The following is a 55366-nucleotide window of genomic DNA, read 5'->3' on the forward strand; positions in this document are numbered from 1 at the left end:
GGTCGTGGCGATCGAGCCCGAGCGGGTGCTGCGGCAGCTGGCCGTGGAGAACGCGCTGCGCGCCGAGGTCCCGGTCGACGTCGCGCCCGGCGCCGCGGAGGCGCTGCCCGTCAAGAGCGAGGCCTTCGACGCGGCGGTGGTCTCGCTGGTGCTGTGCAGCGTGCGGGACGTGCCGCGGGCGCTCGCGGAGGTACGGCGGGTGCTGCGCCCGGGCGGTGTCGTGCGGTTCTTCGAGCACGGCCGGGGAGGCGGACGGGTCATGACCCTCACCCAGCGGGCCCTGGACCGCACGGTGTGGCCGCCGCTGAACGGCGGCTGCCATGTGGGCCGGGACCCGGTCGCCGCCCTGCGCGAGGCCGGTTTCGAACTCGGCCCCTACCGGCGGCTGTTGATGCCGGAGGAGGGGCCGGTCCTGCCCACCTCGTACTGCGTGCTGGGCACGGCGTGGCGGCCGGGGACCACCGAGGGTCCGGCCGCCGAGGCGTGATCACACCGTCCAGCCGCGCAGCTCCGCCGCGATGTCGTGCACGGTCGCCTCACCGCTCTTGACCAGCCGGGCCAACTCGCGCACCTGCACCGGTGAGGTGGCGACCTTCAGGCCGCTGGCGACGAGGTAGGCGTAGGCGACGGCCGAGGCGAAGAGGGCGTTGGAGCGCTCCAACGCCGGTACGTGGATCAGGAGTTGGAGCAGCGACGCGGCACGCGCGTGCGGACTGTCGTAGACGGGGACGTCGAAGATCTCCGCCTCGTGGCGCGCGACGGCCGCGACGAGGGCGCCCCAGTCGGTGACCTGGGGATCGCCCGGGGTGTTCTGTTCGGCGAGCATGAGGAGCCAGGCAAGGTCGATTCTGAGGTTGCTCAAGGGATCAGCGGCGACCTTCGCGCGTGCCTTCGTGCTCACTGCCGAACTCGTCCGCGAAGACGGCCTCGTACTGCTTCATGAAGTCAGCCGCGGCCTCCACGAAGGTGTGGCCGACCTCGCCGGTGTCCTGTCTGACCAGTTCCTCGATGTAGCGGTTGACGCTCATGCCGCGGGCCAGGGCGCGTTCGCGGGCGGCGCGGGCCGTGCCCTCGTCCACTCGCACGTTCAGCTGAGTCTTAGCCATACCTCGAAGCTAGCGCCGAGGTGCTAGCACCCGCAAGGGGCACCGGCCCGTGGGTCGCGTCACTTCGTCGTACTCCCGCGGGTGGAGGGTGCCCCTTACACGGGTATCGGGGGCCCGACCTGGGGTGGAGACCGCCCAGCACTCAGGGGGGATTCCGGGTGTGGGCCGGATCACATTAGGCTCGCCGGGACGAAGGAGTCGTACGTCCCTGTGAGCGAGGAGGCGGCCTTGTCCACACCTGCTGCGGAGCACGCCCCGGGCCATGCGTCGGCCGACGGGATCGCGGCCCGCGCCCGCGGTCTGACCAAGGCGTACGGCTCGGGCGAGACGACCGTGCTGGCCCTCGACTCGGTGGACGTGGACATCGCGCGCGGGCGGTTCACCGCGGTCATGGGGCCCTCGGGCTCCGGCAAGTCCACGCTGATGCACTGCCTTGCCGGGCTGGACTCGGTGTCCGCGGGCCAGGTCTGGCTGGGCGACACGGAGATCACGGGACTGAAGGAGCGTGAGCTGACCCGGCTGCGGCGGGACCGCATCGGGTTCATGTTCCAGTCGTTCAACCTGATCCCCACCCTGAACGCGGCCGAGAACATCACCCTGCCCATGGACATCGCGGGCAAGAAGCCCGACGAGAAGTGGCTGGACCAGGTGATCGACACGCTGGGGCTGCGGGACCGGCTGAAACACCGGCCGTCCCAGCTGTCCGGCGGCCAGCAGCAGCGCGTGGCCTGTGCGCGGGCGCTGGCCTCCCGGCCCGAACTGATCTTCGCCGACGAGCCGACCGGCAACCTGGATTCGCGGGCCGGTCTTGAGGTGCTGGGCTTCCTGCGGGAGGCCGTGGACCAGCTGGGTCAGACGGTCGTGATGGTCACCCACGACCCGGGCGCCGCCGCCCACTCCGACCTGGTGCTCTTCCTCGGCGACGGGCGGATCGTGGACGAGATGGAGCGACCGACGGCAGAGGCGGTCCTGGAGCGCATGAAGCGGTTCGACGTGATCCGCAGCCAGTTCGAGGGCCAGGACGGACAGGAGTGAGCCGGTGCTGAAGGCCACGCTGCGGAGTTTCCTCGCCCACAAGGGGCGGCTGCTGCTCTCCGCCCTGGCGATCGTCCTGTCCGTGGCGTTCGTCGCGGGCAGCCTGATCTTCTCCGACACCGTCACCCGCACCTTCGACCGGCTGTTCGCCTCCACCTCGGCCGATGTGACGGTCGAGCCGAAGCAGGACCTCAAGTCCCAGGTGCCGACGGGCGCGGCCGAGACCCTGTCCGCCTCGCTCGCGGACCGGGTGGCGAAGGTCGACGGCGTCGCCGCCGCGCACGCCGACGTGAGCGTCGAGAACATCACGGTCGTCGACAGCAGGAACAAGAACGTCGGCCCGACCACCGGCGCCCCCACCATCGCCTCCGACTGGTTCCTGACCGCCCGCAGCCCCGTGAAGCTCACCTCGGGGCATGCCCCGCGAAGCGGCGGCGAGGCGCTCCTGGACGCCGACACCGCCGACAAGAAGCACGTGAGGATCGGCGACACCCTGACCGTGCAGGCCGAGCCGGGCAGCTTCAAGGTCCGGATCGTCGGCATCGCCACCTTCACCACCACCAACCCGGGTGCGGCCCTGGTCTTCCTCGACCCGGTGACCGCGGCGACCCAGCTGCTCGGCGCGCCGGGCAGGGCCACGAGCATCTCGGTCGACGCGGCCAAGGGCGTGACCGACCCCGTCCTCAAGCAGCGGGTCGCCGCCGTGGTCGGCACCTCCGCCTACGACGTCAAGACCGCCGACGAGCACGCCAAGTCGGCCGCCGAGGACCTCGGCGGGTTCCTCGACGTCATCAAGTACGTGATGCTCGGCTTCGCCGGGATCGCGGTCCTGGTCGGGATCTTCCTGATCGTCAACACGTTCTCCATGCTGATCGCCCAGCGCACCCGCGAGCTGGGCCTGCTCCGCGCCCTCGGCGCCGACCGGCGGCAGGTGCGCCGGTCCGTGCTCACGGAGGCGGTCCTGCTCGGCCTGGTCGGCTCGACGCTGGGCCTCGCGGCGGGCATCGGCCTGGCGGCCGGTCTGATCAAGCTGATGGGCGTGTTCGGGATGAACCTCAAGACCACGGAGATGGTGGTCGGTTGGGGAACTCCCGTGGCCGCGTACGTCGTCGGCGTCGGCGTCACCTTCGTGGCCGCCTACCTCCCGGCCCGCCGCGCGGCGACGGTCTCGCCGATGGCCGCGCTCGCGGACGCCGAAGTCGCGGGCGTGGGGCGGCCGTTGAAGGTCCGGGCGATCGTCGGCTCGGTGATCGGCGTGCTCGGCGCGGCCGCGCTCGCCGGCTGCGCCGCCTCCTCGAAGACCGCCTCGTCGGCCTCGCTGCTCGGCCTGGGCGTGGTCCTGACGCTGATCGCGACCGTCGTCGCGGGCCCGCTCCTGGTCCGCCCGGTCATCCGGGTCCTCGGCGGGGCCTTCCCCGCCCTGTTCGGCTCGGTCGGCCGGATGAGTCAGCGCAACGCCCTGCGCAACCCGCGCCGTACCGGCGCCACCGCGGCCGCCCTGATGGTCGGGCTCGCCCTGGTCGGCGGCATGTCGGTCGCCAGCGCCTCGATGTCGAAGTCCTTCGACCAGCAGATCGACAAGACGCTGGGCGCCGACTTCGTCATCCAGAACAACAACTTCGTGCCGTTCTCGAACGAGGTCACCGACAAGGTGCGCGGCACCGAGGGCGTCGGTCTCGTCGTACGGCAGCGGTTCGCACCGGTCGCCGTCACGCTCCCGGACGGCAAGCGCGTCGAGACGACGGCCGCGGGTTACGACGACGGGGTCGACGACGTCGCACACGTCACATACGCGTCCGGCGACACGGCGAACGCCCTGGCGGCCGGGAACCTCGGCATGGACGTCGACTTCGCGAAGGACCACGGCGTACGGCTCGGCAGCACGATCCCGGTCGAGTTCCCGGCCGGACGGAAGACCACGATGAAGGTCGGCGCGCTCACCGACCAGGACCAGTCCGAGGGCTTCGGCATGCAGGGCGGGCTGTTCTTCGGGATCGCGACCGTCGAGAAGTACGTGCCCGGCGGCCAGGACTCCGCCCTCTACGTCGACAAGTCCTCCGGCACGAGCGCGGACCAGCTGCGCAAGAACCTGGAGCGGACCCTCAAGCCCTATCCGCAGGTCCAGGCCCGCGACCAGGCCGACTACAAGAAGCTGGTGCACGACCAGATCGCCGTACTGCTCTACCTCGTGTACGCGCTGCTCGGGCTCGCGATCATCATCGCGGTGCTCGGCGTGGTCAACACCCTTGCCCTGTCCGTCGTCGAGCGCACCCGCGAGATCGGGCTGCTGCGGGCCATCGGACTCGCGCGGCGCCAGCTGCGCCGGATGATCCGGCTGGAGTCGGTGGTGATCGCGGTCTTCGGCGCGGTCCTGGGACTGGCGCTCGGTCTGGTCTGGGGCGTGTGCATCCAACAGGTGCTGGAGCTGCAGGGGATGAAGGCGCTCGCGGTCCCATGGAGCACGATCGTCGTTGTGGTCGTCGGGTCGGCCGTGGTGGGCATCGTGGCGGCGCTGCTGCCCGCGTTGCGTGCATCCCGCATGAATGTGCTGGCGGCCATCGCGCACGAGTGATGGGATGACGGCAGGTGCTCAAGTCACACGAGAGTGAGGCGAGTTCATGCCGCGTCCCTTCCGTTTCGGGGTCAACCTGCTCACCGCCGCACCCGCCGAGGAGTGGCGCGCCAAGTGCCGCCGGGCCGAGGAACTGGGTTACGACGTCATCCTCGCCCCCGACCATCTGGGGGCACCCGCGCCCTTTCCGGCCCTGGTCGCGGCGGCCGAGGCGACCGAACGGCCACGCCTGGGCACCTTCGTGCTCAACGCGGGCTTCTGGAACCCGACGCTGCTGGCCCGCGAGGTGGCGACGACGGACGCGCTGACCGGCGGGCGCCTCGAACTCGGCCTCGGCACCGGATACGTGGGGTCCGAACACGAGGCGGCCGGGCTGCCGTTCGGCTCGCCGCGCGAGCGCGTGGACCATCTGCGGCGCACCGTCGAGGAATTGGACCGGCTGCTCGGCTCACCCGATCACCAGCCGCGGCCGGTGCAGAAGCCCCGGGTGCCGCTGCTGATCGGCGGCAACGGCGAACGGATGATGCGGCTCACCGCGCAGCACGCCGACATCGCCGCCTTCACGGGCGCGCGTCTCGCGCCGGGCAGCACGACGGGCCAGCTGCTGCCCGTCACGGCCGCGGAGCTGGAGGAGAACGTGGCCCGCTATCTGCGGCTGGCCGAGGGCCGCGAGGAGCCGGCGGAACTCAACCTGCTCCTGCAGATGGTGGCCGTCACCGACGACCGTGAGGCGGCCGTGCGCCCCCTGGTCGAGCGGGTGCCCGGCGCGACCGTGGAGGGGGCGCTGGAGCTGCCGATCCTGCTGATCGGCACGGTGGACGAGATCGTCGCCCAGGTGCTGGCCCGGCGCGAGCAGTACGGCTTCTCGTATCTCACGGTCCTGGAGCCGTACATGGAGGCGTTCGCGCCGGTCGTCGCGGAGTTGAGCGGACGGTGAGCGGCCGTCCGGATGCTGGAATTCCGGGTCCGGGACGGGCGTGGGTGATGTGATCGCCGTATGACTGATCTGCGCATACGAGCCGCCGACCCCGCCGACCTCGACGCCGTGCTGGCCTTCTGGAAGACGGCCGCCGAGGGTACGAGCATCAGCGACGACCGTAACGGCGTGGAGCGCCTGGTCCACCGGGACCCGGAGGCGCTGATCCTGGCCGAGCAGGGCGGCGAGCTGGTCGGCACGGTGATCGCGGGCTTCGACGGCTGGCGCTGCCATCTGTACCGGCTCGCGGTGCACCCCGAGCGGCGCCGGCAGGGCATCGGCTCGGCGCTGCTGGCGGCGGCCGAGGAACGGTTCGTACGGCTGGGCGGGCGCCGCGGCGACGCGATGGTGCTGACGCGGAACGAAACCGCCCACCATGCCTGGCGCGCGGCCGGGTACACGCCCGAGGAGCAGTGGCGGCGCTGGGTGAAGCCCCTCACCGACTGACCACCTTTGCCGATCCTTTACCATTGGGGGGTCGCTTCGGTCCTCCAATGAAAGGTGTGAGCGTCCCCCCATGGACGAGCCCCCCAGTAGTGCGCGCGGCGCACGACATCGCGCGTTCCTCCCGCCCCTGCCCGATCATGGGACGGAGGTGACCCGATGACCGAAGTGCTCCTCCTGCTGGTGGCGATCCTGCTCTCGCTCGCCTGCGGCGCCTTCGTCGCGGCCGAGTTCTCGCTGACCACGGTCGAGCGGGGCGAGCTGGAGCGGGCCGTGGAGCGCGGCGAGCGGGGTGCCGCCGGCGCCCTGAAGGCCGTACGGAACCTGACCTTCCAGCTCTCCGGCGCACAGCTCGGCATCACCGTCACCAACCTGGTCGTCGGCATGCTCGCCGAACCCTCGGTCGCGAAGCTGATCGCGGGTCCGCTGGAGGCGCTCGGCATCCCGGCATCGGCGGCGAGCTCCCTGGCGCTGGTGCTCGGCACCGCGCTGTCGACGGTCTTCCTGATGGTCGTCGGCGAGCTGGTGCCCAAGAACTGGGCGATCTCCTCGCCGCTGCCGGTGGCCAAGACGGTCGGCAACGCACAGCGCTGGTTCAGCGCGGCCTTCCGCCCCTTCATCACCCACCTGAACAACACGGCGAACCGCGTGGTGCGCCGCTTCGGCCTGGAGCCCGCCGAGGAACTCGCCTCCGCGCGCGGCCCGAAGGAACTGGCGGCGCTGGCCCGGCACTCCGCGAAGGAGGGTGCCCTGGAGGCGGACACCGCCGAACTGTTCGTACGGACGCTGAACCTCGCCGACCTCACCGCGGAGAACGTGATGACCCCGCGCGTCCAGGTCATCGCCCTGGACGCCCAGGCGACCTGCGAGGACGTGGCGAACGCGACCCGGGCGACGGGCCTGTCCCGCTTCCCGGTGCACCGCGGCGGCCTCGACTCGGTCGTGGGCACCGCGCACATCAAGGACGCGCTCGCGATACCCGCCGAGCGGCGCACGCGCGTGCCCGTCTCCGAGATCATGCGCGAGCCGCTCCTCGTCCCGGAGTCGCTCACCGTCGACCGCCTCCTGGACCGGCTCTCCGGCAAGCGCACGATGGCCGTCGTCATCGACGAGTACGGCGGTACGGCGGGCGTGGCCACCCTTGAGGACATCGTCGAGGAGGTCGTCGGCGAGGTCCGCGACGAGCACGACCCGCACGAGACACCCGACCTGGCGCCCGCGGGCAGCGACGACGAGGGACGCGCCCTGTACTCGGCCGACGGCTCGGCACGGGTCGACCAGCTCGCCCGCGTGGGGCTGCGGGTCCCCGAGGGGCCGTACGAGACGCTGGCCGGTCTCGTGGCGTCGGAGCTGGGCCGGATCCCCGCGGTCGGCGACACCGTCGAGGTCGCCGGATGGCGGCTGGACGTGGTGGACGCGTCGGGGCGGCGGGCGGCGCGGGTGCTGATGCACGCGCCCTTCGACGACGAGGATGGCGCGGCTCACGTGAAGGACGAGCAGGGGGAGGCCCGATGACCGCCGTACAGCTGCTGATCGGTTTCGCGACGCTGGTCGTCAACGCCTTCTTCGTGGGCGCCGAGTTCGCGCTGATCTCCGTACGCCGTTCGCAGATCGAACCGTACGCCGAGGAGGGCGACCGGCGGGCGAAAAGCGTGCTGTGGGGCCTGGAGCACGTGTCGGCCCTGCTGGCGGCGGCGCAGCTCGGCATCACGCTGTGCACGCTGGTGCTGGGTGTGGTCGCGGAACCGGCGATCGCGCACCTCCTGGAGCCGGTGTTCCACGCCGTGGGCGTGTCGAAGAGCGCCGGGCACGCGGTGTCCTTCGTGATCGCGCTGACGCTGGCGACGTATCTGCACATGCTTCTCGGCGAGATGGTGCCGAAGAACATCGCGCTCGCGGAGCCGGTCCGCAGCGCCCTGCTGCTCGGCCCGCCGCTGGTCGCCCTGGCCCGGGCGCTGCGCCCGGTGATCTTCACGATCAACGCCTTCGCGAACACCCTGCTGAAGCTGCTGAGGGTGGAGACCAAGGACGAGGTCGCGGCCACCTTCTCGGACGCGGAACTGGCCCGGATCGTGCGGGACTCCGGCGAGGCGGGCCTGATCGACGACCGTGCGCGCGAGCGCCTGAACGACGCGCTGGAACTGGGCCGCCGCCCGGTCCGCGACGTCGTGCTCCCGCTGGAACGCGTGGTGTACGCGCGCGTGGGCGTCACGCCGGAGGAGCTGGAGCGGCTGTCGGCCGAGTCGGGCTTCTCCCGCTTCCCCGTGGTCGACGAGGGCCGCCGGATCGTCGGCTACCTCCATGTGAAGGACGCGCTGGACGCCTCGCCGCGCAAGGAGCCTTTCCAGGTGCGGGACATGCGGCCCATCGCGCGCGTGCGGGCCGCGACGCCCCTGGACGACGTGCTCACCGCGATGCGCGGCAGCCGTACGCATCTGGCGGCCGTACTCGGCGAGGACGGGCGGCTGGAGGGGATGGTGACCATGGAGGACGTGCTGCGGGAGCTGTTCGGGCAGCGGGCCTGACATCGTCCGGCCGGGGCGGGTCTCGGCGGCGCGGAGGCCGACCGACCGACGGGTATGGGGTCGGGATACCATCTCTGACGCCATGCAGACGAATCCCACTCCCCCGTACAACAGCCTGGTCGCGGTCGGCGACTCCTTCACCGAGGGCATGTCGGACCTGTTGCCCGACGGCTCGTACCGGGGCTGGGCCGACCTGCTCGCCGGGCGGATGGCCGCCGCCGCGCCCGGGTTCCGGTACGCCAACCTCGCCGTGCGCGGCAAGCTGATCGGCCAGATCGTCGACGAGCAGGTGGAGGTGGCGGCCGCGATGGGCGCCGACGTCATCACCCTCGTCGGCGGCCTCAACGACACGCTGCGCCCCAAGTGCGACATGGGGCGGGTACGGGGGCTGCTGACCGAGGCCGTGGAGCGGCTGGCCCCGGCCTGCAAGCAGCTGGTCCTGATGCGCAGCCCCGGCCGCCGTGGCCCGGTCCTGGAGCGGTTCCGGCCGCGCATGGAGGAGCTGTTCGCCGTGGTGGACGAGCTCGCCGAACGGCACGGCGCGCTGGTCGTGGACCTGTACGGTGCCCCGTCGCTCGCCGACCCGCGCCTGTGGGACGTGGACCGGCTGCACCTGACGCCCGAGGGCCACCGCAGGGTCGCCGAGGCGGTCTGGCAGACGCTCGGGTACGACCCCGAGGACACGGAGTGGCGTACGCCGCTGCCGGCCACGCTTCCGCCCGGGTGGGGCGCTCGGCGGGTCGCGGACGTCCGGTTCGCCCGGCAGCATCTGCTGCCGTGGATCGGCCGCCGCCTCACCGGCCGCTCCTCGGGCGACGGCCTGCCCCCGAAGCGCCCGGACCTGCTGCCCTACCAGGACCCGACGGCGTAGGACGACGTCATCCGCGTCGGCCGCTGCCTCTCGTAGCATCCGACGAACAGGGCCGTGGCGCTGGCCTGCACGAATCGCCAGTAGAATCCGTCTACGTGACTTCCGCTCCCGCCAAGCCCCGCATCCCGAACGTCCTCGCCGGACGCTACGCCTCCGCCGAGCTCGCCACGCTCTGGTCGCCCGAGCAGAAGGTGAAGCTGGAGCGGCAGCTCTGGCTCGCCGTGCTGCGGGCGCAGAAGGACCTCGGGATCGAGGTGCCGGACGCGGCGATCGCAGACTACGAGCGCGTCCTCGACACCGTCGACCTGGCCTCGATCGCCGAGCGCGAGAAGGTCACGCGGCACGATGTGAAGGCGCGGATCGAGGAGTTCAACGACCTCGCCGGGCACGAGCACGTGCACAAGGGCATGACCTCCCGCGACCTCACCGAGAACGTCGAGCAGCTGCAGATCCGGCTCTCGCTGGAGCTGATGCGCGACCGTACGGTGGCCGTGCTGGCGCGTCTGGGCAAGCTGGCCGGTGAGTACGGCGAGCTGGTCATGGCCGGCCGTTCCCACAACGTGGCCGCGCAGGCCACCACGCTCGGCAAGCGCTTCGCGACCGCCGCCGACGAGCTTCTCGTGGCGTACGGCCGGGTCGAGGAGCTCCTCGACCGCTACCCGCTGCGCGGCATCAAGGGCCCGGTCGGCACCGCGCAGGACATGCTGGACCTGCTGGGCGGCGACGCGGCGAAGCTGGCCGACCTGGAGCGGCGGATCGCGGCCCACCTGGGCTTCTCGCAGGCGTTCACCTCGGTCGGCCAGGTCTACCCGCGCTCGCTGGACTACGAGGTCGTGACGGCGCTCGTGCAGCTGGCCGCCGCTCCCTCCTCCCTGGCCAAGACGATCCGTCTGATGGCCGGGCACGAGCTGGTGACCGAGGGCTTCAAGCCGGGCCAGGTCGGATCCTCCGCGATGCCGCACAAGATGAACACGCGGTCCTGCGAGCGCGTCAACGGCCTCATGGTCGTCCTGCGCGGCTATGCCTCGATGACGGGCGAGCTGGCGGGCGACCAGTGGAACGAGGGCGACGTGTCCTGCTCGGTGGTGCGCCGGGTGGCTCTTCCCGACGCGTTCTTCGCGCTGGACGGCCTGCTGGAGACGTTCCTGACGGTGCTGGACGAGTTCGGCGCGTTCCCGGCGGTCGTGGCCCGCGAGCTGGACCGCTACCTGCCCTTCCTCGCCACCACCAAGGTGCTGATGGGCGCGGTGCGTGCGGGGGTCGGGCGTGAGGTCGCGCACGAGGCGATCAAGGAGAACGCCGTCGCCGCCGCGCTGGCGATGCGGGAGCAGGGTGCCGAGCGCAACGAGCTGCTCGACAAGCTCGCCGCCGACGAACGCATCCCGCTCGACCGTGCCGCGCTGGACGCGCTGATGGCCGACAAGCTCTCCTTCACGGGCGCCGCGGCCGACCAGGTCGCCGCGGTCGTCGGCCGTGTCGAGGAGATCCTCAAGCAGCACCCGGAGGCCGCGGGCTACACGCCGGGGGCGATCCTCTGACCCGCTTGACCCGCTTCACCCAGGCGGAACTGGAGGCCGCCCGCGACCGCCTCGTCCCCGACGTGGTCGCGGACGGCCTCTCCGTCCTCTTCTGCGGCATCAACCCCGGCCTCATGACCGCGGCAACGGGCCATCACTTCGCCCGCCCCGGCAACCGCTTCTGGCCGGTGCTGCACCTGTCCGGGTTCACGCCGAGGCTGCTCAGGCCGGCGGAACAGGAGGAGTTGCTGTCGTACGGGCTCGGCATCACGAACGTCGTGGCGAGGGCGACGGCGCGGGCCGACGAGCTGAGCGCGGAGGAGTACCGCGAGGGTGGCCGCCTGCTGGCCGAGAAGGTGACACGGCTTCGGCCGAGGTGGCTGGCGGTGGTGGGGGTGACGGCGTACCGGGCGGCGTTCGGCGACCGGAGGGCGCAGGTGGGGCCGCAGGAGAGGGTGTTCGGTGAGACGCGGGTGTGGGTACTGCCGAACCCGAGCGGCCTGAACGCGCATTGGACGGCGGCGACGATGGCGGAGGAGTTCGCGCGGTTGCGGGTGGCGGCGGAGGGTTCCTAGGGGTTACACGGGAGCTATGTCCGCGGCGACTGCGAGCAGGTGCGGTCCTTCGGCCGGCGGCCGGTCCGCGACGCCGAGAGCTATCCAGCGGTCCGTGCCAGGTGGCTGCCACAGGTACAGCTGGTCCATGAGGCGGCTGGTCACGAGCCAGGGTTCCGGTATGTCCTCCCCGCGTTCGTCGCGCACGCGCAGGGTGAGCATCCCCCAGGGGTCGTGCTGCTCGCCCCAACGGGCGTTCAGCGCCTGGGAGATGTACAGCCCGTACGCGTGCAGGTCGTCCACGGTCTCCGCCTGGGCCACCACTAACCGCACTATGCGGTAACCGGGTCCCGCCAGGTACAGGTCCGACTCCGTGTACTCGGCCGTGAGGTCCGCCGAGCACAGCGCGTCGAGCTTGGCGAGGTGCTTGTCGCTGTCCATGTGATCCAGTATTGCCGTCGGCACTGACATTTGGCGGGCCGTCAGCCACCTCGCGGGGTCAGGCATCCCGGCGTCGCACGCTCCACGCCCCCGCCCCCAACGCAACCCCCGCCCACAGCGCCGTCACCGCGAGCCCGCTCCATGGCCCGAGCAGCCCTTCCCCTGTGTCGTGGAGGATCATCTGCCCCGCGCGGTCCGGCAGTACGTCCGCCACCGAACCGGACATGTCCCCGATCACGAACGAGACGATGAGCAGGAACGGGATGAGGATGCTCAGCGTCGCGACGCCGCTGCGCAACACCGCCGTGAGGCCCGCCGCGAGCAGGGCCATCAGCGTCAGATACAGCGCGCACCCCACGGCCCCGCGCAACTCCTCACCGACCGTCAGCCCGTCCGCCTCCGTGCCGAGCGCGGCCGTGCCCACGGCGAGTGCGACCCCTCCCGTCACCAACCCCACCACCAGGACAGGAACGGCGATCGCGACCGCCTTGGCCGCGAACCACCGCCCCCGCCGCGGCACCGCCGCCAGCGTCGCCCGCAGCGCGCCGCCCCTGAACTCGGCGGCCACCGCGCTCGTGGCGAAGGCGATCGCCGCGATCTGTCCGAAGCTGACGCCGAAGAACACCGAGAAGAGCGGGTCGAAGTCGGGACCGTCGCTGTCCAGGCCGGCGAGCGCGGAGAACAGCACGACGGCGGCCGGCACCGCGCACAGGCCGGCGACGAGCGACCGCAGCGTGCGGATCTTGAGCCACTCCGAGTGGAGCACGGGCGTGAATTCCATGGTCAGGCCTCCTGTCGCTGCGCGGTGTACTCGGCTTCGGAGCCGGTGAGTTCGAGATAGGCCTGCTCCAACGTGCCCTCCTCCGCGGCGAGTTCGAGGATCGGGACACCCGCGCCGGAGGCGAGGCGGCCGATGTCGTCCACGCGCGCGTGGTCCACGCTCCAGTGCCCTTCCTCGTGCTCCACGGCGTCGTACCCGTGCCGGCCGAGCACGGTCCTCAGGCCGGTCGCGTCGGTCGTGCGGATCCGCACCCGTGGTCGCACGCGCGCGTCGATGAACTCCCGCATCGGGGTGTCGGCCAGCAGCCGTCCCCGGCCGAGGACGACGAGGTGGTCGGCGAAGGACGCGGTCTCGTTCATGAGGTGGCTGGAGACCAGGATCGTACGGCCCTCCCCCGCGAGGCGGCGGAGCAACCCGCGGATCCAGACGATGCCTTCGGGGTCGAGGCCGTTGGAGGGCTCGTCGAGCATGACGACCTCGGGGTCGCCGAGCAGCGCGGCGGCCATGCCCAGTCGCCGGCGCATGCCGAGGGAGTACGTCTTCACCCGGCGCCGCGCGACCAGGGCGAGCCCCGTCTCCTCCAGGACCTCGTCCGCCCGGCGCTGCGGGATCCGGTTGCTGACGGCAAGGGCGCGGAGGTGGTCGCGTCCGGTGCGGGAGCCGTGCGCGGCCTCGGCGTCGAGCAGGGCGCCGACGTGGCGGAGGGGTTCGCGCAGCGTCGCGTAGGGGCGGCCGCCGATCGTGGCGGAGCCCGAGGTGGGGCGGTCGAGGCCGAGCACGAGCCGCATGGTGGTGGACTTTCCGGCGCCGTTGGGGCCGAGGAAGCCGGTGACGCGGCCGGGCCGGACGGTGAAGGTGAGCTGGTCCACGGCGCGTCTGCCGCCGTACTCCTTGGTGAGGGCGTGGACGTCGATGCTGGTCATGGTGGCAGCCTGGCCGGTGGGGCGGGGCGCGCTCCTCCCCCGCCGGTGTGGATCGTCTCCCCCGGCCGGGGGAGGCCCGTTGTCAGTGGCGGCTGGCACGATGACGAAATGGCCCGCTTTCTGCGCCCGTTGGTCCGGGGGACGACGTACACACGGCTGATGCACCTGTGGGTGCCGATGCTGATCGTCAGCGTGTGGCTCTACATCGACATGTCGACGTGGTGGATACCGGCGGCGGCGCTCGTGCCGGCCGGTCTCGTCCCGGCGGTGCGGCACGGCGAGGGCGTGCAGGCGCGGTTGCTGCTGACGCCGGGCGAGGAGCACTCCGGTATCTCCCTGAGCCCGGCGGCGACCTGGCGGGACCGGCTGCGCACCGTGCTGTGGCTCGAAGTGCGCATGGCACTGGGCGGTGTTGCCGCGGCGAGCTGCGTCTGGCTGCCCGTGATCGCCTTCCAGCTGGCCGAGACAGCCCGCGGGCGCGTCCCCGACGAGATACCGGTCCTCGGCGAAGCCCAACCCCATTGGGCGTACGCCCTGTTGGTACCGCTGCCGCTGATCGTCCTGTACGGGGTGGTCGTGGGCCTGGGCGAGTTGGTCACCGCCGTCGCCCGGCGGCTCCTGGGCCCGTCCGCCGCCGAGCGCCTGGAAGCCATGGAGGCGCGTACGGAACAGCTCCTGGAGCGCAACCGGATCGCGCGCGAGCTGCACGACTCCATCGGCCATGCGCTCACCGTGGCGGTGGTGCAGGCGGGTGCGGCGCGTGCGGCGGGCGACCCGGAGTTCACCGGCCGGGCCCTGGCCGCCATCGAGGAGACGGGCCGGGCCGCGCTGGAGGACCTGGAACGGGTGCTCGGCGTGCTGCGGGAGTCGGAGCGCCCGGTCGGCAGCCGTCCCACGCTGGCGGACGCCGACCGGCTCCTGGAGTCGGCGCGCGCGTCCGGCGCGAAGCTGGACGCGGAGGTGTCCGGCCCGCTGGAGTCGATACCCGGGCCGGTGTCCCGCGAGGGCTACCGCATCCTCCAGGAGGCGCTGACCAATGTGCTGCGGCACGCGGGAGCGGTTCCCGTGCGCGTCCGCATCGAGGTCGCGGGCCGGCTCCTCGTGCTGGAGGTGCGCAATCCGCTGACCGCCGACATAGCCGGGCCCGGCCGGGGCAGCGGGCTGCGCGGGATACGCGAGCGCGCGGCCCTGCTGGGCGGTCGCGCGCACACCGGGCCCGACGAGGGTGACTGGCAGGTGCATGTGGAGCTGCCGTTGAGTTGATCTACGCTGGCCGGATGCCGGTCACCGTTCTCCTCGTCGACGACGAGCCCCTCGTACGCGCCGGTCTGCGTGCCGTGCTGGAGGCACAGCCCGACATCGAGGTGGTCGGCGAGGCGGCTGACGGGGCGGCGGTGATTCCGCTGGTGCGACAACTGCGGCCCGACGTGGTCGCCATGGACGTACGGATGCCGCTGCTGGACGGCATCGAGGCCACACGCGCGGTGCTGCGCACGGTCGACGCGCCGCCGAAGATCCTCGTGGTGACGACCTTCGAGAACGACGAGTACGTGTACGAGGCGCTGCGGGCCGGCGCGGACGGGTTCCTGCTCAAGCGGGCCCGGCCGGCCGAGATCGTGCACGCCGTGCGGCTGGTGGCGGAGGGCGAGTCACTGCTGTTCCCCGCCTCCGTGCGGCAACTGGCCGCCGAGTACGGGCGGAGCGGCGGGAACAGGGCGGCCCGGGCGGCGATGGACCGGGCCCGACTGACCGAACGGGAGGCCGAGGTGCTGCGGTTGATGGCGCGGGGGCTGTCCAACACGGAGATCGCCGCCCGCCTGGTCGTCGGCACGGAGACCGTGAAGTCCCATGTGAGCGCCGTCCTGGCAAAGCTGGGAGCGCGGGATCGCACCCAGGCGGTGATCGCGGCGTACGAGTCGGGATTCGTGGCGCCGGGGTGACAGGTGAAGGGCGCGGCAGGGCGGCGCCGCAGACCAAAAGCGGCCCACAGCCGGCCCGACGCGGCGGAACGCCCTGTACGATCCGGCCAACACGCGCACAACCTGGGAGGACGGACCTTGGGGCGGCTGACCGGCGGGGATCCCTCGCTGCTGCGCAGGATCAACTCCGCGGTGGTGCTGCACGCGCTGCGCGCCACGGACTGCGCGACGCTGACCGAGATCACCCGGGTGACGGGACTGTCCCGGCCGACGGTCGAGGGGGTCGTCGAGGGCCTCATAGAGGCCGGTTACGTCGTCGAGAAGGCCGCCGACGAGAGCGTGGTCCGGCGTCAGGGACGGCCGGCGCGCAGGTTCCGCTTCCGGGCCGAGGCGGGGCATCTGCTGGGCCTGGAGATCGGTCCGCACCGGGTGGCCGCGCTCCTCGCCGACCTGGACGGGCGGGTGCTGGGCGCGCAGGCCAAGGACGTCGACGAGACGGCGTCGGCCGACGAGCGCCTGGAGCGGCTGCGCACGGCGGTCGCCGAGCTGCTTCGCCGGGCCGGCGTTCCGCGCAACTCCCTGCGGGCGGTGGGGGTCGCGACGCCGGGCATCGTCGAGGCCGACGGAACGGTACGGCTGGGGACGGCGCTGCCCGAGTGGACGGGGCTGCACCTGGGCGAGCGGCTGAGCCGGTCCTTCAAGTGCCCGGTGCTGGTCGAGAACGACGCCAACGCCGCGGCCGTCGCCGAGCACTGGAAGGGTGCCGCGACGGAGTCGGACGACGTCGTGATGGTCCTCGCGGGGCTGAGCCCCGGGGCGGGTTCGCTGATCGGCGGGCAGTTGCACCGCGGCTACGGCGGGGCGGCCGGTGAGATCGGCGCACTGCATCTGCTGGGCCGCGAGGCGACCCCCGAAACCCTCCTGTCGACGACGGACGAACCGCTCCATCCGCTCGACGAGCAGGCCGTCGCCGAGGTCTTCGCACAGGCCCGCGAGGGCGACCAGCGGGCCCGCGCGGCCGTGGACCGCTTCATCCAGCGCCTCGTCCACGACGTCGCCGCCCTGGTCCTCGCCCTGGACCCGGAACTCGTCGTCGTCGGCGGCTGGGCGGCCGGCCTCGACGGTGTCCTGGAGCCGCTGCGGCGCGAACTCGCCCGCTACTGCCTGCGCCCGCCGAAGGTGGCGCTGTCCCTCCTCGGCGAGGCCGCGGTGGCGACGGGCGCGCTGCGGCTGGCGCTCGACCACGTCGAGGAACAGCTCTTCGCGGTCGAGGGCACGGCGACGGCTCGGCGCTGACGGACGCCGAGTGGTCGAGGCCGCTCCCCGTGGGCCTCTGTTCTTCGAACGCCGTGCGCCCCGGAGGAGTTCCGGGGCGCACGGCGTTGGAGGATTCGCGTCAGTTCGAGGATCCGCGTCAGGAGGCCCGGCGCTCCGGTCCCTCGTCGATCACCACGCCACCCGCGTCACCGAAGGTCAGACGGCAGGTGTCAGCCCGGTAGGTGGCCACCGAGAGGGCGGCGACGCGCCCCTCGACGAGGAAGCGGGTGGTGACGACGAGGACGGGCGCGCCCGGGAGCCGGTCCAGCTCCTTGGCGTCCTCGGCCCGCGCGGAGCCCAGCTCCACGGCGCTCTCCCGGCCGTCGAGCTCCAGCCGCTGCAGCTCGCGCAGCACCCCACGCGCGCGTGCCGGTCCGGACGGGGCGTCTATGGCGGACAGGGCCGGCACCGACGAGGCCGGGACGTAGAGCAGTTCCGCGGCGACGGGCTGGCCGTGCGAGACACGTGAGCGGCGGACCGTGTGCACGGCCTCGTCCGGGCCGGTCTCCAGCGCGGCGGCGACGGCCGCGGGCGGGGCCGTCACCGTGCAGTCGACGGCCTGCCAGTCGTCCCCGGCGTCCGGCCAGGCGTGCTGCCGGCTGCCGACGGCCACGCCCATGCGCGGGGGCGCGACGGTCGTACCGACACCGCGGCGGCGCTGCAGCCTGCCCTCCAGTTCGAGCTGCTCCAGCGCCTGGCGCAGCGTCGCGCGGGCGACGCCGAAGCGAGCGGCGAGGTCGCGCTCGTTGGGCAGGATCTCGCCCACGGAGAATTCGGAGTCCAGTGCCTCACTGAGCACGGTCTTGAGATGCCAGTACTTCGGTTCCGGCACCGATTCCAGCTGCGTGGTCCCCACCCTGTCCTCCGCAATCGCCGTGGTCCGGCGGCGTTTTAGCGCCCTTGTTTATTAAAGGTTGTTGCACTTATCTGCGACCATAGGGCGGCCCAAACCCTTGGTCAAGACCAATCAGTGATCCCACAGGGATCACTGAGAAAGCGCTTGCGAGGTGGAGGTTCCGGTTCCGCCGCCGTCGGTCCGCGGACCGGCGTCAGGAACCGTGCAGGGTGTGGTGCGGCGACCGCCCGTACGCGCTGCGGTACAGGGCGGCGAAGCGGCCGGGGTGGTAGAAGCCCCAGCGCGCCGCGATCTCCGTGACCGTGACACCGGTCCCTGGGTCGGCGTCGGCCAGCTGCAGATGGGCGTGGGCGAGCCGGACCCGGCGCAGATGGGCCAGCGGCGTGGTGTCGAGGTGACGGCGGAAGGCGTACTGCAGCGCGCGGACGGTGACATGGGCCGCGGCGGCGATGTCCGCCACCGTGACGGGCTCGTCGGCGTGGTCGTCGACGTAGGCCAGCGCACGGCGCAGCACGGCCGGGTGGGAGTCCCGGCGGTCGGTGCTCGTCGGATCGGTGAGCGCGGTGTTGGGGAACGCGGCCAGGACGCTCGCGGCGAGGTGCTGGGCGGCGGTGGAGGCGACCAGCGGCTGCTCCGCAGTCGCAGGCGAGGCCAGGACGTGGTCACGCACGTAGACGATGGTCTGGCGCAGTCGGTCCGCCGCCGCGGCGGAGTACGGCCGGTGCCCGGTCAGCCGGACGGGCCGGCCGCCGGACGCGTCCGCCGCGACCTGCGTCAGCAGGGCCGGGTCCAGCATGGTGATGTTGTAGCGGGCGCTGCGGATCCGTCCCTGGTACGGCAGTTCCGGCGGGGCGAAGGAGACCACGTCACCGGGCCCGAAGGAGTCCTCCACGCCCTGGTATCCGTGGTCCTCGATGGTGCCCTCGTGCACGAGGCACAGGCAGATGCGGCCGAGCGGCGTCACCGAGTAGTCCATGGCGAAGTCCAGGTCGAGCTCGTCGATGCTGACCGAGTCGATGGCGGCGCGGTCGATGCGCGCCCTGTTCCCCTCGGGACCGCCGTTGCCGATGCGCATGCTGGCGTAGGCGCGGCTGAGGAAGTCCTCGATGTGGCCGAGGTCGTCGCTGTCGAAGGTGAGTTTCTGCACGGCTTTCCTGCTACCCCCGACCTCGCGGTGTCCTACCCGCAAAGGGCATGCCGGGACGAGGGCCCGGTGCCGGGTGTCGGCCGAGGTCTTTCGTTTTCCGGACGGCCGACGGCGATCCCGTTCGTCTCCGGGCTCGTGGCCGCAGGGCGCGCACGCCCAGAGTGGATCGGAACGGCATCGTGCCGTGCGCCGTGGCCTCGTACGTCGTCAGGGCAGTGAGGGACGGCGGGTCACACACGCATGACGGAGCAGAACGAACCGACCGAGCAGCTCGCCGCCCTGCGGCAGGAGGTCGAACAGCTGCGCCGTGCCCTGGTCTCGCACGCCGTCGTCGACCAGGCGATCGGGGTGCTGAGAGCGCACGGCCTGCGCCCCGGGGAGGGCTGGGAACTGCTCCAACAGGTCTCCCAGCGCAGCAACGTCAAGCTGCGGCACATCGCGGAGCACATTCTGCGCTGGGCCGACGGCGAAGGGCTGCCGGACGGGATCGCCGACGCCCTGCGCGCGACGCTGGTCGACGGGAGACGCCTGCGCTTCGCTCCGGGCCAGGAGCGGCCGGAGCGGCGACGCACGCCCCCGGAACCGGCCGCCTGTCACGGCACCCGCGTGAAGAACTCGGACGGTCCGCCCGGCGGCCCGTCGGCCGGGTAGGCGTGAGTCAGCGGCCCGTGGCGGAGCGGCCGTACGCGCTCCACGCCCGGTCCCGCAGCTCCGTGTCGCCCAGGACGTCGACCGCTGTGCACGCCAGCGCCTCCGTGACCGCCGTGAGGACCTGGCGGGCCCGGTCCGAGGCCGCGGCCACGGCGAACTCGGGCGTGTGGTCGGAGCCGTCCTCGTCCATGATCGCGACGAAGGGGTGGATCGCCGGGACCCGGGCGCTGACGTTCCCGATGTCGGAGGAACCGAGGTACACGCCGCGCTCGGGCGGGGTCAGCCGGATGCCCGGGCGGGCCAGGTGGGCGGCGAAGCGCTCGGAGAGCGGCTCGCTGTCGCGGAAGTGCTCGTAGCGGAGCGTGGCGCGTTCGACCACCGGGGTCGTCCCGGTGGCCCGGGCCACGCCGGCAGCGCATTCGTCGAGCTGCGCGGCCAGTTCGTCCAGTGCCCCGGTGGTCGCGGCGCGCAGGCCGAACAATCCCTCCGCGTACTCGGGGACGATGTTCGTGGCCTCGCCGCCGTGGGTGACGATGCCCTGGACGTGGGAGGCCTCGGGCAGCCGGCGGCCGAGCACGGCCAGCACGTTGAACAGCTCGACGAGGGCGGCCAGCGCGTCGATGCCCTCGGTGGGGTTGCCGGTGGGGTGGGCGGCCCGTCCGCGGAAGCCGACCCGGTACTGCTCCTGCGCCGTCAGCGGGGCCCGGACCCAGTCGTGCACCCCGGGATGGAACATCAGCGCGGCGTCGACGTAGTCGAAGAGCCCCGCCTCCGTTTCCAGGACCTTGCCGCCCCCGCCCTCCTCCGCCGGGCCGCCCACGGCCAGCACCGTGCCCTCGCCGCCGTCGAGCACGGCGCGGGCGGTGAGGGCGGCGCCGAGACCGGCGGCGGCGATGAGATTGTGGCCGCAGGCGTGGCCCAGACCGGGCAGGGCGTCGTACTCCAGTAGCAGCGCCACCGCGGGGCGGCTCGCGCCCGAGCGCGCCACGAACGCCGTCGGCATCCCTGCCACGCCCTCGCTCACCTCGAAGCCGGCCCGCCGCAGCTCGCCCGTCAGCAGCTCGGCGGCCCGCCGCTCCTCGAAGGCGTACTCCGGATCGGCGTGCAGCGATGAGGCCACCTGCCACAGCGCCTCGGCCCGGGCGGCCACCTCGTCGTGGATCCTGCGGTATGCGGCGTCGGAGGTACGGGACACCTGGCCTCCCGGGCGTGCGGGGTACGGACGTTTCCCCTCCGGGTTTCACTCCACGCCCCGTCCACACCGCACGTCCCGCCCCCGCGTGTGGGCGGCACGGCCCGGGGAACTCGGCGTCCTCGACAGAAAGATCCCGACGCACCCCAGGGAGACTCGATGACGGCGCAGACCGCGCAGTACGACGACGGCGAGACGCCCCTCGCGGGTTATGCCGCCCTGGCCGCGGCCTTCACGGCGGGCGCCGCCGGGTTCGTCGCGGGTGTGCGGCGGCGCGGGGTGCCGTTGCCCGCGCGGGTGCCGCCGTGGGACGTCGCCCTGCTGGGCGCGGCGACGTACAAGACCTCCCGGCTGCTGTCCAACGACAAGATCACCAGCTTTGTACGGGCACCGTTCACCCGCCGCAGCGCCGAGGGCCAGGGCCCCGAGGTGCTGGACGAGCCGCGCGGCACGGGCCTGCGCCGGGCCGTCGGCGACCTGGTGTCCTGCCCCTTCTGCACCTCGGTGTGGGCGGCCGGTGCCCTGGTGTGCGGGTACACCGCCGTTCCCCGGGCGACCCGGCTGGTCTGCGCGGGCCTCGGTGCCGTCACCCTGGCGGACTGGCTGCAGTACGCCTGGACGTGGACCCAGCAGACGGCCGAGGACTGAGACGCACAGGGCCGGTGGCTAGTCGGTCACCAGCGTGCGCAACTTGTCGGGGTTGCGGACGATGTAGACCGCCTGGATGCGGCCCTCGTGGACGTCCAGCTGGAAGACGCTGTCGGGCTTGTCCGCCGACAGGACGACCAGGGCGGGGCCGCCGTTGAGTTCCATGAAGCGGTACGACGGGTCCGGTACGCCCTTCTGCGCGGCGCCGATGAGAAACCGGCCCACCTTGTCGGCGCTCTCGAGGATCCGCAGCGGCGCCCGCGACTTGCCGCCGCTGTCGCCCACAAGGCGGACGTCGGGCGCCAGGAGCGCCATCAGGCCCTCCAGGTCGCCCTCCCCGGCGGCGGCCAGGAACCGCTCGGTGAGCTCGCGGCGCCGGCCCGGATCCACGTCGTAGCGCGGCCGCCGCTCCTCCACGTGCTTGCGGGCCCGCCCGGCGAGCTGCCGCACCGCGGGCTCGCCGCGGTCGAGCATCGCGGCGATGTCGGCGTACGGATATCCGAAGGCCTCCCGCAGGACGAACACCGCGCGCTCCAGCGGCGACAGGGACTCCAGGACGACCAGGACGGCGAGGGACACCGAGTCGGCGAGCACGGCCCGCTCGGCGGTGTCCGGGACGGTGTCCCCGAAGTCGGTGACGTACGGCTCGGGCAGCCAGGGGCCGACGTACGCCTCGTTGCGCGCCTTGACCTGGCGCAGCCGGTCGATGGCCAGGCGGGTGGTGATGCGCACCAGGTAGCCGCGCGGTTCGCGTACGTCGCCGCGGTCGGCGCCGGACCAGCGCAGCCAGGCCTCCTGGACGACGTCCTCCGCGTCGGCCACGCGCCCGAGCATGCGGTAGGCGACCCCCAGCAGGACGGGACGGTGCTCTTCGAAGACGTCGGTCTCGGTGTCGGTCGTCACGGCTCCATCCCATGCGACGCGTCCGGCCATGTCTAGGAGAATTCCGCGTGTCCGGTACGCGTGTCCGGTAGCAGAATGACCGCGAGCCGCCGAGGCGGTCGGCGGCCCGACGTGCGGAGGTGGCCATGCGGTACGCGGTTCTGGGCACGGGCGAGGTGGGCCGGACCCTCGGCGGCAAACTGGCGCAGCTGGGCCACGAGGTGACGCTGGGCTCCCGTACGAAGGACAACCCGGCGGCGCTGGAGTGGGCGCGCGACACCGGTGCGGGCGCGCGGGCCGGCACCTTCGCGGAGGCGGCCTCGTCGGCGGAGGTGATCCTGGTCGCCGTGGGCGGGCGGGTGGCGCTCGCGGCCCTGGAGGCGGCCGGGGCGGCGAACCTGGACGGGAAGGTCGTCCTCGACGTCTCCAACCCGATGGCGTTCGAGGACGGCGAGCTGCGGCTGGATCCCGTGGAGTCCGACAGCATGGGCGAGCGGATCCAGCGTGCGTTCCCGCACGCGCGCGTGGTGAAGTCGTTGAACACCGTCAACTCCAGGGTGATGGTGGAGCCCTCGCTGGTGCCGGGCGAGCACCAGGTGTTCGTCTGCGGGGACGACGCGGACGCCAAGGAGCAGGTCACGCGCATGCTCGGGGAGTTCGGCTGGCCGCCGCACCGGGTGCTCGACCTGGGTGGCATCCGCTCGGCACGCAGCGTGGAGATGCTGCTGCCGCTGTGGCTCGACCTGTTCCGCACCCTGGGGCACGCCGAGTTCAACCTGGAGGTGCGCAGGGCGCGTTGAGGGCGGTACGGCGGTGAGGTCGACGCATCTGGGGGCTACCCGTCGGTAGCAATTGCTGACAAGCTGTCTACACGGCGTCCGTCAGCGAGCCCCAGCCGAGGAGCACCCCCATGTCCGCCACCGTCTCCTTCAAGGTCCCCTCCCCACGCGGCCCGCAGCCCGTGACCGTCTCCTACGCGCGCGTGGGCCGCGGCGAGCCGCTGCTCCTGCTGCACGGCATCGGTCACCACCGGCAGGCCTGGGACCCGGTGGTGGACATCCTGGCGACCGAGCGCGACGTGATCTCGGTGGACCTGCCCGGCTTCGGCGCGTCCCCGGGGCTGCCGGAAGGGCTCGCCTACGACCTGCCCACGACGACCGCCGTGTTCGGCGCCTTCTGCGAGGAGCTGGAGCTCGACCGTCCGCATGTGGCGGGCAACTCGCTCGGCGGGCTGCTCGCCCTGGAGCTGGGCCGCGAGAAGCTGGTCCGGTCCGTGACGGCTCTCTCGCCGGCCGGTTTCTGGTCGGAGGCGGAGCGGCGCTACGCGTTCGGCGTCCTGCTCACGATGCGCCGCATCGCGCGCCGGCTGCCGCTGCCGCTGGTCGAGCGGCTGTCGCGCTCGGCGGCCGGCCGCACCATGCTGACGAGCACGATCTACGCCCGGCCCGGCCGCCGTTCACCCGAGGCCGTGGTCGCCGAGACGCTGGCGCTCGCACAGGCCACCGGGTTCGACGACACGCTCCGGGCGGGCGGCACCGTACGGTTCACCGACGACATCCCGGGACTGCCCGTCACGGTGGCCTGGGGCACCCGGGACATGCTGCTCGTGCGCAGGCAGGGGGTGCGTGCCAAGCAGATCATCCCCCGGGCCCGCCTGGTACGCCTGCCCGGCTGCGGGCACTGCCCGATGAACGACGACCCGGCACTGGTCGCCCGAGTCATCCTCGACGGCAGCCGCTGACCCGGGCGGGGCCTGCGGGCCAACGCCCCCGATCGGAGGGCGACTCCGACGCCGACGGGGGAGCTGCGGACGGGCTGGGCGGGGGGGGTGGGGCCGGTGCCGGCGAGCGGTCCTGACGGCAACCGGGATGCGGCCGGAGAACAGTGGCTGCGGCTCGGCTGGCGGCTCGTGCTGGACTCACCGGCCGACGAGGTGATCGAGCGCAAGCGCACCAGGGACCTCGGCCATCCCAGCCTCTACCAGGCGCTGTTCGCCCGCTTCGCGGAACGCGGGGGGGGGCGTACGACCGCCGCCTGCGCCGCTGTCAGCTCACCTACCACGAGCGAGTACTTCCCAGGTGCCGAAGTGGCCAGGATCGCCGCCGAGCTGCACGTCATCGCCGCCCTTCCGGGCCGCTGCGGCCCCAAGAGCTCTTCCATGCGCGCGTGGCCGCGGCCGGAACGGCGGTGCGACCACTGACCGACTGCACGCACGCGCGTGCCGGGCGGAAGGACGGCAAGGGCGTGCGGCTGGTCCTGGGCTATGCGCGCCGGGCGCCCGCCCGAATCCGGGCGGGTGTACGGCTGATGGCCGAGGCGACGGCCCGATGGCCGGAGGGTGACACGCGCGCGAAATGGCGGTCGGCTCGTCCCTTTCGTCACGGGCATCCGCCTGGCCGCGTGTCTGTCCCCTTGCCCCCGCGGTCAGTTGTTCACTTGTGGTTTCCGTGTGCGCTGCGGCGCACCAGTAGTTGTGGCATCGCACACTTGGCCGGATCCCGTCCTGGAGGCGTATCCATGTCACACCGTCCGTTCCCCGGCCGCCGCAGCGTCCTGCGCGGCTCCCTCGCCGCGTCGGCGGCCCTCACCCTGCCCACGGCCCTCGGCGCGGCCCCGGCGTTCGCCCTGTCCGGGCGGCCCAAGGCGGGCTGGGGCGTGCAGGCGGGAGACGTGACCACCGACTCCGGTCTGGTGTGGGTGCGTTCCGACCGGCCGGCCCGGATGGTCGTCGAGACGTCCGCGACCGAGTCCTTCCGCAACCCGCGCAGATGGCACGGCCCGCTGCTCGGCGAGGGCTCGGACTTCACCGGTACGACCCGGCTGCACGGGCTGCCCTCGGGCGAGCAGATCCACTACCGCGTGCTGCTCGCCGACCCCGACGACCCGCGCCGCACCGGCGAGCCCGTGATCGGCACCTTCCGCACGGCGCCCGCCAGGCGACGCAAGGGCGTCAAGTTCGTGTGGTCCGGCGACCTGGCGGGCCAGGGCTGGGGCATCAACGAGTCGATCGGCGGCTACCGGATCTTCGACGCCATGGCGAAGACGGACCCGGACTTCTTCCTGTGCAGCGGTGACAACATCTACGCCGACGGCGTGATCTCGGCGACGCAGGCGCTGCCCGACGGCAGCCTGTACCGCAACGTCACCACCGAGGAGAAGTCGCACGTCGCCGTCAGCCTGGCCGACTTCCGGGGCAACTTCCGCTACAACCTGCTGGACTCGGCGCTGCGCCGGTTCAACGCCCAGGTGCCGAGCATCATCCAGTGGGACGACCACGAGGTCCGCAACAACTGGTACCCGGGCGAGGTCATCGGCACCGGCACGCCCTACCCGGCCGGCACGAAGCTCGACGACATGGCCCTGCGCTCCCGGCAGGCCTTCTCCGAGTACTTCCCCATCGGCACCATCAGCGGCCGCCCGGACGGCCGGATCTACCGCGTCGTCAACCACGGCCCGCTGCTGGACGTGTTCGTGCTCGACATGCGCACCTACCGCAACGCCAACTCCCCCGACAACCAGACCGTCGACCCGCAGGGCATCCTGGGCGCCGAGCAGTTGGAGTGGCTCAAGCGCGAGCTGTCCCGGTCGCGCGCGGTGTGGAAGGTCATCGCCGCGGACATGCCGATCGGCCTGGTCGTACCCGACCCGGTCGAGGGCAAGGCGAACTTCGAGGCCGTCGCCCAGGGCGACCCGGGCGCGCCGCTGGGCCGCGAGCTGCAGATCGCGGAGCTGCTGCGGTACATCAAGCACCGGCGCATCACCGGCACGGTGTGGCTGACGGCCGACGTGCACCACACCTCGGCCCAGCACTACGACCCGTCGCGGGCCGCGTTCAAGGACTTCGAGCCGTTCTGGGAGTTCGTCTCCGGCCCGCTCAACGCGGGCGCCTTCCAGGCCAACGCGCTCGACGGCACGTTCGGCCCGGACCGGGTGTTCGTGAAGGCGCCGACCGTCGCGAACGTCTCGCCGGCCGAGGGCTACCAGTTCTTCGGCGAGGTCGACATCGACGGCGACAGCGGTGAGCTGACGGTCCGTCTGCGCGAGTACGACGGCACGGTGCTGTTCACCCAGACGCTGCAGCCGGGCCGGGTCGGCCAGTAACTCCCGTACCCTCTCAGCAGGGCCGCGCACCGGCGTCATCCCCCGGCGCGCGGCCCTGTCCCGTGCCCGAACTCGACCGTCCGCACGGCGTTTTCGCAGGTCAGGCCCGATTGTCAGTGGTCGCCTCTACGGTTTTTCCATGACGCGATCTTTGCAGGCCGTGGCCTATCGCCGACCCTCCGTGCTGGAGTCGTCGGCGGGTGGGCGACGCCTGGGACTCGAGACCTCGCGGGGTGCGACGCCGACCGGCGCCGAGGACCATCCCCGCTTCTTCGCAGGCTTCCTGACGTCTCCTCAGGTGGCCTCCGCCGGACTGCTCGCGGTGGCCGACGTGGCGGCCGCGCGCTACTACCAGCGGCAGCTGCGCGCCTCGCTGGACCCGGTGGTGACGGGCAACGGGGACCGGCTGCGCTTCGAGTCCTTCTCCGGCTGCGGCGGGGTGTACGCCCGGCTGGACGTGCTGGAAGCGGGCCTGGGCGGCGGCGAGGTCGGGCACGGCACGACGAACGTCGACGTCAACAACCCGCTGCGGGAGGCCCTTTCCCGGATCGGCTCGGACGATCCGCTGCATCTGCGGGTCGGCCCCGAGGAACTCGCGGTGACCACGCTCGACGGTCCGGTCGTGGAGAAGAAGGTGCCGCTGCCCGACCGGTGGCTGCGGGGCTTCGCCGAGGCCCAGGTGATCGCCGCCGGCTTCGACCTGCGGGCCGAGCTGCCGGCGGCCGACGCGGTTCGGTTCCTGCGCGCCCTGCCCCGCGGGGGAGGGCGGGGCGCGTCGACCGGCCCGCGGTGGGTGGTGCCGGCCGGCCGGACCCTGCGGCCGACCACGCGCGCGGTGCCGGGCGCCGTGTGCCTGCCCGGCCCGGAGCGGCTGATCGCCCTCCAGCGCGTCCTGCGACACGCGACGGCCCTGCGAGTGTACGGCCCGACGGTCACCGGCGCCACCTCCACGGCCAGCGCCTGGGAAGCGGTCCTGCCGGGAATGCGGCTCACGCTCACCCTCTCGCCGGACGCCTCGCGCGGGTTCTCCGGCGAGGGCGGCGTCCTGGACGCGCTCGCCACCGACGAGGCGGCCGAGGACGCGGAGCTGATCTCGGTCCTCCTCGCCTGGGAGCCTCGCGTCGACATCGCCGACCTCGCCACGGCCTCGGGCCTGACGGCCGAGCGGGTCAGGGCGGCACTGGTCCGCCTGGGCACCTCGGGCCGCGTCGGCTACGACACGGCGGAGGCGGCCTACTTCCACCGTGAACTCCCCTACGACGCCGAGCGCGTGGAGCACCACAATCCCAGGCTGCGCTCGGCCCGGGCACTGGTGGCCGCGGGCGCGGTCGCGCTGGACGGCGCCCTGGGGACGGTGACGGCCGAGGACGGCCATGTGCACCGGGTCCGGGACGAGTCCGGGGTGCTGACCTGCAGCTGCCTGTGGTGGGCGAAGTACCGGGGCGGGCGCGGGCCCTGCAAGCACGCGCTGGCCGTGCGGATGGTGCGGCGGGGGGCCGCGGCGGGGCAGCGGGGCGGCCGGGTGGTGCGGGCGGGTGCCGGGGCGGAGCAGCGCCGCACCCACGCGGAGCCGGGGACGGTTCGGATCGACGGGGGTGTGCGATGAGTTCGCTGATGGAAGCGGTGCGGGCGGGGCGGACGCCCGAGGTGGTGAGCCTGCTCGACGAGATGACCGACACCGAACGCCGGTCCCTCCTCCCCGAGTTGAAGGCACTGCGCAAGGAACTGCGGGCCGCTCCCTGGGAGGCGGACGCCCGCCGCGCCTACCCGCCGCTGTACGCGGCCGGGGTGGCATGCCAGACCGGCGCCGCGGCGGTCGCCGCCTGGATCGCCGCGGCCGACATGCGCTGGTCGCAGACCGCGCCGGCGCTGCTGCTGCGCATCCTCGGCGACCGCTCCCCCGAGTGGCTCGCCGACCTCGCCCATCGGCTCGCCGAGCGGCCCGCCTCGTCCGCGGTGCCGTACGAGCTGATGTCCGGTCTGGTGCGGCTGTCGGGCTGCGCGGTGCCGACCACGGACGCGTATGTGCGGGGCTGGATGGGCCACCTGGGCTGGGCCTGGCGGCAGGGCGGCACGCTGCTGGACCGGCTGCGTCCGGATCCGCATCTGACGGAGCTGGTGGCCGCGCTCTTCGAGACGGGCGACATCGGCGGGCAGCTCGAGTGGCCGCACGGCGACGGCCCCGACACCTGGACCGGCGCGCTGGCCCGGCTCACCGCGGAGGGCGCCCTCGATCGCAAGGTGATGGTCGACGCCTGTGTGTCGCGGCTGCTGCGGGGCGGCACGAACACCGAACTCCGCGTGTTCCTGCGGCTGTTGAAGCTGCTCGACCTCGGGCGGGACGAGGAGCGGGAGCGGACCGGCGACTGGCTGGCCCTGGCCTCCGCCGCGGTCTCGCCGGTGGCGTCGCACGCCCAGTCGGTGCTGGCCGCGCTCGCCCTCGACGGCGAGCTGACGACCCGTCGGCTCGCGGAGATGTCGGACGCGGTGCTGTTCCGCCCCGAGAAGAAGCTCGTGCGGGCCCAGTTGGTGCTGCTCGGCAAGGTGCTGACCCGGGACGCCGCCACGGCCGACGAGCTGCTGCCCGTCGTCGCGCAGGCGTTCGGCCACGAGGACTCGGACGTGCAGGAGCGGGCGCTGAAGCTGGTGGAACGGCACCTGAACAAGCTCGGGAACACCCAGGTCCGGGGCGAATTGGCCGTCGCCGCCGAGCAGTTGATCCCGGCGCTGCGCAGCCGGGCGGGCCTGCTCCTGGGCAGCACTCCGGCGGCACCGGCACCCGCCTTGGAGTACGAGGAGATCCTGCCGCCCGCGCCGCATCCGGCCCACCTCGGCCCCGCGCCGATGTCGGCGGTGGAGGTCGCGGAAGAGGTCGGGGCGGCGCTCGCGGCCGAGCCCGGCGTGGCCGGGTTCGAGCGGGCGTTGGCCGGCCTGGTGCGCCATGCCTACCGCGATCGGGAAATGCTCCTGGAAGCGCTCGGGCCCGTGCTCACCCGCCGCTGGTGGTACGACGCCGACTCTCCGGACGGGCCGAACCACACAGGTCGGTTCGACAGAAGCGACTTCACGGTGTCGGACGCGGAGGACGGCCTGGACCTCCTCCTCGCCGCCCTGTTCGGGAAGGTGAACCCCGGCACGCTCCACGCGTTCGTACGGCAGGTGCCCACGGTCCGTGATTGCGGGCACGGCGCCCTCTCCCGGGCCTTCGCAGCCCGCCTATGGGAGGTGGCGTATCGGCTGCGCACCGACCCGCTCCCGTTCCTGCTGTCGACCCCGACCTGGAGCACCGGCCTGCTGGAGCCGGACGAGTTGGTGGACCGTCTGGACGAGTATCGGCGCCTGGGTGCCCGAGTGTCGGCGGCGGACTTCGCGCAGGCGCTGCTGCGGGTGCGGCGCACGGACCGAGCGGCGGCTGTGCGCGCCGCCGAGCGGGCCACCGCCCTCGGCACGGCGGAGGGCGCACGGCTCGCCGACTGGCTGGGCGAGGCCGAACCCGGGCTGCCGACGACGCGACGACGGACCTCGGGCAACCGGATCCTGCTCGAGTGCGGTGAGATCCTGGAACTGCAGGGCGACTTCCCGGCCGAGTTCCGTCCCCTCGGCCGCCCGACGAGCGTCGTCGAGGAGCGGTGGTACTGCCACCACTGGAGCAATGACATACGTCCGCACTGGCTGGCCCTGCTCCCCGAGCGTCGCGAGCTCGTCGCCGGGCGGCTGCTGCCGGATCTGTCCGCCGGCGCCGTGCACGACGAGCGGGGCGCCGCCGCCGTACTGCCGCTGCTCGCGGAGTCCGGCGGTGAGGCCGGTGAGGCCGTGCATCTGGGGCTGGCGTACGGGCTCGGCGCGCGGCATGCGGAGGATCGGCTCGCCGCGGTGGACGCGCTGCTGATCCTGGCGGCCCGAGGGCAGCTCGACGCGGCCCGGCTGGGTGCGGACCTGGGCCAGTTGGTGCGGCGCGGGGCCCTGAAGCCGCTGCGGCTCGCCGAGTCGGCGCGGACCGCCGCGGCGACGGGCGCGAACGCCACCATCTGGGAGATGTTGCGGCACGCCCTGCCGGTGCTGCTCGCCGAACTCGCCGTCGGCGGCAGCGGCTCGGCGGTGTCCGCCCGCGGGCTCGGGGAGCTGCTGGCGGTGGCCGCGGAGTCGGCCGAGCGCTGCCGGGCGCGGGGTGAGATACCCCACCTGGCGCAGACGGCGGACCGGCGGGGTTCCTCCCGGCTGGTGTCCCAGGCCCGGCGGTTGCGGACCGCGCTGGCCCTGGGCATGGCCGCCTGACCAGCGCCCTCACCTGCGCGCTCACCGGCCACAGCACAATCGTAAAACGATCAACAAAAGGTACATAAGCACGCTTTACCCGTCAGTCACAGTACGTTCGTGATCACGCAACACCCTTCCTTCACAGTGGCTGCATGAGTCGAGAAATGTCTGATGTGACGCGTGCGAAGAACGGCCGTCCCGTGCACCACTGGCGGCGGGACGTCGTCGAACTCGCCGCGCTGTTCACGGCCGTGGCCGTGGCGGACGGCGTGGCGAACCTGGTCGGGCACGGCCCGGACGGACCGGCGCTGCTGGTGCTCTCGGCGGTCGTGCTGGCCGCCACGGCGGGGTTCCACATCTGGTGGTCACGCCGCCACGGTCATGCGCCTCCGGTCATCGATACCGGTGCCCGGCCGCTGCCGCAGGGGCAGCAGGCCGGGCCGTCCGAGCCCACGTCGGCGACGCCGGAGGCCGTGCCCACGGAGAGCACGCTGTGGCGGATGCGGACGACGGTGAAGGACGAACCGGGGTCGCTGGCGGCGCTGTGCACGGCGCTCGCCGGGCAGCGGGTCGACATCCTCAGCCTGCAGACGCATCCGCTGGCCGAGGGCACGGTCGACGAGTTCCTGCTGCGGGCCCCCGGTGGGCTCGCGGCGTCCGAGCTCACGCGGCTGGTCTCGTCGGCCGGGGGCGCGGACACCTGGATCGAGCGGGCCGACGCCCACGATCTGGTGGACGCGCCGACGCGAGTGCTGGGCCTGGCGACCCGGACCGCGCTGGACGCGGCGGAACTGCCGCTGGCGTTGCGGCAGTTGCTGGGCCGGTGCACGATCCGCCAGCTGCCCGCCGTGCCGGTCGGCGGCGGTCGGGCGCCGGAGGGCGTGCCGGTGGAGGGGGTTCTCGAGGACACTGTGATGCGGCTGCGGGCGCCGGAGGGTGGAGTGATCAGCGTGGAGCGGCCGTATCTGCCGTTCACCCCGACCGAGTTCGCGCGGGCGCGGGCGCTGGTGGAGCTGGACGCGCGGCTCGGGCCGCGGGTGCCGCGCAGCCAGGACGTGCTGACGCTGCCCGAGGGCAACGAGATCACCGTGCGGCGGGCCGATCCGCGGGATCTGGAGGCGGCGCGGGAGATGCACGAGCGGTGCTCGCCGCGGACGTTGAGCATGCGGTACCACGGCCCTGTCGGGGACGCCGACCGCTATCTGAACCACCTGCTGAACCCGCGTTTCGGCCGCACGCTCGCCGTGCAGACCGCCTCCGGACGCCTCGTCGGGCTCGGCCATCTCCTGTGGGACGGGGACGAGACCGAGGTCGCCCTGCTCGTCGAGGACAAGTGGCAGGGGCGTGGCATCGGGGGTGAACTGCTGCGGCGGCTGGTGGCGATGGCGGCCGAGACGGGGTGCGCGAGTGTGTATGCCGTGACGCAGGCGTCCAACACGGGGATGGTGGCTGCGATGCGGGGGTTGGGGTTGCCGCTCGACTATCAGGTCGAGGAGGGGACGCTGGTCATCACGGCGGGGTTGGATGTGGAGGCGCGCGCTATGAGCGCCGAAGCGCCGTAGGGGGCAGGTAATCGTCGGCGGGTGCGGGTGAGTTGTGGCTGGTCGCGCCCCGCGGCGGAGCCGCAAATCGATGCAGCCCCGCGCCCCTGACGGGGCGCTGTCCCAGCGCCCGATTTAGATCTGTCCACAGATCCTCTACATCCTCCAAGCCCACCGACAGGCGCAGCAAGCGGTCGCTCACGCCCGCTCCCCGGCGGTCCGCCGGGTCCACTATGCGGTGGCTGATCGATGCCGGGTGCTGGATCAGGGTGTCCACGCTGCCCAGGCTCACCGCCGGGGTGATGAGGTCGACGTTCGCTATGACCTCGTGGGGGTCGCCGGCGACCTCGAAGGCGATCATCGCGCCGCCTATGCGTGGGTAGTGGACCCGGGTGATGCGCGGGTCCGCCGCCAGGCGGCGGGCCAGTTCCGCGGCGGTCGCCGAGGCCGCTCGGACGCGGACGGGGAGGGTGGACAGGCCGCGCAGGAGGAGGTAGCCGGCCAAGGGGTGGAGGACGGCGCCCGTCGCGAAGCGGATCTGGCGGAGGCGGGCGGCGAACTCCTCGTCGCAGGCCACCACTCCCGCCATCACGTCACCGTGGCCGCCGAGGTACTTGGTGGCGCTGTGCAGGATCAGCCGCGCGCCCTGTTCCGCGGGGCGCTGCAGCACCGGCGTCGCGAAGGTGTTGTCGGCCAGCAGCGGGACCGAGCCACAGGCGTGGGCCATGGCGCGCAGGTCGACCTCGGCGAGGGTCGGGTTGGCCGGGGACTCGACCATGACCAGGCCGGTGTCCGGGCGCAGGGCGTCCGTGACGCCGGCCGGGTCGGTCCAGGTGACCTCGGAGCCGAGCAGGCCGGCGGTCAGCAGATGGTCGCTGCAGCCGTACAGGGGGCGGACGGCGACCACGTGCCGCAGGCCCATCGAGGCCCGTACCAGAAGCACCGCGGTGAGCGCGGCCATGCCGCTCGCGAAGGCGACCGCGGAGTCGGTGCCCTCCAGGCGGGCGAGGGCGGTCTCGAAGCGGGCGACCGTCGGGTTGCCCAGGCGGCCGTAGACGGGCGGGCCCTCCGGCTCGGCCCCGGTCGCGGCGAAGGCGTCGATGCGGGCGGCTTCGCCGCGGCTGTCGTACGAGGGGTAGGTGGTCGACAGGTCGATGGGCGGCGCGTGCAGTCCCTGGCGGGCGAGGTCGTCGCGGCCGGCGTGCACGGCCTCCGTGGCCAGCGCTCTCGTGGAGTCCATGGAGGGAAGGGTGAACAAGGACCGGAATGATTGGGTTCAGGGCCGTGTTACGTTCGGCGCATGGGTGAATCCGTCGTACTGGATCCGGTGGATCTGCATCTGCTGCGGCTGCTGCAGAACGACGCCCGGACCACCTACCGGGACCTCGCCGCGCAGGTCGGGGTCGCGGCGTCGACCTGTCTGGACCGGGTGACCCGGCTGCGCCGGGCGGGTGTGATCCTCGGGCATCAGCTGCGGCTGGATCCGGCCAAGCTCGGCCGGGGTCTGGAGGCCCTGCTGTCCGTGCAGGTCAGGCCGCACCGGCGGGAGCTGGTGGGGCCGTTCGTGGATCGGATCCGGGCGCTGCCGGAGTCCCGTACCGTCTTCCATCTCACCGGGCCGGACGACTACCTGGTCCATGTGGCGGTCGCGGACATGGCCGATCTTCAGCGGCTCGTGCTGGACGAGTTCACGGCGCGGCGCGAAGTGGCCCGCGTGGAGACCCGGTTGATCTTCCAGCAGTGGGACTGCGGGCCGCTGCTGCCGCCTACGCCCTCGGCTCAACCGGGGTGACGTGCGGTGGATCCTCGTATGAGGATGGACCGCATGTCAGAGACCAAGAACCCGTTGCCCCGTGAGGTCGCCGACGCGTACGTCGACGAGCTCATCGCCCTCGACCCGGTGACCGGTACCTACCTCGGTGTGAAGGAGAGTTCCAGCAGGCTGCCCGACCTGTCCCCGGCGGGCCAGGAGGCGCTGGCGGAGCTGGCGAGGGCGACCCTCGCGAGGCTCGACGAGGCCGAACGGCGGCCCGGGGCCGACAGTGACATCGAGCGCCGCTGCGGCCGGCTGCTGCGCGAGCGGCTCACCGCGGAACTCGCCGTGCACGAGGCGGACGAGGGCCTGCGCCGGGTCGGCAACATCGCCACGCCCGCGCACTCGGTGCGTGATGTGTTCACGGTGACGCCGAGCGAGACGGACGAGGACTGGGCGGCGATCGCCGAGCGGCTGCGCGCCGTGCCGGCCGCGTACGCGGGCTACCGCGAGTCCCTCGCGCTCGGCCTGGAGCGGGGGCTGTACGCGGCGCCGCGGCCCACCGCCACCTTCGTCGAGCAGTTGACCGAGTGGTCGGACACGGACGGCAAGGGCCGTGGCTGGTTCGAGGACTTCGCGTCGGCGGGGCCCGAGGCGCTGCGCGGCGAGCTCGACGAGGCGGCCCGCGCCGCGACCGCGTCCGTGGTCGAGCTGCGGGACTGGATGCGGGACGTGTACGCGCCGGCCGTCGAGGGCGCCCCGAACACGGTGGGCCGTGAGCGGTACGCGCGCTGGGCGCGCTACTTCAACGGCACCGACCTCGACCTCGACGAGGCGTACGCGTACGGCTGGTCCGAGTACCACCGCCTCCTCGGCGAGATGCGGCAGGAGGCGGAGAAGATCCTGCCCGGCGCCGAGACGCCGTGGGTGGCGCTCGCCCACCTCGACGAGCACGGCACACGCGTCGAGGGTGTCGACGAGGTCCGGGAGTGGCTGCAGGGCCTGATGGACCAGGCGATCGAGAAGTTGGACGGCACGCACTTCGAACTCGCCGAGCGGGTGCGGAGGGTGGAGTCCCGCATCGCGCCGCCCGGCGGTGCGGCGGCCCCGTACTACACCGGCCCGTCGGAGGACTTCTCGCGTCCCGGCCGCACCTGGCTGCCGACGATGGGCCAGACCAGTTTCGTGGTCTACGACCTCGTCTCGACCTGGTACCACGAGGGCGTGCCAGGGCATCACCTGCAACTCGCGCAGTGGGCGCACGTCGCCGACAGCCTCTCCCGCTACCAGGCCTCCATCGGTATGGTCAGCGCCAACGTCGAGGGCTGGGCGCTGTACGCGGAGCGGCTGATGGACGAGCTCGGCTTCCTCACGGACGCGGAGCAGCGGCTCGGCTATCTCGACGCGCAGATGATGCGGGCCGCGCGGGTCATCGTCGACATCGGCATGCACCTGGAGCTGGAGATCCCGGCCGACTCGCCCTTCCACCCGGGCGAGCGCTGGACGCCGGAGCTGGCGCAGGAGTTCTTCGGGTCGCACAGCAGCCGGCCGGCGGACTTCGTGGAGAGCGAGCTGACCCGGTATCTGACCATCCCCGGGCAGGCGATCGGCTACAAGCTGGGCGAGCGGGCCTGGCTGCTGGGCCGGGCGAAGGCGCGCGAGGCGCACGGCGACGCCTTCGACCTCAAGGCCTGGCACATGGCCGCGCTCTCGCAGGGCTCGCTGGGCCTGGACGACCTGGTGGACGAGCTCTCGCAGCTCTGACGGCCGCTCCGGCTCCGATCACCGAGCCGCTCCGACGGCCGCTCCGGCTCCGATCACCGAGCCGCTCCGACGGCCGCGCCGGCGCTGATCACCCAGCCCGCTCCAACGGCCGCCCCGGCGCTGATCACCCAGCCCGCTCCGACGGCCGCCCCGGCGCTGATCACCCAGCCCGCTCTGATCGGCGCCCCGGCCGTGGTCAACGCCGGAATCCGCCCTCGGAGTTGACGACCTCGCCGGTGATCCAGTCCGCCTCGTCCGTGGCCAGCCACGCGATGAGGCGGGCCGGGTCGTCGGGCATGCCCCAGCGGCCGGCGGGGAAGCGGGCGGCGACGGCCTCGTAGGTCTCGCCGGTCGCGTAATCCGTGTCCACGGGGCCGGGGTTGACGGTGTTCACGGTGATCGCGTGCTCGGCGAGCGTGGTGGCCAGGGAGCGGGTGATCGAGGCGAGGGCGCCCTTCTGGAGGGCGTAGGCGATCTCGCCCGGCATGCCGCCCGCGATGTCCTGGCCGGAGGTCATCATCACGACGCGTCCGCCGGGGGTGCGCGGCGGAAGTCCGGCGCGATGGCGGGCGTACGCCTGCACGAGCAGCAGTACCGACCGTGTGTCGACCGCCCAGTGCGCGTCGAGCATCGCCGCGTCGATCGTGTCCAGGTCGCCGTCGCTGCCGCTGAGGGCGTGGTTGGCGACGAGGATGTCGAGCCGGCCGCCGAGCGCGGTCGCGGCGGTGGTGATCAGTTCGGCGGGCGCCGACGGTTCGGAGAGGTCGCCGGGTCCGGCGAGGACACGCGCCTCGGGATCACCAACTGCCGCTAGCACGGAGGCGGTTACGTCCTCGGGCCGGTCGGCCCCCCAGGGCATGGCGGAATCGTGCGGCACATGGTGGTGCAGGTAGACGCTCGCGCCGTACGCGGCCAGCCGACGGGCGACGGCGTGTCCGATGCCGGCGCGTCTGCTCGCTCCGGTGACGAGGGCGGTACGGCCGCGCAGCGGCAGGAGGTCACGGCGCAGGTCTTCGGGGGCGGGGTGCGGAAGTCGGGGCACGGACGACCATGATGGTCACGGCACCGACGGGACGCACGTGAATATCGGGGCGGGGCGGAGTGGTCAGGGAAGGCGCCGCAGCTGTACGAGGCCGAGCCAAGTCTCCGGTCCCGGCTGGACGTTGGCCGCGCGGACCGTGTAACTCCCCGGCTCCAGGACGACCCGCAGGCTGTCGGTCCGCTCCGTGTCCGTGCCGGGCCAGGCGCAGTCGAACAGGACGACGTCGCCGGGCACCTGCCAGCGCACCTCCTCGCCCCAGTCGGCCGTGGCGAGGGCCTGTGGGACCTCGGCGAGGAGTTCGGCCTCGGAGTTCGCGGCACACCAGCGTACGAAGGTGCCGTGCTCCGGCAGATAGGCCGTCGAGGCGGGTTCGTCGCCGAGGACCAGCGCGGCCGAGTCGCCGACCGGGAGCAGGCCGACGCAGCCGTCGACCTCGCAGGCGCGGTCGTAGTCGGAGGCGTTCTCCTCGCCGTCGGCCCCCGTCCAGAACGGCAGCACGGCTTCCGGCACCGCTATGAGCGGCCCGCCTCCCGACTCGACCCAGTCCAGAGCGCCGGGTTCCGCGTATCGCACCATGGCGCAGAACCGTACACGCACACACGGCTCACAGATTCGCCGTCCCCCAACCCTCCCCATGCGCTCACCGCTCTCTCCTTCAGCAGCCGCAGTCCTCGGCGTCCACGGGTGCCGTCAGCGGGTCGGCGTCGCGGCGGGTGCGGCCCTCCCAGGTCTCGTACTCGAAGCCCTCACGGGCCCAGTACTCGAAGCCGCCGAGCATCTCCTTGACCTGGTAGCCGAGTTCGGCGAGGGCGAGGGCGGCGCGGGTCGCCCCGTTGCAGCCGGGACCCCAGCAGTACGTGATGACCGGCACGGACCTGTCGAGGAGTTTCGCGGCCTGCTCGGGGATGAGCGCGGTCGGCAGGTGGATGGCGCCGGGGATGTGGCCCTGGTCCCAGGACTCGGTGGAGCGGGAGTCCAGGACGACGAAACCGGGGTCGCCGCCGGCCGCGAGCGCGGCGGCCACGTCGGACACGTCGGCGTGGAAGACCAGGCTCGCCCGGAAGTAGGCGGCCGCCTCGGCCGGGGCCGCCGGGGCGACGCGCAGGACGGGGTTCACGGCGGTGACGGTGCTGGTCATGTTCGGCCCTTTCGCGGCGTTCGCTGTCTGCTGTGCCGAGAAATCTACGGCCGTCGATCACCTCCTTGAAGGGGCGTTCCCCGGCCCTCACCTTGCTCTGCCGGGGATTCCCCTGCTATCCATCCGCCATGACCGTGTTTTCCCCGGACGCCACCGACTGGCGCATTCTCGACGTCCTCCAGCGCGAGGGACGGGCCAGCTTCGCCGAGCTGGCGCGCGCCGTGGCCATGTCGCCGAGCGCGGTCACCGAGCGGGTGCGGCGGCTGGAGGAGGCGGGCGTGATCCAGGGTTACGCCGCCGTCGTGGACCCCGAGCGGCTGGGGCTGCCGATCCTCGCGTTCGTGCGGCTGCGCTATCCGAACGGCAACTACAAGCCGTTCCACGACCTGGTCGCGGTGACGCCGGAGATCCTGGAGGCGCACCACGTCACGGGCGACGACTGCTTCGTCATCAAGGTCGCCGCCCGCTCGATGCGCCACCTGGAGGAGGTCTCCGGAAAGATCGGCGCGCTCGGCTCGGTCACCACGAGCGTCGTGTACTCGTCACCACTGCCCCGGCGGCCCCTCGGTCACTGACCCCGCTGCCGGACCACCGACCCCGAACGGCCCTTCACGACCTCCAGCTGGGCGTGGATGCGTCGGCGCAGATCGGCGACATGGCTGACGATGCCGACGCTGCGGTCGCGTTCGCGCAGCGAGTCGAGCACGTCCAGGACCTCGTCGAGGGTCTGGTCGTCGAGGCTGCCGAAGCCCTCGTCGATGAAGAGCGTGTCGAGCCGGACGCCGCCCGCCTCGTCGGTGACGACGTCCGCGAGGCCGAGGGCGAGCGCGAGGGAGGCGAAGAAGGTCTCCCCGCCGGACAGCGTGGCCGTGTCCCGCTCTCGTCCGGTCCACGCGTCGACGACGTGCAGCCCGAGACCGCTGCGGCCGCGGCCGGCCCGGTCGTCGGAGTGGACGAGGGTGTACCGGCCGGAGGACATGCGCTGCAGGCGTACGGTCGCGGCGGCGGCGACCTGTTCCAGGCGGGCGGCCAGGACGTACGACTCCAGCCGCATCTTGCGTTCGTTCTCGGCCGAGGTGCCCGCGGTGAGGGAGGCCAGCCGGGCCACGCCGTCGTACTCCTCGCGCAGCGGGGCGAGTCGGCGTACGCCTGCCGCCGAGCGCGCGGAGAGGCGGTCGAGTTCGGTGCAGCGGCGGGCCGCCGCGTCGCGCGCGGAGGCCGCGTCGCGCACCCGCTGGGCCGCGCGGGTGGCGCGCTGCTCGGCGCCGGCGAGGTCGGCGGACGGCCGCTGGGCGGCGGCCGCGGTGTCCGGCTCGGCAAGCACCGCTCGTACGGCGGCTTCCTCGGACTGCCAGGCGTCCAGGCGCCGTTGGAGGTCACGGTGGGCGGCGTCGTCGAGGCGGGCGGCGGCCGCGGCCCCCGGGGTGTCGAAGCCGGCCCGGAACGCGGCGTCGGCGAGCCGGGAGTCCGCGTCCTTGAGTCGCTGGGCGGTGTCCTCGGCGGCGCGCGCGGCGTCGACGGCGTCGGTGAGCAGCGCGACCCTCCGCTCCAGCTGGGCGGCCCGCGCGGCGACGCTCTCGGCACTCCCCCGCGCCTCGGCCAACTCCCCTTCCAGAGTGGCCCGTTCACGCTCCAGCGCGTCCCGGCGGGCGATCCGCGAGGCGCCGCGCACGGCGGCCTCCTGCTGGGCGGCGACGCGCCGCTCGCGCTCCTCCTCGGCCTGCCGCAGGCGTTCGCTCGCGGTGTGCAGCACGGCGGCGCCGTTCCGCGCCTCCTCGTACCGCCGCTCCAACTCCTCGGCCTCGACGGCGAGTTGCTCGGTGGACGTGTCACCTGCCTCGCCTTCGGCGGCGGCCAGCGCTCGTTGTACGAGGCTGAGGTGCCGCTCGGCCTCGGCGCGGCGTTCGTCGGCCTGCTGGGAGGCGGCGAGGGCGCGCTCCTCGGTCTCGCGGTCGACGTGCCCGGCGTCCTTGCGGGCGGGTGCCGGGTGTTCGACGGCGCCGCAGACCGCGCACGGGTCGCCGTCCTTGAGCTGGGCGGCCAGTTCGGCGGCGATGCCGTTGAGGCGCTGCTCCTTGACGTCCAGCCACTCGGCGCGGGCCTTCAGGGCGTGCTCGGTGGCGGCGGTCACCTGGCGCTGGGCGGCGTCGGTGTCGCGGGCGAGCTGGTCGCGCTGGCGGGCGGCGGCGAGGCGTTTGCGGGCGGGGTCGCGCTGTACGGCCAGCTGTTCGGCGCGGGTGGCTGCGGCCTGGGCCGACTCCACGGCGCCTTGTAGGGCGGTGCGGGTCTCGTCCCAACCCTCCAGCCAGGTCTCGGCTTCTTGTCGGACGTCCTCGTCGGCGCGTTCCTGGCGGTCCAGGTCGGCGCGTTCGTCGGCCAGTTCGGTCAGGCGCTGCTCGGCTCTGCGGGCCGACTCCAGGGTGCCGAGTTCTTCGGCGGTACGGCGGGCTTTGATGGCCAAGTGTTCTGCGGGGAGCGCTGAGATGGGTTGTGTGTCGTCTGTAGCGCCGTCGTGGCTGGTCGCGCCACGCGGCGGAGCCGCAAATTGATACAGCCCCGCGCCCCTTTGGGGCGCTTCAGCGAAGGTCTCTCTAAGAAGTGCACGTGCGTGCTCCTCCGCCTGAGCCGCCTCGCGATGCTCGGCTTCCGCCGACTCCCGCAGGTCCAGCGCCGGTGCCACCGTCTCCGCCTTGCGCGCCCTCTCCATCCGGGCCAACGCCTCGTGGTAGCGGTCGGCTCGCTCCTCCAGCAGTCGCGCCCGGTCCTGCGCCTCGGTGAATCTGCGCTGCAAACGGGCCAGTTCGCGTACGTCGTCCAAGTCGCGGTCGGCGGCAGCCTGCGCGGATTCCGCTGACGTGAGGCGGATGTGGGCGATCGTGAGCTGTTCGCGTGCCGTGCTGCGGGCCACCGCGGCCGCCCCCAGGATGGCCTCCGCCAGTCCCGGCTCCCCCGGCGACAGTTCGGGCAGTTCCATCGCTCCGCCCGCCGCCTGCTGCATGCGGTGTGCGTCGGCCAGCAGTTCGGCGTCGCCCTCGCGCACCTGTGCCTCCGCGGCCCGGCGGCGCTCGGCGAGCCGCTTCTCGACCTCGGCGAAACGGTGCGTGTCGAAGAGCCGGCCGAGGAGCTTGCCGCGCGCCTCCGCGTCGGCACGCAGGAACCGCGCGAAGTCGCCCTGGGGCAACAGCACGACCTGGCAGAACTGCTCCCGGCTCATGCCGAGCAGCTGGGTGATCTCCTCGCCGATCTCCTGGTGGGAGCGGCTGAGGTCCTTCCAGGCCGCGGTCGTGGCGTCGTACTCGCGCAGCCAGCTCTGTGCCTTCTCGACGGTGGTCCCGGAGCCCTTCTTCTTGGGCCGCTCCCACGGCGGCTGCCGGGTGATCTCCAACCTCCGCCCCGCGACGGTCAGTTCGAGGGTCACCTCGGTGCGGGTGCCGGGCGGCGCGTGGTCGCTGCGCAGGGTGAGGCCCTGGCCGCTCTGGCGGGCGCCCGGGACGGTGCCGTACAGGGCGTAGCAGACGGCGTCCAGGACCGAGGTCTTGCCCGCGCCCGTCGGCCCGTGCAGCAGGAACAGGCCGGCGGCCGACAGTTCGTCGAAGTCGACGGACTGGGCGCCACCGAAGGGCCCGAACGCGGTGATGTCCAGTCGGTGCAGTCTCACCGCGCCACCTCCCGGACCGCCTCGTCCGCGCGCACCGCGTCGAACGCGTCCCGCAGCACGCCCTGTTCGCGCTCGTCGGGCCCGGCGCCGCGGACATGGGCGACGAAGTCCTCGGCGATCTCCTGGTCGCTGCGGCCCGCGAGCCTGCGGGCGTACGACACATCGGGGTCGTCCGGTGCCCGCTCGGGGTCGAAGACGAGGCTGAGGGTGTGCGGGAAGCGCTCGGTGAGGCGGGCCATGGGGTCGGCCGGGCGGACCGCGTCGGTCAGGGTGGCCTCGACCCAGGCGTCCTCGTGCCGGGCCAGGTCCGGGTCGGCGAGCAGGTCGTCCAGGGTGCCCCGGAGGCGGGCCAGCGCGCGCGGCACCGGGCAGTCGACGCGCTCCGCGGTGACGGCGCCCTCGGCGTCGAGGTCGACGAGCCACATGGTCTTGCGGTGGTCGGCCTCCGAGAAGGAGTACGGCAGCGGGGAACCGGAGTAGCGCACGCGCTCGGTGATGGTCTGGCAGCCGTGCAGGTGCCCGAGGGCCGTGTAGTCGACGCCGTCGAAGACTCCGGCGGGCACGGCGGCCACACCGCCGACCGTGATGTCCCGTTCGCTGTCGCTGGCCTCGCCGCCGGTGACGAAGGCGTGGGCGAGGACGACGGAGCGGGTGCCGGGCGGGCGGGTGGCGAGGTCGGCGCGGACGCGCTCCATGGCGGCGGCGAGCACCGCCTCGTGGCCCGCCTTCTCGACGCCGAACTCGCCCTTCACCAGGGCGGGTTCGAGGTACGGCAGCCCGTAGAAGGCCACGTCGCCGTGGGCGTCGGTGAGGACGACGGGTGTTCCGCAGGCGGCCGGTTCGGTGCGCAGGTGGATGCCCGCGCGTCCGATGAGGCCGGCGCCGACGCCCAGTCGGCGGGCCGAGTCGTGGTTGCCGGAGATCATCACCGTCGGCACGCCGAGGTCGGCGAGCCGGTGCAGGGCGTCGTCGTACAGCTCGACCGCGGCGAGGGGCGGGACCGCGCGGTCGTACACGTCTCCCGACACGACCACCACGTCGACGCCGCGTTCGCGCACGGTCGCGACGAGGTGACCGATGAACTCGGCCTGGGCAGCGAGCATGCTCACCCGGTGGAACGCCCGGCCGAGATGCCAGTCGGAAGTGTGCAGCAGTCTCATGATCCCCGAGACTAACGGCCGGGGCTGACATCACGGACGGTTACTCCCGTATCGCCCCGTCATGAACCGCCCCGCACCGGTCCGTTACGCCCGTTTCATACGGAACGTCACGCGTCCCCGTACGCCTCCCCACCCAGTTCGAACCCCGCCGTCCCGGCCGTCGCGTCGGCGAGCCAGGCGCGGAAGGCGGCCACGTCGGCGTCCGGGAGGCCGATCTCGATGGTGACCGCCTCGCCGTAGCGGACGTCGCGGACCTCGCGGCCGGTCGAGCGCAGGTCGTTCTGGAGCTTGCCGGCGCGCTGGTGGTCGACCGTCACCGTGGCGAGGCGGAAGCGGCGGCGCGTGATGGTGTCGAGGGCGTCCAGGGCCTCGCCGACCGCGCCGCCGTACGCCCTGATGAGGCCGCCCGCGCCGAGCTTCACGCCGCCGTAGTAGCGGGTGACGACGGCGACGACGTACCGCATCTCGCGGCGCAGCAGCATCTGCAGCATGGGGACGCCGGCGGTGCCGCCGGGTTCGCCGTCATCACTGGCCTTCTGGACGGAGGCGTCGGCGCCGATGACGTACGCCCAGCAGGTGTGGGTCGCGTCGGCGTGCTCCTTGCGGACGGCGGCGACGAAGTCCTGGGCCTCCTGCTCGGTGGCCGCCGGGGCGATGGCGCACAGGAACCGGGAGCGGTTGACCTCGGTCTCGTGCACGCCCGGCCGGGCGACGGTGCGGTACTCGTCCTGCATCCGGCCACCCTATGCGCAGGCGTGGCGGTCACCCCCCGCCCCGGGTGCAGGTCAGGATGTCGGGGATACTCGCGTCCGCGGGCCGTCGATGGTCCGTGCCGAGCTCAGGGAGACCGCACGTATGACCGGGACCGAGGTGGAGGGCGCGCGGGTCGGCGTGCTCGACGGTTCCAAGGCCCGTTTCCGGGCCTGGCTGTTGGAGGGGCTGAGCGAGCAGTCGGCACGGCATCCGGGGCCGCACGCGACTCCGCGGGCCGAGACCGAGGGCCACTCCTGGTGGCGTGTCATGTGTCTCACCGGCGTCGACTACTTCTCCACCCTCGGCTACCAGCCGGGCATCGCGGCTCTCGCGGCGGGTCTGCTCTCGCCCATCGCGACGCTCGTCCTCATCGCGCTGACGCTGCTCGGCGCGCTGCCGGTCTACCGCCGGGTCGCGCACGAGAGTCCGCACGGCGAGGGGTCGATCGCCATGCTGGAACGGCTGCTGTCCTGGTGGTCGGGGAAGATCTTCGTGCTGGTGCTGCTCGGGTTCGCCGCCACCGACTTCATGATCACGATCACGCTGTCGGCCGCGGACGCCGCCGCGCACGTCGTGGAGAACCCGTTCGCCCCGCACTGGATGGAGGGCGGGAACCTCTGGATCACGCTGCTGCTGGTGGGCGCGCTGGGCGGGGTGTTCCTGAAGGGGTTCAAGGAGGCCATCGGCATCGCGGTGGTGCTGGTGGGGACCTATCTGACGCTGAACGTCGTCGTGCTGGCGGTCTCCGCCTGGGAGGTGATCGGCCATCCGGTGCGGATCGGCGACTGGACCGACGCCCTGACCGCGGAGCACTCCTCGCCGTTCGCGATGGTCGGCGTGGCCCTGCTGGTGTTCCCGAAGCTGGCGCTCGGCATGTCCGGGTTCGAGACCGGGGTCGCGGTGATGCCGCAGGTCAAGGGCGACCCCACGGACACCTGGGCGAAGCCGGCGGGCCGCATCCGGGAGACCCGCAAGCTGCTCACCACGGCCGCCGTGATCATGAGCTGCTTCCTGCTGCTGTCGAGCCTGGCGACGACGATCCTGATCCCGCAGGACGAGTTCAGGAGCGGCGGCCAGGCGAACGGGCGCGCCCTCGCCTATCTGGCGCACGAGCATCTCGGCCAGGTGTTCGGCACGGTGTACGACGTCTCGACGATCGCCATCCTGTGGTTCGCGGGCGCCTCCGCGCTCGCCGGACTGCTGAACCTCGTACCGCGCTATCTGCCGCGCTACGGCATGGCGCCCGAGTGGACGCGTGCCGTCCGCCCGCTGGTGCTGGTCTTCATGGCGGCCGCCGTCCTCATCACAGTGTGGTTCGACGCGAACGTGGACGCGCAGAGCGGGGCGTACGCCACCGGTGTGCTGGTGCTGATGCTGTCCGCGTCGTTCGCCTCGACGGTGGCGGTGCACAGGCGGGGCCACCGGGGCGCGACCCTGGGCTTCGGCGCGATCACGGCCGTCTTCGCGTACACGCTGGTCACGAATGTCGTGGAGCGGCCGGACGGCATCAAGATCGCCGCGATCTTCATCGTGGCGATCCTGCTGACGTCCTTCGGCTCGCGGATCCACCGCGCCTTCGAACTGCGCGCCGCCGAGGTCGACTTCGACGCGGAGGCGGCCCGGCTGGTGGACCAGGCGGCGGCGAGCGGTCCGCTGCGGCTGATCGCCAACGAGCCGCAGGAGCACAGCACGCGGGAGTACCGGGCCAAGGAGTCCGACCAGCGGGCGCACACCCATATCCCGGAGGGTGTGCCGCTGCTGTTCCTGGAGGTGTTCGTGCGGGACTCCTCCGACTTCACGCAGGACATCACCGTGCGCGGCGACGAGAAGCACGGGGCGCGGCGGCTGCGGGTGGAGGGGCCGACGGTGCCCAACGCCATCGCGGCGGTGCTGCTGGCGCTGCGCGACAGCACGGGTGAGGTGCCGCACGCGTACTTCAGCTGGACCGAGGGCGACCCCTTCAGCCATCTGATCCGCTTCCTGGTCTTCGGGGACGGGGAGGTCGCGCCGGTCACCCGAGAGGTGCTGCGGCGCGCCGAACCGGATCCGGCCCGGCGGCCACGCGTGCACGTGGGCTGACTCAGCCCTTCCCCTTGCCCTGGCCCTTCCTGCCCCTGGGCACCAGCACGCTCGTGAGGAGCGCGGTGCCGGGGGCGAGGGCCTGCCAGCCGGTGCCGTGCCAGGCCAGTACGGCGATCGCCGAGGTCGGGAACTTCAGCCGCACCTGGTCCAGCGCGTCGTCGAGTCCGTCCCCGGCCAGCTCCAGGACGAGCTCCTCCAGGCCCGGGTTGTGCCCGACCAGCAGCAGCGTCTCGACCTCGGGCGACACCTCGTGCACGGCGCGCAGCAGGTCGTCGGCCTCGGCACCGTACAGCCGCCGGTCCCACCGTACGGGCGGCGGAGTGCCCCACTGGGCGGAGGCCAGTTCCCAGGTCTGCCGGGCGCGTACGGCGGTGGAGCACAGGGCGAGGTCCGGCAGGCAGTCGGCCTCGGCGAGGGCCCGGCCCGCGGCGGGCGCGTCCCGTCGGCCGCGCGGCGCGAGCGGCCGCTCGTGGTCCGCGACGCCGGCCGGCCAGGCCGACTTGGCGTGCCGCAGCACGACCAGGCGGCGCAGCGGGCCGGCCCCGGCGCGCGCTATCACGACGGTGACCCGAGATCGCGGGTGAGGTCGAGGCCGAGCAGCCGGTCGGCGTAGGCGTACGTCTCGAACCGGGCGCCGTCCGGGAGTTCGGCCGCGCTCTCCACCCAGGCCAGGACCTGGAGTACGGCGGGGGTGTCCAGATCGTCCTCCCAAGCGGTACGGAGACGCGCCCGCGCCTCGTCGGGGATCGGCCGCGAGGGCTGCCGCGCCCATCCGGCGACCGCTCGCCGCCAGCGTACGAGGGTGTCCCGGGCGTCGGCGAGAGCGGCGACCCCGAGCGAAACCGGGACGCTGTGGTGCCGGGAGAGCAGCGCGAGACGGAGGGTGCTCGGGTCGGCGACTTCGGGGATAGCGGGGGCGGAGGCGGAGGCCGCCGGCCGGGGAGCGCCGGGGCTGCGGGTCGCCGGCTGCGAGGCGCCGTCGGGCTGGAGGGCAGCGGGCTCCGAGGGGGCGGGCTGGAGGGCGGCGGACTCCGGGGCGCCGGGCTGGAGGGCAGTGGACTCCGGGGCGCCGGGCCGGAGGCCACCGGGCTCCGAAGCGCCGGGCCGGAGTGCACCGGACTCCGAAGCGCCGGGCTCGCAGGCAGCGGTCTTCGGGGCGGCGGGGCCGGGAGCCGCAGACTCCGGAACACCCGGACCAGGAGCCGCGGACTCCGGAACAGCCGGGCCGGGAGCCCCAGGTGCCGGAGTGCCGGTGTCCGGGTCCCTCCTGACCTCCCCGCCGGCCTGCGGCTCCGCCTCCGTGGGGGCGACGGTGACCAGGACGCCTTCCGGTGCTGGTCCGCCCTCTGCCGCGACATGGATGATCTGGGCCTCGCCCAGGCCGGAGCCGACGTCTCGGCTGTCCTCCAGGGGGCGGATGCCGAGTGCGGTGGCTCCGGAGCGCAGGGCCGCAGGGGGTGGGCCGCCGCTCAGCACACCCCACACGGGGGTGCCGCCGAGTTCCAGGGCACGTACGAGCAGGTCGGCGACGAGCAGCACGCGCAGGGCGCCGGCGTCGGCCCCCGCGACACGGGCCTCGACCCGGGTCAGCCCGCGCCGGGCCGGAGCGGCCTCGACGGCCTCGCCCGTCCGGGCGTCGATGATGCGCAGCACGGGCTGAGCGTAGTTCAACCCCGGGAATTCCACGGGTGCCGTTCTGCGACGGTTCGCGCGCCTCGCTGCGGGGATGTCCGGAAAGCCTTGGAGGGCGCGAGCGTCGAGGCTGCGTAAGAAGCCCTGCTCCAGAAGGAGTTGGGGCGAGGGGGTGCCGCGGTCTGTCGGAATCCGGTCGGCCGCGCGGTGCGAGACGGCCGCCGCTGAGGTCCCGCCCGTATATCGCCGAGCATGGCCGCCCCTCTGGGCGGCCATGCTCGGCGTGCGCTCTTCCAGCCGCGGCGGGACAAGCGACGGTGGGCGAGCCGGTATGAGGTGGCGCCGTCAGGAGGAAGCACCGGGTCCCGGGTCCGGACGGGCGCGGGCGAGGATCTCGTACAGCTCGTCCAGGTCGTACTCGGCACGCTGCGGACTGCCGTAGCGGGTGATCTTTCCCCGGCTCGCCCACTTGCGGATGGTGGCCTCACTGACGCCCGCCGCCAGGGCGGCCAGTTCGGTGGGCACTGTCCGTCGACCTCCCTTCCCCGTCACGCCGCACCTTCGTCCATCGCCATGCGGGCCCTGGCGGAGAGCAGCAGCCACTGCGCGGGGGGCACCGTGTGACCGGTGTCGCAGATCACGCGGGAGAAGGCGGAATCTCGCGTACCGGAGAGCAGCGCGAACAGGGGTGCGGTACAGCCGGGGTGGCAGCACACCCCCAAGGACACCCGGTGCACCTGCGGGCCGAACAGCGAGCGGGAGCTGTCAACGAGCACGGCGAGTTCCACGTCGAGGTCCGGGCCCGCCGGATGTTCGGACAGCCACCGCACCTGACTGCCGAGGAAACGGAGCAGGGCCGGCACCTCCAGGCCGGGAGCGGTCGTCGACCGGCGCTCCGCGACGACCAGTCCCGCCCACGAGGACAGGAGATCGGCGATCTGCGCCCGCAGCGACAGCACCCTCTCGTCGAGGCGGGTGCCCACCGAGCGGGTACCGCTGATCCGCTCCATCGGCCGTCCACCCAGTGCCGACAGTTCTTCCTCGCTTTCCCGATAGACCTCGCCGATTTCACTCAACCTGACACGCAGTCGCTCTCCCAACGAACAGCGCGACAATTCCTTTTGGGGCGTACGACGCTGACTACTGGACCGCCCGGCTAACGATTCCGAGCAATCTTTGTGCTCCTGCACTGCTGGCCTCGCATCCCTATATCACGGATGATCCGTTCGATTGCGGTAAGCACTCACAGGCTGGCCGAAAACCGTCCACGCCTCCCGGCACACGCCACTCCACACAACGCCATCAGACGTCAATACAGCGGTAATCGCGATGTAACCAGGACAGGCGAGGAGCGTCATTGCTCCCCCGGTTCGACATTGGTCGCTACAACTGTCAATTGTTGTACTGACTGTTCAGCACGTGTCAACAGGACCCGGCGTGGGGCACGTCACGCACGACGAGCGTGTGTGACGTAGGCCAAAGAGACCCGGCAGAACCGGAGTTGACACAGCTCACCGACGACTGTCACACTCTTCGCGGGCCACTGCTCTGCCCGGACCCAGCGAAACCCCAGCCACCTGCACTTATTGCGGTGGCTTTCTTGTTTTATGGCCCCTTCTTTCCTTCCTCCGCCCGCCGGCGTTCGGCCCGGGCGGTTTTTCATGCTCGATCACGACCCCACCTTCGAGGGCTTCATGGATGATCAGCACGGCATTCGCAGAGGTGCACGGCGCTGCGCGCAGGCGGTAAACGCTCTTCACTCGATCCCCTACTTCACGACCGATTTGGCGACCGAACTCGCACCGTTCGGCATCACCGATCATTCGAGTGTGTATCTGGCCGGACGGGCCTCCCCTCTCGGTTCGGCGAACGCCGTCGTGGTGACCGCCGTGTTCAGCTCCTTCGCGCCCGGACTCATCGCCGAAAGAATTCCCGCTCTCTGGGAGCTGATATCGCCCGCGCGCGCGATCCAGGCCCGCCAGGACGCGGTCGCCACCGCGCTCGAGCGTCTTCTCGGTACCGAGACCGTGCAGTCGGCGGCGCTGGCGGAAGCGGCGAAACTGGCGACCGCCGCAGCCGCCGCCTGCGCTCCCGCGGGGCGTCCGGTGTACGCGGCGAACTCCGCGCTGGACCTGCCGGACCGGCCGCATGTGGCGCTGTGGCACGCGGCGACGATGCTGCGCGAGTACCGCGGCGACGGGCACATCGCCGTCCTCGGCCACTTCGAGCTCACGGGCGTGGACTCACTGGTCATCGACTGCGCGAGCAGCCACGGCATGGCCAAGGAGATCGTCATGCCCATGCGCGGCTGGACGGAGGCGGAGTGGTCGGCGGGTCGGGAACGGCTCACCGACCGCGGGCTGATGGACCCCCAGGGCAGGCTGACCGCGCGCGGAGTCACCGTACGGGACGAGGTCGAAGCGGAGACCGGACGCCTTGACCGGCAGCCGTACGAGGCCCTGGGGCCCGCCGACGTCGACCGCCTGGGCCGGTACGTCCGCGAGCTGGTCGGGACGGCGGCCGACGCCGGGGTGTTCCCGCCCCCGCTGCGCGACTTCTTCGCACCCACGGCCGACGCCTGGAACGCACTCTGACCCCGAGTTCCGCATCAGGAGAGAGGACCAGCCATGACGCTGTCGACGCCGGCGCCCGTGGGGCCGCCCACCGCCCTGTTCTCCCCCGAGTACTACCAGGATCCGCACACCACCCTGGCCTGGCTCAGGGAGAACTCTCCCGTCCATGAGTTCCGCTTTCCCGTCGGCGAGGTACGGACCTGGCTCGTGACGCGCTACGACGACGTCAAGGCCGTACTGGCCGACCAGCGCTACAGCACCGAGGCCGGGACCTGGGGCAACGCGGAGTTCCGCGCCGCCGGTCTGGTGGCAGCCGAGGGCACCCTCCTGGAGCGGGGAATCACGGTGGTCGACCCGCCGTACCACACCCGGCTGCGGCGGCGGGCGATGGGCGCGTTCACGACCCGCCGGGTGGAGCAGTGGCGCACGACCGTGCGGGAGCAGGTCGGACGGATCCTCGACGACTGCGCGAGCCGCGAGACCTTCGACGTGATGGACGATTACGCGGGAGAGGTGGCCGCCGGTGTCCTGGGCGAGATCCTCGGCATGCGCATCGAACGGCACCGGGAACTGGTCAGCGCGCTCAACGCGGCCTTCCCGTCCGACCCGGCGCTGATCCACAAGGCTCCCGAAGGCTTCGCCCGGATCTGCGAGTACGCCGCCGAGCTCGTCGCCGAGAAACGCGGCAGGCCCGCCGACGATCTGACCTCCGCGCTGATCCAGGGCGACGACGGAGTCCGGCTGACCGAGGACGAGCTGACCGGCATCGTCGCGGCCGTCATCATGGGTGGCAGCGACACCGTGCGCGGCTTCATCGGCAACGCCGTGCTCTCCCTGCTCGACCACCCCGACCAGGCCGGTCTGCTGCGCACGGACCCGCGGCTGGCCGAGCCGGCGGTGGAGGAACTGCTGCGCTACGACGGCGCCTTGAGCACCGCCCTGTTCCGGGTCACCACCGAGGAGGTGGAACTGGCCGGGACCACTCTGCCCGCGGGCGCGCCGGTGATCGTCGGACTGCTGGCGGCGAACCGGGACCCGCGTCGCTTCGAGCGTCCGGACCTGCTCGACCTGCGGCGTACGGGCCACCGGCACGTCGGCTTCGGGCACGGGCTGCACAACTGCCTCGGAGCGGCACTGGCCCGTCTCGAGGGAGCGATCGCCATCCCCGCCCTCTTCGAACGCTTCCCGGAGCTGACGCTCGACGCGCCCCGGGACGGCGTGCGGTACATCGACAACTGGGCGATCCGCCGCCTGGTCGCCCTGCCCGTCGCCGTCTCGGCCGAGAGCGCCGACCGGAGCGAGCGCTCATGAGGGCTGTAGCCCGGATCGACCGCAGCCTGTGCCTCGGAATGGGGCTGTGCGAGGCGATGGCCGCCGACCTGTTCCTGCTGGCCGACGACGGCATCGCCGCCGCTCAGGAGGACCGCGGCCAGGACGACCGGTTCGAGCGGCTGCGCGCCATCGCGGACTGCTGCCCGACCGGCGCCATCACCGTCGCCGAGGAGACCGACTCCGCGGCCGGGCACGAGAGCGAGGGGTGAGAGCACATGCCGACATGGGACACCGACGTCGTCGTGGCGGGCGCCGGGCCCGCCGGGCTGATGCTGGCCGCGGAGCTGCGGCTGGCCGGCGCGCGGGTCGTCGTACTGGAGCAGGAGGACCGCCCCACCGCGGAGTCGCGCGGCATGGGATTCACCGCGCGCACTCTGGAAGTGTTCGACCAGCGGGGGCTGTTGCCGAGGTTCGGTGAGCTCAGCCGCTCCCCCGGCGGCCATTTCGGCAGCGTGCCGGTGGACTTCGCGGTCGGCGACGGACGGCACGCGAGCGTCACCGGCGTCTCCCAGGCCCGTACCGTCGCCGTGCTCGGGGAGTGGGCCGCGGAGCTCGGCGCCGATGTCCGCCGCGGATACCGGGTGACCGGGTTCACCGACTCCGGTGACGGCGTCGAGGTGCGGGCCGAGGGGCCTGACGTGGAGACGCTGATCGCGGCGCCCTATCTGGTGGGGTGCGACGGCGGGCGCAGCGTGGTGCGGCGGGCCGGGGGCTTCGACTTCCCCGGCACCGACGCCACCGCCGAGCTGCTGCTGGCCGACGTACGGGATCTCCGGCTGCCGCCGAAGTGGTCCGGGGAGCGTCGCCCGGGCGGCATGCTGCTGGCCGCGCCGCTCGGCGACGGGATGATGCGGGTCGTGGTCTCCGAGCACGGCCGGGCACCACGACGGCGCACCGGGCCCCCGTCCTTCGACGAGGTGGCCGAGGCGTGGAAGCGGGTCAGCGGGGACGACATCTCCACGGCCACCCCGGTGTGGGTCAGCTCCTTCGGGGACGCGGCCCGGCAGGCCACCGAGTACCGCCGGGGCCGGGTGCTGCTCGCGGGGGACGCGGCGCACGTCCATCTGCCTGCCAGCGGGCAGGGCATGAACGTGAGCATCCAGGACGCGGTGAACCTCGGTTGGAAGCTGGGCGCGGTGGTCACCGGCCGGACGGATGAAGCGCTGCTCGACACGTACCACGCCGAACGCCACCCGGTCGGCGCCGCGCTGCTGCGCAACACCCGGGCCCAGGCGCTGTTGTTTCTCGGCGGGCCCGAGACGCAGCCGCTGCGCGAGGTGCTCGCCGAGGTGTTCCGGGGCGAGGAGGCGGCCCGGCTGCTCGCGGGGCTGGTCAGCGGTCTGGAGATCCGCTACGACGTCGGCCCGGGCGGCCACCCGCTCCTCGGGAGGCGGCTGCCGGACCTGCCGCTCGTCCTGGAGAGCGGGGAGAAGGTCCGCAGCACTCGGCTGCTGCACCCGGCCCGCGGAGTGCTGCTGTCCCTGGGCGACGATCCCGGGCCCGGCCTTGCCGCCCGCGGGTGGGCGCCCCACGTGGACGTCCACACCGCGCGCCCGGCCGAGGTCCCGCCGGCCGGCGAGACGGTCGACGCGGACGCCGTACTGGTCCGCCCGGACGGATACGTCGCCTGGGTGTCAGGGGACGGCGACCTCGAAGCGGCCCTGCGCCGCAACTTCGGCGAGCCCACCGGCTGAGCACCCCGGAACGACGAAGCAGGAAGACGAAAGGCAGGACGCCCATGACCGACATCCGGGTACACCCGGCAACCCCGCCGGACATCGACCGCGCGGACCTCGGCGCCGTCTTCATGAGCCACTGGTACGTGACCGGGGAGGAGGAGGGCCGGGCGGTGCTCGACGAGATCGCCGACGCGTGGGAGCAGGCCTCCCGCCCCGACGGTCTCCTCTCCTTCTCGTGCTATCTGAGCACCGGCAGTGAGCACTTCACCGTGATGACCTACGCGCAGTGGGCCCGGCCCGGGAGCCACCGCTCCTTCGTACAGGGCCTGCCCGTGGCCGCCGCCCGGGTCGAGGCGGTCGAGTACGCCCTGCACCGCAGTGTGCTGCCGGCCCCGCAGGCCGGACCGCCGGCCGCGATCGTCATCGCCAGCTTCGACGTCGACGGGCCCGAACGGCAGCGCTACATCGTCTCGTCCGTCACGGACAACATCGAGAAGTCGCCGCGCGACGAGCAGACCGGGCTGATCGCCTCGCACTTCCATGTCAGCGTCGACGGCACCAGGGTGATCAACTTCGCCGAGTGGACGAGCGACGAGGAGCATGTCGCGTTCCTCGAAGGAGCCACCCGGCACCGGTCCCTGCGGCTCGCGACGGACACCCCGGGCGTCCGCCCGATCGGCTTCACCCGCTACCACCTGTATCGCGCCATCGGCTCCTGAGGCATGGCCGAGAGGAACCACCTGGTCCGCCCAACTCCCGCCTCTTGCAAGGATGGTTGGTGACCACAGCTTTCTGGTGAGAAGGAGCAACCCCCATGACCGCTGCCCGCACCCGGTTCCCGGACGTCTCGCGCACGGACGCCGGAGTCGCGCTGGTCACTCCGTTGTACGTCGGGACGCCCGAACTCCAGCGAGCGGAGGTGGAGCGCGTCCTGGCGCCGTACCGGAACGGCCCTCTCCCCGAAGGCTTCCTTTCCGTGAGCGTCTTCACCAGCACCGAGGGCGAGAACGTGCTGACGTACGCCCAGTGGACCTCAGACGAGGCCTACCGCGCGTTCGTGCGGGACGGCGGGCTCGGCGAACCCGGCGAGAACACGACAGAGCCGGTGCGCTACAAGCTCTACCGGGGCCGCGTCCTGGAACCGGGCAGTGTCCCGACGGCACTGGTCGCCCCCGTCTTCGACGTGGACGGCCGGGACCGGCAGCGGCGCTCGATCGACAACCTGGTGGACGGTCCCCTGGGCACGCCCTTCCCTGGGCTGGTCGCCTCGCACTTCCACATGAGCCTCGACGGCACCCGCGTGCTCAACTGGGCGGAGTGGGTCGACGAGGCGGCGCACGAGGGGTTCATGAAGAGCAGCCGCCCGAAGGAGTGCCTGGAGGCCATCACGATGCCCGGCGTGCGCGGCATCGGCGGCAAGAGGTACGTCCTGGCGGACGCCGTCGGCCGCTGACATACCGGCTCCCCACCTGGCCCAGGCCCCAGGACCTGGGCCTTTCTCATGCCCGGCGCAGAGCGCGTGTCCACTGTCGACCAGCGAAGGACAAGGTAGATGGCACTGACGGCATTCGTCTTCCCCGGCCAGGGGTCGCAGCGGGTCGGGATGGGGCTCGACATACTGGGCCGCCGCCCCGACCTCGCCGACACGTACTACCGCGTCGCCGACGAGGTGCTGGGCTTCGAGCTGTCCGAGCTGTGTCTGCACGGGCCCGCCGATCGGCTCCAGGACACCGCGGTCACCCAGCCCGCCGTGTTCCTCACCAGCCTGATCGTCCTCGATGTCCTGCGGGCCCACGACGTGGACGCCGCCCTGGTCGCCGGGCACAGCCTGGGCGAGTACGCGGCGCTGGTGGCGGCGGACGTCCTGGACTGGACCGACGCGTTGCGGCTGGTGGCACTGCGGGGCCGGCTCATGGGTGCCGTCAACCGGCGCACTCCGGGCGCGATGGCCGCCGTTCTGGACCTGGACCCGGCCCGGGTCGAGGCGGTCTGTGCGGCTGCCGCGGCCGAGAGCGGGCAGGTCGTCGAGGTCGCCAACCTCAACGAGCCCGGCCAGACCGTCGTCTCAGGCCAGGTCACGGCCGTGCGCAAGGCGTCGGAGGCCGCACTGGCGGCGGGCGCCCGGCGGGTGGTGCCGTTACGGGTCGGGGCGCCCTTCCACTCCAGCCTGATGCGGGACATCGAGGACGAGTTCGCCGAGTCCCTCGCCTCGGTGGCCTTCCGCGAGCCGAGGATCCAGGTGCTCTCCAGTGTCACGGCGGAGCCGGTGGGTGCCGTGGAGGAGATCGTCGCGGCCCTGCGCCGCCAGCTCACCGCTCCGGTGCGGTGGACCGGGACGGTGACCGCCATGGCGGAGCGGGGCGCGAGCCGGTTCGTCGAGGTCGGCCCCGGGCGGGTGCTGGCCGGGCTGTGCCGACGGATCGCGCCGGGGCTGCCCGCCCATGGCACCGGAACCGTCGAGGAGATCGCCCGGACCGTCGAGGACGTCCTGGCCGCCACCGGTGCGGCATCCCGTTGACACACCAGGAGGTTTGAGCCACATGC

The 55366-nt window shown here is 72.7% G+C and carries 51 protein-coding genes and 2 pseudogenes (1 of these 53 running past the window's edge); 33 read left to right on the plus strand and 20 right to left on the minus strand.

Annotated features, from left to right (window positions below):
• On the plus strand, positions 1–487 hold the 3' portion of the coding sequence (locus MQP27_RS46290) for a class I SAM-dependent methyltransferase (RefSeq protein WP_242777188.1). It extends 218 nt beyond the left edge of the window; the window shows 487 of its 705 coding nt (coding positions 219–705); its start codon lies off the left edge, out of view; its stop codon occupies positions 485–487.
• Here MQP27_RS46290 and MQP27_RS46295 read toward each other — a convergent pair whose 3' ends face one another.
• Positions 488–862, minus strand: a complete 375-nt coding sequence (locus tag MQP27_RS46295; protein ID WP_242777190.1) for a fic family toxin-antitoxin system, toxin component — start codon at positions 860–862, stop codon at positions 488–490.
• A gap of 4 nt (positions 863–866) precedes the next feature.
• Positions 867–1106 (minus strand): toxin-antitoxin system HicB family antitoxin, encoded by a 240-nt coding sequence (locus tag MQP27_RS46300; protein WP_242777192.1) that lies wholly within the window; start codon positions 1104–1106, stop codon positions 867–869.
• A gap of 228 nt (positions 1107–1334) precedes the next feature.
• Here MQP27_RS46300 and MQP27_RS46305 point away from each other — a divergent pair, with 228 nt between their 5' ends.
• From MQP27_RS46305 to mug, 9 genes are all read left to right on the plus strand, one after another.
• Positions 1335–2141: an ABC transporter ATP-binding protein gene (locus MQP27_RS46305; protein ID WP_242777194.1), complete on the plus strand. Its 807-nt coding sequence runs from the start codon at positions 1335–1337 to the stop codon at positions 2139–2141.
• Positions 2142–2145: 4 nt separating this feature from the next.
• Entirely contained in the window at positions 2146–4713 is a 2568-nt protein-coding gene (locus tag MQP27_RS46310; RefSeq protein ID WP_242777196.1) for an ABC transporter permease, read from the plus strand.
• Positions 4714–4759: 46 nt separating this feature from the next.
• On the plus strand, positions 4760–5650 hold the full coding sequence (locus MQP27_RS46315) for an LLM class F420-dependent oxidoreductase (RefSeq protein ID WP_242777198.1): 891 nt from the start codon (positions 4760–4762) through the stop codon (positions 5648–5650).
• A 60-nt stretch (positions 5651–5710) separates the two neighbouring features.
• Positions 5711–6136: a GNAT family N-acetyltransferase gene (locus MQP27_RS46320; RefSeq protein WP_242777200.1), complete on the plus strand. Its 426-nt coding sequence runs from the start codon at positions 5711–5713 to the stop codon at positions 6134–6136.
• Positions 6137–6292: 156 nt separating this feature from the next.
• Positions 6293–7648, plus strand: coding sequence for a hemolysin family protein (locus MQP27_RS46325; protein WP_242777202.1), 1356 nt, complete (start codon positions 6293–6295; stop codon positions 7646–7648).
• Positions 7645–8658: a hemolysin family protein gene (locus MQP27_RS46330; RefSeq protein WP_242777204.1), complete on the plus strand. Its 1014-nt coding sequence runs from the start codon at positions 7645–7647 to the stop codon at positions 8656–8658. The genes MQP27_RS46325 and MQP27_RS46330 overlap by 4 nt, the downstream gene beginning before the upstream one ends.
• A gap of 82 nt (positions 8659–8740) precedes the next feature.
• Positions 8741–9529 carry an SGNH/GDSL hydrolase family protein gene (locus MQP27_RS46335; protein ID WP_242777206.1) on the plus strand — a complete coding sequence of 263 codons (789 nt, stop codon included), beginning with the start codon at positions 8741–8743 and terminating at the stop codon, positions 9527–9529.
• Between the two features lie 95 nt (positions 9530–9624).
• Complete coding sequence (gene purB, locus MQP27_RS46340; RefSeq protein WP_242777208.1) at positions 9625–11067, plus strand: adenylosuccinate lyase; 1443 nt, start codon at positions 9625–9627, stop codon at positions 11065–11067.
• Positions 11068–11072: 5 nt separating this feature from the next.
• Positions 11073–11621: a G/U mismatch-specific DNA glycosylase gene (gene mug / locus MQP27_RS46345; protein WP_242777210.1), complete on the plus strand. Its 549-nt coding sequence runs from the start codon at positions 11073–11075 to the stop codon at positions 11619–11621.
• Positions 11622–11624: 3 nt separating this feature from the next.
• Here mug and MQP27_RS46350 read toward each other — a convergent pair whose 3' ends face one another.
• From MQP27_RS46350 to MQP27_RS46360, 3 genes are read right to left on the minus strand one after another with little or no spacing between them, the layout of a single operon-like run.
• Positions 11625–12041 carry a hypothetical protein gene (locus MQP27_RS46350; protein ID WP_242777213.1) on the minus strand — a complete coding sequence of 139 codons (417 nt, stop codon included), beginning with the start codon at positions 12039–12041 and terminating at the stop codon, positions 11625–11627.
• A gap of 58 nt (positions 12042–12099) precedes the next feature.
• On the minus strand, positions 12100–12822 hold the full coding sequence (locus MQP27_RS46355; protein WP_242777214.1) for an ABC-2 transporter permease family protein: 723 nt from the start codon (positions 12820–12822) through the stop codon (positions 12100–12102).
• A 2-nt stretch (positions 12823–12824) separates the two neighbouring features.
• Positions 12825–13745: an ABC transporter ATP-binding protein gene (locus MQP27_RS46360; protein ID WP_242777216.1), complete on the minus strand. Its 921-nt coding sequence runs from the start codon at positions 13743–13745 to the stop codon at positions 12825–12827.
• Between the two features lie 108 nt (positions 13746–13853).
• On the opposite strand from MQP27_RS46360, the gene MQP27_RS46365 reads away from it, so the two are divergent.
• The 3 genes from MQP27_RS46365 to MQP27_RS46375 all read left to right on the plus strand — a co-directional run bounded on the left by MQP27_RS46365 (position 13854) and on the right by MQP27_RS46375 (position 16960).
• On the plus strand, positions 13854–15008 hold the full coding sequence (locus MQP27_RS46365) for a sensor histidine kinase (RefSeq protein WP_242777218.1): 1155 nt from the start codon (positions 13854–13856) through the stop codon (positions 15006–15008).
• A gap of 14 nt (positions 15009–15022) precedes the next feature.
• Entirely contained in the window at positions 15023–15685 is a 663-nt protein-coding gene (locus tag MQP27_RS46370) for a response regulator transcription factor (protein WP_242777220.1), read from the plus strand.
• A gap of 117 nt (positions 15686–15802) precedes the next feature.
• Complete coding sequence (locus tag MQP27_RS46375; RefSeq protein WP_242777222.1) at positions 15803–16960, plus strand: ROK family protein; 1158 nt, start codon at positions 15803–15805, stop codon at positions 16958–16960.
• Positions 16961–17078: 118 nt separating this feature from the next.
• Here MQP27_RS46375 and MQP27_RS46380 read toward each other — a convergent pair whose 3' ends face one another.
• Together MQP27_RS46380 and MQP27_RS46385 are read right to left on the minus strand one after the other, a co-directional pair.
• Positions 17079–17837, minus strand: coding sequence for a GntR family transcriptional regulator (locus MQP27_RS46380; RefSeq protein ID WP_242777224.1), 759 nt, complete (start codon positions 17835–17837; stop codon positions 17079–17081).
• A gap of 193 nt (positions 17838–18030) precedes the next feature.
• The gene (locus MQP27_RS46385; protein WP_242777226.1) at positions 18031–18984 is read right to left on the minus strand and encodes a helix-turn-helix transcriptional regulator; all 954 of its coding nucleotides are present in this window, start codon (positions 18982–18984) and stop codon (positions 18031–18033) included.
• A 240-nt stretch (positions 18985–19224) separates the two neighbouring features.
• Here MQP27_RS46385 and MQP27_RS46390 point away from each other — a divergent pair, with 240 nt between their 5' ends.
• Positions 19225–19635, plus strand: a complete 411-nt coding sequence (locus MQP27_RS46390; protein ID WP_242777228.1) for an ANTAR domain-containing protein — start codon at positions 19225–19227, stop codon at positions 19633–19635.
• A 7-nt stretch (positions 19636–19642) separates the two neighbouring features.
• Here MQP27_RS46390 and MQP27_RS46395 read toward each other — a convergent pair whose 3' ends face one another.
• Positions 19643–20830, minus strand: a complete 1188-nt coding sequence (locus tag MQP27_RS46395) for an amidohydrolase (RefSeq protein WP_242777230.1) — start codon at positions 20828–20830, stop codon at positions 19643–19645.
• A 156-nt stretch (positions 20831–20986) separates the two neighbouring features.
• Between MQP27_RS46395 and MQP27_RS46400 the strand changes: the two genes are divergently transcribed.
• The gene (locus MQP27_RS46400) at positions 20987–21475 is read left to right on the plus strand and encodes a DUF1360 domain-containing protein (RefSeq protein WP_242777232.1); all 489 of its coding nucleotides are present in this window, start codon (positions 20987–20989) and stop codon (positions 21473–21475) included.
• 18 nt (positions 21476–21493) lie between these two features.
• On the opposite strand, the gene MQP27_RS46405 is transcribed toward MQP27_RS46400, so the two are convergent.
• Positions 21494–22378, minus strand: a complete 885-nt coding sequence (locus MQP27_RS46405) for an RNA polymerase sigma-70 factor (protein WP_242777234.1) — start codon at positions 22376–22378, stop codon at positions 21494–21496.
• 125 nt (positions 22379–22503) lie between these two features.
• Between MQP27_RS46405 and MQP27_RS46410 the strand changes: the two genes are divergently transcribed.
• The 7 genes and pseudogenes from MQP27_RS46410 (at position 22504) to MQP27_RS46440 (ending at position 32277) form a co-directional block, all read left to right on the plus strand.
• A complete protein-coding gene (locus MQP27_RS46410; protein ID WP_242777236.1) occupies positions 22504–23157 on the plus strand; it encodes an NADPH-dependent F420 reductase in 654 nt (217 codons plus the stop codon).
• A 110-nt stretch (positions 23158–23267) separates the two neighbouring features.
• A complete protein-coding gene (locus MQP27_RS46415) occupies positions 23268–24098 on the plus strand; it encodes an alpha/beta fold hydrolase (RefSeq protein ID WP_242777238.1) in 831 nt (276 codons plus the stop codon).
• 147 nt (positions 24099–24245) lie between these two features.
• A pseudogene (locus MQP27_RS46420) lies at positions 24246–24679 on the plus strand (MocR-like pyridoxine biosynthesis transcription factor PdxR); the annotation flags it as partial.
• 195 nt (positions 24680–24874) lie between these two features.
• A complete protein-coding gene (locus tag MQP27_RS46425) occupies positions 24875–26458 on the plus strand; it encodes an alkaline phosphatase D family protein (protein ID WP_242777302.1) in 1584 nt (527 codons plus the stop codon).
• A gap of 139 nt (positions 26459–26597) precedes the next feature.
• Positions 26598–28064 carry an SWIM zinc finger family protein gene (locus tag MQP27_RS46430; protein ID WP_242777240.1) on the plus strand — a complete coding sequence of 489 codons (1467 nt, stop codon included), beginning with the start codon at positions 26598–26600 and terminating at the stop codon, positions 28062–28064.
• Entirely contained in the window at positions 28061–30733 is a 2673-nt protein-coding gene (locus tag MQP27_RS46435; protein ID WP_242777242.1) for a DUF7824 domain-containing protein, read from the plus strand. Before MQP27_RS46430 ends, MQP27_RS46435 begins: the two co-directional genes overlap by 4 nt.
• Before the next feature lie 182 nt (positions 30734–30915).
• Positions 30916–32277 carry a GNAT family N-acetyltransferase gene (locus MQP27_RS46440; RefSeq protein WP_242777304.1) on the plus strand — a complete coding sequence of 454 codons (1362 nt, stop codon included), beginning with the start codon at positions 30916–30918 and terminating at the stop codon, positions 32275–32277.
• On the opposite strand, the gene MQP27_RS46445 is transcribed toward MQP27_RS46440, so the two are convergent.
• Complete coding sequence (locus MQP27_RS46445; RefSeq protein WP_242777244.1) at positions 32255–33496, minus strand: trans-sulfuration enzyme family protein; 1242 nt, start codon at positions 33494–33496, stop codon at positions 32255–32257. The two genes, MQP27_RS46440 and MQP27_RS46445, sit on opposite strands and share 23 nt — an antisense overlap.
• 60 nt (positions 33497–33556) lie before the next feature.
• Here MQP27_RS46445 and MQP27_RS46450 point away from each other — a divergent pair, with 60 nt between their 5' ends.
• Positions 33557–34048, plus strand: a complete 492-nt coding sequence (locus MQP27_RS46450; protein ID WP_242777246.1) for an Lrp/AsnC family transcriptional regulator — start codon at positions 33557–33559, stop codon at positions 34046–34048.
• A 33-nt stretch (positions 34049–34081) separates the two neighbouring features.
• Positions 34082–35773, plus strand: coding sequence for a DUF885 domain-containing protein (locus tag MQP27_RS46455; RefSeq protein ID WP_242777248.1), 1692 nt, complete (start codon positions 34082–34084; stop codon positions 35771–35773).
• 196 nt (positions 35774–35969) lie between these two features.
• Here MQP27_RS46455 and MQP27_RS46460 read toward each other — a convergent pair whose 3' ends face one another.
• The 3 genes from MQP27_RS46460 to MQP27_RS46470 all read right to left on the minus strand — a co-directional run bounded on the left by MQP27_RS46460 (position 35970) and on the right by MQP27_RS46470 (position 37953).
• Positions 35970–36815, minus strand: a complete 846-nt coding sequence (locus MQP27_RS46460) for an SDR family oxidoreductase (RefSeq protein WP_242777250.1) — start codon at positions 36813–36815, stop codon at positions 35970–35972.
• 63 nt (positions 36816–36878) lie between these two features.
• On the minus strand, positions 36879–37391 hold the full coding sequence (locus MQP27_RS46465) for an immunity 21 family protein (RefSeq protein ID WP_242777252.1): 513 nt from the start codon (positions 37389–37391) through the stop codon (positions 36879–36881).
• A gap of 79 nt (positions 37392–37470) precedes the next feature.
• Positions 37471–37953, minus strand: a complete 483-nt coding sequence (locus MQP27_RS46470; protein WP_242777253.1) for a rhodanese-like domain-containing protein — start codon at positions 37951–37953, stop codon at positions 37471–37473.
• 128 nt (positions 37954–38081) lie between these two features.
• Between MQP27_RS46470 and MQP27_RS46475 the strand changes: the two genes are divergently transcribed.
• Positions 38082–38528: an Lrp/AsnC family transcriptional regulator gene (locus MQP27_RS46475; protein WP_242777255.1), complete on the plus strand. Its 447-nt coding sequence runs from the start codon at positions 38082–38084 to the stop codon at positions 38526–38528.
• Here MQP27_RS46475 and MQP27_RS46480 read toward each other — a convergent pair.
• The 3 genes from MQP27_RS46480 to MQP27_RS46490 form a co-directional block, all read right to left on the minus strand.
• Positions 38522–41611 carry an AAA family ATPase gene (locus tag MQP27_RS46480; protein WP_242777257.1) on the minus strand — a complete coding sequence of 1030 codons (3090 nt, stop codon included), beginning with the start codon at positions 41609–41611 and terminating at the stop codon, positions 38522–38524. The genes MQP27_RS46475 and MQP27_RS46480 overlap by 7 nt on opposite strands.
• Positions 41608–42771, minus strand: a complete 1164-nt coding sequence (locus tag MQP27_RS46485) for an exonuclease SbcCD subunit D (RefSeq protein ID WP_242777259.1) — start codon at positions 42769–42771, stop codon at positions 41608–41610. Before MQP27_RS46485 ends, MQP27_RS46480 begins: the two co-directional genes overlap by 4 nt.
• Positions 42772–42878: 107 nt before the next feature.
• A complete protein-coding gene (locus MQP27_RS46490) occupies positions 42879–43505 on the minus strand; it encodes a YigZ family protein (protein WP_242777261.1) in 627 nt (208 codons plus the stop codon).
• Between the two features lie 121 nt (positions 43506–43626).
• Between MQP27_RS46490 and MQP27_RS46495 the strand changes: the two genes are divergently transcribed.
• Positions 43627–45603, plus strand: a complete 1977-nt coding sequence (locus MQP27_RS46495) for an APC family permease (RefSeq protein ID WP_242777263.1) — start codon at positions 43627–43629, stop codon at positions 45601–45603.
• A gap of 1 nt (position 45604) precedes the next feature.
• Here the strand turns inward: MQP27_RS46495 and MQP27_RS46500 are convergent, their stop codons facing one another.
• From MQP27_RS46500 to MQP27_RS46515, 4 genes and pseudogenes are all read right to left on the minus strand, one after another.
• Complete coding sequence (locus tag MQP27_RS46500) at positions 45605–46165, minus strand: SixA phosphatase family protein (RefSeq protein ID WP_242777264.1); 561 nt, start codon at positions 46163–46165, stop codon at positions 45605–45607.
• Positions 46162–46524 (minus strand): annotated as a pseudogene (locus MQP27_RS51925) (hypothetical protein); the annotation flags it as partial. The pseudogene MQP27_RS51925 and the gene MQP27_RS46500, both read right to left, overlap by 4 nt.
• Before the next feature lie 1059 nt (positions 46525–47583).
• On the minus strand, positions 47584–47763 hold the full coding sequence (locus MQP27_RS46510; protein ID WP_372511460.1) for a hypothetical protein: 180 nt from the start codon (positions 47761–47763) through the stop codon (positions 47584–47586).
• Positions 47764–47786: 23 nt separating this feature from the next.
• Positions 47787–48248 carry a hypothetical protein gene (locus MQP27_RS46515; protein WP_242777266.1) on the minus strand — a complete coding sequence of 154 codons (462 nt, stop codon included), beginning with the start codon at positions 48246–48248 and terminating at the stop codon, positions 47787–47789.
• Between the two features lie 684 nt (positions 48249–48932).
• Between MQP27_RS46515 and MQP27_RS46520 the strand changes: the two genes are divergently transcribed.
• The 7 genes from MQP27_RS46520 (at position 48933) to fabD (ending at position 55340) form a co-directional block, all read left to right on the plus strand.
• A complete protein-coding gene (locus tag MQP27_RS46520) occupies positions 48933–49832 on the plus strand; it encodes an SCO6745 family protein (protein ID WP_372511462.1) in 900 nt (299 codons plus the stop codon).
• Positions 49833–49865: 33 nt separating this feature from the next.
• The gene (locus MQP27_RS46525; protein ID WP_242777270.1) at positions 49866–51122 is read left to right on the plus strand and encodes a cytochrome P450 family protein; all 1257 of its coding nucleotides are present in this window, start codon (positions 49866–49868) and stop codon (positions 51120–51122) included.
• Positions 51119–51352: a ferredoxin gene (locus MQP27_RS46530; protein ID WP_242777272.1), complete on the plus strand. Its 234-nt coding sequence runs from the start codon at positions 51119–51121 to the stop codon at positions 51350–51352. Before MQP27_RS46525 ends, MQP27_RS46530 begins: the two co-directional genes overlap by 4 nt.
• 6 nt (positions 51353–51358) lie before the next feature.
• Positions 51359–52837 (plus strand): FAD-dependent monooxygenase, encoded by a 1479-nt coding sequence (locus tag MQP27_RS46535; RefSeq protein WP_242777274.1) that lies wholly within the window; start codon positions 51359–51361, stop codon positions 52835–52837.
• 44 nt (positions 52838–52881) lie between these two features.
• The gene (locus MQP27_RS46540) at positions 52882–53541 is read left to right on the plus strand and encodes an antibiotic biosynthesis monooxygenase (RefSeq protein ID WP_242777276.1); all 660 of its coding nucleotides are present in this window, start codon (positions 52882–52884) and stop codon (positions 53539–53541) included.
• Positions 53542–53636: 95 nt separating this feature from the next.
• On the plus strand, positions 53637–54275 hold the full coding sequence (locus tag MQP27_RS46545; protein WP_242777278.1) for an antibiotic biosynthesis monooxygenase family protein: 639 nt from the start codon (positions 53637–53639) through the stop codon (positions 54273–54275).
• Positions 54276–54374: 99 nt separating this feature from the next.
• Positions 54375–55340 carry an ACP S-malonyltransferase gene (gene fabD, locus MQP27_RS46550; RefSeq protein ID WP_242777280.1) on the plus strand — a complete coding sequence of 322 codons (966 nt, stop codon included), beginning with the start codon at positions 54375–54377 and terminating at the stop codon, positions 55338–55340.
• Positions 55341–55366: the final 26 nt, after the last annotated feature.

The sequence above is a fragment of the Streptomyces cylindrosporus genome, from assembly GCF_022698165.1.
Classification (GTDB): domain Bacteria; phylum Actinomycetota; class Actinomycetes; order Streptomycetales; family Streptomycetaceae; genus Streptomyces; species Streptomyces cylindrosporus.

What these genes read in the sequence shown, in the direction of transcription:
- MQP27_RS46515 (WP_242777266.1), bottom strand. Translation starts at nt 48,248, where the DNA reads ATGGAGCGGATCAGCGGTACCCGCTCGGTGGGCACCCGCCTCGACGAG.
- MQP27_RS46470 (WP_242777253.1), bottom strand. Translation starts at nt 37,953, where the DNA reads ATGACCAGCACCGTCACCGCCGTGAACCCCGTCCTGCGCGTCGCCCCG.
- MQP27_RS46410 (WP_242777236.1), top strand. Translation starts at nt 22,504, where the DNA reads ATGCGGTACGCGGTTCTGGGCACGGGCGAGGTGGGCCGGACCCTCGGC.
- fabD (WP_242777280.1), top strand. Translation starts at nt 54,375, where the DNA reads ATGGCACTGACGGCATTCGTCTTCCCCGGCCAGGGGTCGCAGCGGGTC.
- MQP27_RS46430 (WP_242777240.1), top strand. Translation starts at nt 26,598, where the DNA reads ATGACGCGATCTTTGCAGGCCGTGGCCTATCGCCGACCCTCCGTGCTG.
- MQP27_RS46490 (WP_242777261.1), bottom strand. Translation starts at nt 43,505, where the DNA reads ATGCAGGACGAGTACCGCACCGTCGCCCGGCCGGGCGTGCACGAGACC.
- MQP27_RS46455 (WP_242777248.1), top strand. Translation starts at nt 34,082, where the DNA reads ATGTCAGAGACCAAGAACCCGTTGCCCCGTGAGGTCGCCGACGCGTAC.
- MQP27_RS46465 (WP_242777252.1), bottom strand. Translation starts at nt 37,391, where the DNA reads ATGGTGCGATACGCGGAACCCGGCGCTCTGGACTGGGTCGAGTCGGGA.
- MQP27_RS46320 (WP_242777200.1), top strand. Translation starts at nt 5,711, where the DNA reads ATGACTGATCTGCGCATACGAGCCGCCGACCCCGCCGACCTCGACGCC.
- MQP27_RS46545 (WP_242777278.1), top strand. Translation starts at nt 53,637, where the DNA reads ATGACCGCTGCCCGCACCCGGTTCCCGGACGTCTCGCGCACGGACGCC.
- MQP27_RS46350 (WP_242777213.1), bottom strand. Translation starts at nt 12,041, where the DNA reads ATGGACAGCGACAAGCACCTCGCCAAGCTCGACGCGCTGTGCTCGGCG.
- MQP27_RS46535 (WP_242777274.1), top strand. Translation starts at nt 51,359, where the DNA reads ATGCCGACATGGGACACCGACGTCGTCGTGGCGGGCGCCGGGCCCGCC.
- MQP27_RS46415 (WP_242777238.1), top strand. Translation starts at nt 23,268, where the DNA reads ATGTCCGCCACCGTCTCCTTCAAGGTCCCCTCCCCACGCGGCCCGCAG.
- MQP27_RS46435 (WP_242777242.1), top strand. Translation starts at nt 28,061, where the DNA reads ATGAGTTCGCTGATGGAAGCGGTGCGGGCGGGGCGGACGCCCGAGGTG.
- MQP27_RS46335 (WP_242777206.1), top strand. Translation starts at nt 8,741, where the DNA reads ATGCAGACGAATCCCACTCCCCCGTACAACAGCCTGGTCGCGGTCGGC.
- MQP27_RS46495 (WP_242777263.1), top strand. Translation starts at nt 43,627, where the DNA reads ATGACCGGGACCGAGGTGGAGGGCGCGCGGGTCGGCGTGCTCGACGGT.
- MQP27_RS46300 (WP_242777192.1), bottom strand. Translation starts at nt 1,106, where the DNA reads ATGGCTAAGACTCAGCTGAACGTGCGAGTGGACGAGGGCACGGCCCGC.
- MQP27_RS46540 (WP_242777276.1), top strand. Translation starts at nt 52,882, where the DNA reads ATGACCGACATCCGGGTACACCCGGCAACCCCGCCGGACATCGACCGC.
- MQP27_RS46400 (WP_242777232.1), top strand. Translation starts at nt 20,987, where the DNA reads ATGACGGCGCAGACCGCGCAGTACGACGACGGCGAGACGCCCCTCGCG.
- MQP27_RS46445 (WP_242777244.1), bottom strand. Translation starts at nt 33,496, where the DNA reads ATGGACTCCACGAGAGCGCTGGCCACGGAGGCCGTGCACGCCGGCCGC.
- MQP27_RS46330 (WP_242777204.1), top strand. Translation starts at nt 7,645, where the DNA reads ATGACCGCCGTACAGCTGCTGATCGGTTTCGCGACGCTGGTCGTCAAC.
- MQP27_RS46355 (WP_242777214.1), bottom strand. Translation starts at nt 12,822, where the DNA reads ATGGAATTCACGCCCGTGCTCCACTCGGAGTGGCTCAAGATCCGCACG.
- MQP27_RS46525 (WP_242777270.1), top strand. Translation starts at nt 49,866, where the DNA reads ATGACGCTGTCGACGCCGGCGCCCGTGGGGCCGCCCACCGCCCTGTTC.
- MQP27_RS46325 (WP_242777202.1), top strand. Translation starts at nt 6,293, where the DNA reads ATGACCGAAGTGCTCCTCCTGCTGGTGGCGATCCTGCTCTCGCTCGCC.
- MQP27_RS46365 (WP_242777218.1), top strand. Translation starts at nt 13,854, where the DNA reads ATGGCCCGCTTTCTGCGCCCGTTGGTCCGGGGGACGACGTACACACGG.
- MQP27_RS46450 (WP_242777246.1), top strand. Translation starts at nt 33,557, where the DNA reads ATGGGTGAATCCGTCGTACTGGATCCGGTGGATCTGCATCTGCTGCGG.
- MQP27_RS46390 (WP_242777228.1), top strand. Translation starts at nt 19,225, where the DNA reads ATGACGGAGCAGAACGAACCGACCGAGCAGCTCGCCGCCCTGCGGCAG.
- MQP27_RS46315 (WP_242777198.1), top strand. Translation starts at nt 4,760, where the DNA reads ATGCCGCGTCCCTTCCGTTTCGGGGTCAACCTGCTCACCGCCGCACCC.
- MQP27_RS46530 (WP_242777272.1), top strand. Translation starts at nt 51,119, where the DNA reads ATGAGGGCTGTAGCCCGGATCGACCGCAGCCTGTGCCTCGGAATGGGG.
- MQP27_RS46520 (WP_372511462.1), top strand. Translation starts at nt 48,933, where the DNA reads ATGGATGATCAGCACGGCATTCGCAGAGGTGCACGGCGCTGCGCGCAG.
- MQP27_RS46360 (WP_242777216.1), bottom strand. Translation starts at nt 13,745, where the DNA reads ATGACCAGCATCGACGTCCACGCCCTCACCAAGGAGTACGGCGGCAGA.
- MQP27_RS46425 (WP_242777302.1), top strand. Translation starts at nt 24,875, where the DNA reads ATGTCACACCGTCCGTTCCCCGGCCGCCGCAGCGTCCTGCGCGGCTCC.
- MQP27_RS46485 (WP_242777259.1), bottom strand. Translation starts at nt 42,771, where the DNA reads ATGAGACTGCTGCACACTTCCGACTGGCATCTCGGCCGGGCGTTCCAC.
- MQP27_RS46475 (WP_242777255.1), top strand. Translation starts at nt 38,082, where the DNA reads ATGACCGTGTTTTCCCCGGACGCCACCGACTGGCGCATTCTCGACGTC.
- MQP27_RS46370 (WP_242777220.1), top strand. Translation starts at nt 15,023, where the DNA reads ATGCCGGTCACCGTTCTCCTCGTCGACGACGAGCCCCTCGTACGCGCC.